General features: G+C 67.0%; 49 protein-coding genes and 1 riboswitch. Of the genes, 17 read left to right on the top strand and 32 right to left on the bottom strand.

Annotation, left to right across the window (positions count from 1 at the left end; genetic code table 11):
* On the bottom strand, positions 1–399 hold a 399-nt coding region (locus WB508_RS02290; RefSeq protein WP_423843256.1), incomplete at its 3' end, for a class I SAM-dependent methyltransferase.
* 41 nt (positions 400–440) lie between these two features.
* On the opposite strand from WB508_RS02290, the gene WB508_RS02285 reads away from it, so the two are divergent.
* The gene (locus tag WB508_RS02285; protein ID WP_423843255.1) at positions 441–1,739 is read left to right on the top strand and encodes an FAD-dependent oxidoreductase; all 1,299 of its coding nucleotides are present in this window, start codon (positions 441–443) and stop codon (positions 1,737–1,739) included.
* Between the two features lie 8 nt (positions 1,740–1,747).
* On the opposite strand, the gene metF is transcribed toward WB508_RS02285, so the two are convergent.
* Positions 1,748–2,641, bottom strand: coding sequence for a methylenetetrahydrofolate reductase [NAD(P)H] (gene metF, locus WB508_RS02280; RefSeq protein ID WP_423843254.1), 894 nt, complete (start codon positions 2,639–2,641; stop codon positions 1,748–1,750).
* A gap of 22 nt (positions 2,642–2,663) precedes the next feature.
* Between metF and WB508_RS02275 the strand changes: the two genes are divergently transcribed.
* Positions 2,664–3,722, top strand: a complete 1,059-nt coding sequence (locus tag WB508_RS02275; RefSeq protein ID WP_423843253.1) for a polyprenyl synthetase family protein — start codon at positions 2,664–2,666, stop codon at positions 3,720–3,722.
* Here WB508_RS02275 and WB508_RS02270 read toward each other — a convergent pair.
* Entirely contained in the window at positions 3,697–4,113 is a 417-nt protein-coding gene (locus WB508_RS02270) for a barstar family protein (RefSeq protein WP_423843252.1), read from the bottom strand. The two genes, WB508_RS02275 and WB508_RS02270, sit on opposite strands and share 26 nt — an antisense overlap.
* The gene (locus tag WB508_RS02265) at positions 4,110–4,541 is read right to left on the bottom strand and encodes a ribonuclease domain-containing protein (RefSeq protein ID WP_423843251.1); all 432 of its coding nucleotides are present in this window, start codon (positions 4,539–4,541) and stop codon (positions 4,110–4,112) included. Before WB508_RS02265 ends, WB508_RS02270 begins: the two co-directional genes overlap by 4 nt.
* Before the next feature lie 116 nt (positions 4,542–4,657).
* Here WB508_RS02265 and pknB point away from each other — a divergent pair, with 116 nt between their 5' ends.
* On the top strand, positions 4,658–6,718 hold the full coding sequence (gene pknB, locus WB508_RS02260) for a Stk1 family PASTA domain-containing Ser/Thr kinase (protein WP_423843250.1): 2,061 nt from the start codon (positions 4,658–4,660) through the stop codon (positions 6,716–6,718).
* A gap of 13 nt (positions 6,719–6,731) precedes the next feature.
* Positions 6,732–7,640: a DMT family transporter gene (locus tag WB508_RS02255; RefSeq protein ID WP_423843249.1), complete on the top strand. Its 909-nt coding sequence runs from the start codon at positions 6,732–6,734 to the stop codon at positions 7,638–7,640.
* Here the strand turns inward: WB508_RS02255 and WB508_RS02250 are convergent.
* The 4 genes from WB508_RS02250 to WB508_RS02235 form a co-directional block, all read right to left on the bottom strand.
* Positions 7,590–8,927: a class II 3-deoxy-7-phosphoheptulonate synthase gene (locus tag WB508_RS02250; RefSeq protein ID WP_423843248.1), complete on the bottom strand. Its 1,338-nt coding sequence runs from the start codon at positions 8,925–8,927 to the stop codon at positions 7,590–7,592. The two genes, WB508_RS02255 and WB508_RS02250, sit on opposite strands and share 51 nt — an antisense overlap.
* A gap of 145 nt (positions 8,928–9,072) precedes the next feature.
* Positions 9,073–9,549, bottom strand: a complete 477-nt coding sequence (locus WB508_RS02245) for a DUF427 domain-containing protein (protein WP_423843247.1) — start codon at positions 9,547–9,549, stop codon at positions 9,073–9,075.
* Positions 9,550–9,636: 87 nt separating this feature from the next.
* On the bottom strand, positions 9,637–10,665 hold the full coding sequence (locus WB508_RS02240; protein WP_423843246.1) for a 6-phosphofructokinase: 1,029 nt from the start codon (positions 10,663–10,665) through the stop codon (positions 9,637–9,639).
* Between the two features lie 142 nt (positions 10,666–10,807).
* A complete protein-coding gene (locus WB508_RS02235) occupies positions 10,808–11,560 on the bottom strand; it encodes a lysophospholipid acyltransferase family protein (protein WP_423843245.1) in 753 nt (250 codons plus the stop codon).
* 46 nt (positions 11,561–11,606) lie between these two features.
* On the opposite strand from WB508_RS02235, the gene WB508_RS02230 reads away from it, so the two are divergent.
* Together WB508_RS02230 and WB508_RS02225 are read left to right on the top strand one after the other, a co-directional pair.
* On the top strand, positions 11,607–12,383 hold the full coding sequence (locus WB508_RS02230) for an alpha/beta hydrolase (RefSeq protein WP_423843244.1): 777 nt from the start codon (positions 11,607–11,609) through the stop codon (positions 12,381–12,383).
* Entirely contained in the window at positions 12,376–12,777 is a 402-nt protein-coding gene (locus WB508_RS02225; protein ID WP_423843243.1) for a hypothetical protein, read from the top strand. The genes WB508_RS02230 and WB508_RS02225 overlap by 8 nt, the downstream gene beginning before the upstream one ends.
* 15 nt (positions 12,778–12,792) lie before the next feature.
* Here the strand turns inward: WB508_RS02225 and WB508_RS02220 are convergent, their stop codons facing one another.
* From WB508_RS02220 to WB508_RS02200, 5 genes are read right to left on the bottom strand one after another with little or no spacing between them, the layout of a single operon-like run.
* Positions 12,793–13,602, bottom strand: a complete 810-nt coding sequence (locus tag WB508_RS02220) for a hypothetical protein (RefSeq protein WP_423843242.1) — start codon at positions 13,600–13,602, stop codon at positions 12,793–12,795.
* Positions 13,599–14,678, bottom strand: coding sequence for an ROK family glucokinase (locus tag WB508_RS02215; protein ID WP_423843241.1), 1,080 nt, complete (start codon positions 14,676–14,678; stop codon positions 13,599–13,601). The genes WB508_RS02220 and WB508_RS02215 overlap by 4 nt, the downstream gene beginning before the upstream one ends.
* Position 14,679: 1 nt before the next feature.
* Positions 14,680–15,633: an ROK family glucokinase gene (locus WB508_RS02210; protein ID WP_423843240.1), complete on the bottom strand. Its 954-nt coding sequence runs from the start codon at positions 15,631–15,633 to the stop codon at positions 14,680–14,682.
* Positions 15,630–15,914, bottom strand: a complete 285-nt coding sequence (locus WB508_RS02205) for a hypothetical protein (protein WP_423843239.1) — start codon at positions 15,912–15,914, stop codon at positions 15,630–15,632. Before WB508_RS02205 ends, WB508_RS02210 begins: the two co-directional genes overlap by 4 nt.
* Complete coding sequence (locus WB508_RS02200) at positions 15,911–16,357, bottom strand: SRPBCC family protein (RefSeq protein WP_423843238.1); 447 nt, start codon at positions 16,355–16,357, stop codon at positions 15,911–15,913. Before WB508_RS02200 ends, WB508_RS02205 begins: the two co-directional genes overlap by 4 nt.
* Before the next feature lie 116 nt (positions 16,358–16,473).
* Here WB508_RS02200 and WB508_RS02195 point away from each other — a divergent pair, with 116 nt between their 5' ends.
* Complete coding sequence (locus WB508_RS02195) at positions 16,474–18,207, top strand: AMP-dependent synthetase/ligase (protein ID WP_423843237.1); 1,734 nt, start codon at positions 16,474–16,476, stop codon at positions 18,205–18,207.
* On the opposite strand, the gene WB508_RS02190 is transcribed toward WB508_RS02195, so the two are convergent.
* From WB508_RS02190 to WB508_RS02180, 3 genes are all read right to left on the bottom strand, one after another.
* Positions 18,174–19,424: a hypothetical protein gene (locus WB508_RS02190; protein ID WP_423843236.1), complete on the bottom strand. Its 1,251-nt coding sequence runs from the start codon at positions 19,422–19,424 to the stop codon at positions 18,174–18,176. The two genes, WB508_RS02195 and WB508_RS02190, sit on opposite strands and share 34 nt — an antisense overlap.
* Positions 19,417–20,406, bottom strand: a complete 990-nt coding sequence (locus WB508_RS02185) for an NlpC/P60 family protein (protein ID WP_423843235.1) — start codon at positions 20,404–20,406, stop codon at positions 19,417–19,419. Before WB508_RS02185 ends, WB508_RS02190 begins: the two co-directional genes overlap by 8 nt.
* Before the next feature lie 7 nt (positions 20,407–20,413).
* A riboswitch (cyclic di-AMP (ydaO/yuaA leader) is annotated at positions 20,414–20,566 on the bottom strand.
* Between the two features lie 90 nt (positions 20,567–20,656).
* Complete coding sequence (locus tag WB508_RS02180; RefSeq protein ID WP_423843234.1) at positions 20,657–20,893, bottom strand: hypothetical protein; 237 nt, start codon at positions 20,891–20,893, stop codon at positions 20,657–20,659.
* A gap of 152 nt (positions 20,894–21,045) precedes the next feature.
* On the opposite strand from WB508_RS02180, the gene WB508_RS02175 reads away from it, so the two are divergent.
* On the top strand, positions 21,046–22,785 hold the full coding sequence (locus WB508_RS02175) for a DEDD exonuclease domain-containing protein (RefSeq protein WP_423843233.1): 1,740 nt from the start codon (positions 21,046–21,048) through the stop codon (positions 22,783–22,785).
* A gap of 22 nt (positions 22,786–22,807) precedes the next feature.
* Positions 22,808–23,083 (top strand): Lrp/AsnC family transcriptional regulator, encoded by a 276-nt coding sequence (locus tag WB508_RS02170; protein WP_423843232.1) that lies wholly within the window; start codon positions 22,808–22,810, stop codon positions 23,081–23,083.
* Between the two features lie 16 nt (positions 23,084–23,099).
* Here the strand turns inward: WB508_RS02170 and trpD are convergent, their stop codons facing one another.
* Both trpD and WB508_RS02160 read right to left on the bottom strand, forming a co-directional pair.
* Positions 23,100–24,137 (bottom strand): anthranilate phosphoribosyltransferase, encoded by a 1,038-nt coding sequence (trpD, locus tag WB508_RS02165; RefSeq protein WP_423843231.1) that lies wholly within the window; start codon positions 24,135–24,137, stop codon positions 23,100–23,102.
* Positions 24,138–24,146: 9 nt separating this feature from the next.
* A complete protein-coding gene (locus WB508_RS02160) occupies positions 24,147–24,563 on the bottom strand; it encodes a hypothetical protein (RefSeq protein WP_423843230.1) in 417 nt (138 codons plus the stop codon).
* An 84-nt stretch (positions 24,564–24,647) separates the two neighbouring features.
* On the opposite strand from WB508_RS02160, the gene WB508_RS02155 reads away from it, so the two are divergent.
* From WB508_RS02155 to WB508_RS02140, 4 genes are all read left to right on the top strand, one after another.
* Positions 24,648–25,226 (top strand): cytochrome c oxidase subunit 3, encoded by a 579-nt coding sequence (locus tag WB508_RS02155; protein ID WP_423843258.1) that lies wholly within the window; start codon positions 24,648–24,650, stop codon positions 25,224–25,226.
* 105 nt (positions 25,227–25,331) lie between these two features.
* Positions 25,332–26,156, top strand: coding sequence for a c-type cytochrome (locus tag WB508_RS02150; protein WP_423843229.1), 825 nt, complete (start codon positions 25,332–25,334; stop codon positions 26,154–26,156).
* Positions 26,153–27,220 carry a Rieske 2Fe-2S domain-containing protein gene (locus tag WB508_RS02145; protein ID WP_423843228.1) on the top strand — a complete coding sequence of 356 codons (1,068 nt, stop codon included), beginning with the start codon at positions 26,153–26,155 and terminating at the stop codon, positions 27,218–27,220. The genes WB508_RS02150 and WB508_RS02145 overlap by 4 nt, the downstream gene beginning before the upstream one ends.
* The gene (locus WB508_RS02140) at positions 27,217–28,923 is read left to right on the top strand and encodes a cytochrome b (protein WP_423843227.1); all 1,707 of its coding nucleotides are present in this window, start codon (positions 27,217–27,219) and stop codon (positions 28,921–28,923) included. The genes WB508_RS02145 and WB508_RS02140 overlap by 4 nt, the downstream gene beginning before the upstream one ends.
* 117 nt (positions 28,924–29,040) lie before the next feature.
* Here the strand turns inward: WB508_RS02140 and WB508_RS02135 are convergent, their stop codons facing one another.
* From WB508_RS02135 to WB508_RS02085, 11 genes are all read right to left on the bottom strand, one after another.
* Positions 29,041–30,246 (bottom strand): Ig-like domain-containing protein, encoded by a 1,206-nt coding sequence (locus WB508_RS02135; protein WP_423843226.1) that lies wholly within the window; start codon positions 30,244–30,246, stop codon positions 29,041–29,043.
* A 59-nt stretch (positions 30,247–30,305) separates the two neighbouring features.
* Positions 30,306–30,701 (bottom strand): cytochrome c oxidase subunit 4, encoded by a 396-nt coding sequence (locus WB508_RS02130; RefSeq protein ID WP_423843225.1) that lies wholly within the window; start codon positions 30,699–30,701, stop codon positions 30,306–30,308.
* A gap of 3 nt (positions 30,702–30,704) precedes the next feature.
* Positions 30,705–32,459, bottom strand: coding sequence for a cytochrome c oxidase subunit I (gene ctaD, locus WB508_RS02125; protein WP_423843224.1), 1,755 nt, complete (start codon positions 32,457–32,459; stop codon positions 30,705–30,707).
* The gene (gene coxB / locus WB508_RS02120) at positions 32,459–33,274 is read right to left on the bottom strand and encodes a cytochrome c oxidase subunit II (protein WP_423843223.1); all 816 of its coding nucleotides are present in this window, start codon (positions 33,272–33,274) and stop codon (positions 32,459–32,461) included. Before coxB ends, ctaD begins: the two co-directional genes overlap by 1 nt.
* A 128-nt stretch (positions 33,275–33,402) precedes the next feature.
* The gene (locus WB508_RS02115) at positions 33,403–34,377 is read right to left on the bottom strand and encodes a carbohydrate kinase family protein (RefSeq protein WP_423843222.1); all 975 of its coding nucleotides are present in this window, start codon (positions 34,375–34,377) and stop codon (positions 33,403–33,405) included.
* Positions 34,378–34,461: 84 nt separating this feature from the next.
* Complete coding sequence (locus tag WB508_RS02110; RefSeq protein WP_423843221.1) at positions 34,462–34,821, bottom strand: HesB/IscA family protein; 360 nt, start codon at positions 34,819–34,821, stop codon at positions 34,462–34,464.
* A gap of 191 nt (positions 34,822–35,012) precedes the next feature.
* Positions 35,013–36,119 carry a glycerate kinase gene (locus WB508_RS02105; RefSeq protein ID WP_423843220.1) on the bottom strand — a complete coding sequence of 369 codons (1,107 nt, stop codon included), beginning with the start codon at positions 36,117–36,119 and terminating at the stop codon, positions 35,013–35,015.
* Between the two features lies 1 nt (position 36,120).
* Positions 36,121–37,389, bottom strand: coding sequence for an aminotransferase (locus tag WB508_RS02100; RefSeq protein WP_423843219.1), 1,269 nt, complete (start codon positions 37,387–37,389; stop codon positions 36,121–36,123).
* A gap of 20 nt (positions 37,390–37,409) precedes the next feature.
* Positions 37,410–37,973, bottom strand: coding sequence for a PspA-associated protein PspAB (gene pspAB, locus WB508_RS02095; protein WP_423843218.1), 564 nt, complete (start codon positions 37,971–37,973; stop codon positions 37,410–37,412).
* Positions 37,974–37,999: 26 nt separating this feature from the next.
* The gene (gene htpX, locus WB508_RS02090) at positions 38,000–38,902 is read right to left on the bottom strand and encodes a zinc metalloprotease HtpX (protein ID WP_423843217.1); all 903 of its coding nucleotides are present in this window, start codon (positions 38,900–38,902) and stop codon (positions 38,000–38,002) included.
* On the bottom strand, positions 38,877–39,629 hold the full coding sequence (locus tag WB508_RS02085) for a PspA/IM30 family protein (protein WP_423843216.1): 753 nt from the start codon (positions 39,627–39,629) through the stop codon (positions 38,877–38,879). The genes htpX and WB508_RS02085 overlap by 26 nt, the downstream gene beginning before the upstream one ends.
* 44 nt (positions 39,630–39,673) lie before the next feature.
* On the opposite strand from WB508_RS02085, the gene WB508_RS02080 reads away from it, so the two are divergent.
* A complete protein-coding gene (locus tag WB508_RS02080) occupies positions 39,674–40,222 on the top strand; it encodes a DUF3043 domain-containing protein (RefSeq protein ID WP_423843215.1) in 549 nt (182 codons plus the stop codon).
* 20 nt (positions 40,223–40,242) lie between these two features.
* Here WB508_RS02080 and WB508_RS02075 read toward each other — a convergent pair whose 3' ends face one another.
* Together WB508_RS02075 and gcvT are read right to left on the bottom strand one after the other, a co-directional pair.
* Positions 40,243–40,440 (bottom strand): hypothetical protein, encoded by a 198-nt coding sequence (locus WB508_RS02075; RefSeq protein WP_423843214.1) that lies wholly within the window; start codon positions 40,438–40,440, stop codon positions 40,243–40,245.
* Positions 40,441–40,448: 8 nt separating this feature from the next.
* The gene (gene gcvT / locus WB508_RS02070) at positions 40,449–41,549 is read right to left on the bottom strand and encodes a glycine cleavage system aminomethyltransferase GcvT (RefSeq protein WP_423843213.1); all 1,101 of its coding nucleotides are present in this window, start codon (positions 41,547–41,549) and stop codon (positions 40,449–40,451) included.
* Positions 41,550–41,623: 74 nt separating this feature from the next.
* Between gcvT and WB508_RS02065 the strand changes: the two genes are divergently transcribed.
* Entirely contained in the window at positions 41,624–43,096 is a 1,473-nt protein-coding gene (locus WB508_RS02065; protein ID WP_423843212.1) for a leucyl aminopeptidase, read from the top strand.
* 22 nt (positions 43,097–43,118) lie between these two features.
* Here WB508_RS02065 and WB508_RS02060 read toward each other — a convergent pair whose 3' ends face one another.
* Positions 43,119–43,709 (bottom strand): hypothetical protein, encoded by a 591-nt coding sequence (locus tag WB508_RS02060; protein ID WP_423843211.1) that lies wholly within the window; start codon positions 43,707–43,709, stop codon positions 43,119–43,121.
* A gap of 120 nt (positions 43,710–43,829) precedes the next feature.
* Between WB508_RS02060 and lpdA the strand changes: the two genes are divergently transcribed.
* Together lpdA and WB508_RS02050 are read left to right on the top strand one after the other, a co-directional pair.
* Positions 43,830–45,212, top strand: a complete 1,383-nt coding sequence (gene lpdA / locus WB508_RS02055; protein WP_423843210.1) for a dihydrolipoyl dehydrogenase — start codon at positions 43,830–43,832, stop codon at positions 45,210–45,212.
* A gap of 27 nt (positions 45,213–45,239) precedes the next feature.
* A partial coding sequence (locus WB508_RS02050) for a biotin/lipoyl-containing protein (protein WP_423843257.1) occupies positions 45,240–45,385 on the top strand: 146 nt, incomplete at its 3' end.

The following is a 45,385-nucleotide window of genomic DNA, read 5'->3' as shown; positions in this document are numbered from 1 at the left end:
GACCACGACACTGGCGTGGGCGCCCGTCCGCAAGGCGGACGCGACGACCGACATGGCCTGATCCGTGTCGTCTACGTGCTCCAGGACCCCATGACACAGAACGAGCTCGAACGATCCGGCGTCGACATGCTGCAGGAGATCGGTCGTGTCGCCCAGGACACCCCGGACGTGTCCGGGCACCTCACCCGCCCGTGCGGCGTCGGCGGACCGACGCTCCAATGACGCCAGTGCGTCTGGGCTGGGGTCGACGATCGTGACGTGGTGGCCAGCCTGCGCCAGCCGCACGGCGTCGCTGCCGGTGCCGCCCCCGAGATCGAGGATCCTCAACGCGTCGACTCCGGTGACTTCGACCGCGTCGAGCACGGACTGCCACATCACCTCGGTGCGCACCGGACCCATGGCGTCATGGTTCCACACCCGCGACGGGCTAGTCTGCGCCCGTGGTGAACGTGGTGGTGGTCGGAGGTGGCTTCGCTGGCATGGCGACGGCTGCGCGCTTGGCCAAGCTGCGCCATGACGTCACGCTGATCGAGTCCGGCTCGCGCTTGGGCGGGCGACTCCGGGGGGTGGAGATCCAGGGTCGGCGCTGGCCGCTCGATGTCGAGACCGTGACACTTCCCGGGGTCTTCCGCGACTTGTTCCGCAAGTCCGGCCGTCCGATCGAGCGATCCGTGGACATGAGCCTCACCGCAGGGCGACGGCATCTCTTCCGCGACGAGACGGTGTTGGATCTGCCCTTTGGTGATCGTGCCCTGCAGCACGACGCGATACGCGCAGCTCTGGAGCCTGAGCTCAGCTCCGATCCCCAGCCTGCCGATGAGTGGTCGGACTGGATCGACGCCTGGCCCGACCGCTGGGACGTCCTGCGACGGACCTTGCTGGACCGCACGCCGAGCGGTCGGCGCGACCTGGACCGCACGGCGCGGCGGACCCTGGATGTCCGTCGCTCGATCAAGCGACTGGCCGAGCGACAGCTCGAGGACGAGCGCCTGGTCAAGCTGGTGCTCGATCCCCTGCGTCTGGAAGGCCAGGACCGCGCGACAACTCCCGGGTACACCGCGGTGCGCCACTACCTGGATCGCACGTTCGGCCGTTGGGAGTTCGCGGGCGGGTTCGCGGGACTGGCCGACGCGCTGGAGACCCGGCTGGCGGAGCGCAAGGTCACCATCGCCCGCGACGAGACCGCCCACGAGCTGACCTTCGACGGCATCGGTGATGCCCGCACGGTGACGTCCGTGGTGACGGACAGCCGCAGCCTGCCCGCCGACATCGTGGTCTGGTGCGCATCCCAATGGCCCGCTCCCCTCCCTCGGCCTCGTGCGCTGCCGGCGATCCCCGCGTCGCGCACGTTCGTGACGCTCGGGCCGGACGCGCCGACTCTCCCGCGCGACCTGCTCGCTCACTCCAATCCACCGGTCCGCGTCGCGTCTCACGGCGACGACCGCTGCACCTTGATGCATCTGGGCGGCGAAGATCCCATCGTCTCGCTGGTCCGTGCCGGTCTCGACCTCCGTGAGCACGTCGTCGACCGCGTCACCCTCGCGCCGCCCGACCTCGTGCGTCTCGGCCACTGGGGGTGGGCGTGGCAGGGATGGACCACGATCGACGACCACCCCGGCATCGCCCCGCGGCACGGTGTCCATTTCGCTGGCGCGCACGCGTGGTCTGGCGGCACCCTTGAGGAGATCGGCATGGCCACCGCCGCGATCGCCGAATCCATCGGCCCCGCCCCCCGCTAGCTCTTCGGCTAGAGGCGGCCCTCGGCTCGGAGGACCTGAAAGATCTCGCGGGTGGCCTTGGACCGGTTCAGGGTGATGAAGTGCAGGCCCGGGGCGCCACCTTCCAGCAGGTCTCGGCACAGCTGCGTGGCCAGCTCGATGCCGACCGCGCGGACGGCTGCCGGATCGTCGCGCACCGGCTCGATCTGTTCCAGCACCTCAGGTGGCATGGCGGCGCCGGAGAGCTCAGCCATGCGGGCCACCTGGGCGAAGTTCAAGATCGGCATGATGCCGGGCACGATCGGGAGGTCGGCCCCGAGGGCCCGCACGCGATCCACCAGCCCGAAGTAGTCGTCGGGCCGGAAGAACAGCTGGGTGATGGCGTACTCCGCGCCCGAGGCGGCCTTGTCGACCAGCACTCGGGCGTCGTGGTCGATCGACGCGGCATCCGGATGGCCTTCGGGAAAGGCCCCCACGCCGATCCGAAATCCACCCAGACCGGTGGCCAGCTGCACGAGCTCGATGGCGTGCGTCATGCCGTCAGGGTGAGATTCCCACGGCGCTCGGGGGCCGCCCTGCGGATCGCCGCGGATGACCAGGACATCGGTGACGCCCGCCGCCGCGTACTGCTTGAGAACACCCTCGAGCTCGGACCGGCTCTGAGCGACCAGGGTCAGGTGACCGACCGGTCGCATGGAGGTACGCACCGCGATCTGCTCGGTGATGCGTACCGTGCGCTCCTGGCTGGTTCCTCCCGCGCCGTAGGTGACCGACACGAAAGTCGGCTGCAGCGCCTCCAATTCCTCCAGCGTGCGCCACAACAGCGCTTCACCGTCATCGTCCTTGGGAGGGAAGAATTCAAATGAGTAGGTCGGCTGCGGTCCCTTGAGGGCATCCACGAAGGACCGGTCGGCGGCTGGCATGGGCCAACGGTATCGTCCGAGCGTGCCCAGCCATGACGAGACCACGTCCGCCGAGATGGCGTTTCGTCAGAACCTCGACGGGGCGATCGACACCTTCGTGCAGACCCGGCTCGAGTCGTTCGAACCCCTTGGCCCCGACGTGCTCGACTTCGTCGGCGCGGCGGCCCAGTTCGTCAGCGGTGGCAAGCGCCTCCGAGCCTCGTTCTGCCGCGCCGGCTGGCTGGCGGCCGGCGGCGCCGACGGCGACGACCAGATGACCGATGCCGCCGCTGCGATCGAGCTGCTGCAGGGCAGCGCGCTCGTGCATGACGACCTGATGGACGGGTCGGACACCCGCCGGGGCCGCCCGAGCGTGCACCGCGACTTCGCAGCACGCCACCGCGCGCGCCATCGGGTTGGCGACCCGGCGTGGTACGGCCAGTCCACCGCGATCCTGATGGGCGATCTGCTCTTGTCGTGGTCCAACGAGATGTTGGTCGCGGCTGCCCTGCGAGGCGAACCGTCAGCGGCGCGCTCCGCCATCGCGGTGTTCGACGCATGCAAGGCCGAGGTCGCGGCCGGACAGTTCCTCGACGTCACCGCGCAGACCCGTCCCGATGTCAGCGTCGCGGACGCCATGGTCGTGGTGCGCTACAAGTCGGCCAAGTACACCGTGGAACGTCCGCTACAGATCGGGGCGGCTCTGGCTGGTGCCGACGCCACGATGCTCGGCCGCTTGAGTGACGTGGCCCTCCCGCTCGGCGAGGCGTTCCAGCTGCGCGACGACGTTTTGGGGGTGTTCGGCGACCCGGAGGTCACGGGCAAGCCGGCCGGAGACGACCTGCGCGAGGGCAAGCGCACCGTGCTGGTGGCCCGCACGCTCGAGCTCACCGACGCCGCGGGACGGGCGACCGTGATCAACGGGCTCGGAACCGAAGCGGTCGACGACGTCCAGGCCGTCATTCGCTCCAGTGGCGCGCTGGCCGCGGTGGAAGCCGACATCGCCCGACTCGAAGCCGAGGCGGATGCAGCGATCGACGCGCTCGGGGCAAGGGACGTTCTCGGGCCGCTGGCGCTCAGAGCAACGCGTCGAGATCGATGAGCGCCGGAGCCTCGAGCACCACGATTGCAATGGCTCGCGCCTGCGTCGACGCGTCGCGCAGCAGCTCCAGCACGGTCTGAGCCAGTTCCGGGTCGATTTCGGCCAGATCGCCGTACCCGGTCCAGACCACCAGCAACGGTGAGACCGCGAGGTCGCCGAGCACGTCCCACAGGGCGTCGAGGTTGCGACCGAACCATGACGGGAGCTCCCACGCTGCAGCGATCTGGTCGTACAACTCATCGGGATCTCGGACGTGTCGGGTATCCAGCTCGCGCACGACCCAGCCCGCCGACCGCCCTTCGCCGCCGATGTCGCGCGAGACGTTGCCGCGCCACTGGAAGAGCCCGGCCGGGGTCTCGCCGGACAGCAGGGAGAACAGTGTCGACGTCATGCCCCACCCCCAGCTGAGCGGATCTGGCGAAACGTTCTGTAGTGGTCGTCGGTGTAGTAGAGCTCGCCGCGGCGTCCTTCCACCAGGCGCCGCGCGCCACGATCGGACGACCCGGGGGTGTCCACGGTGTACTCGCGCCAGTACCCGCGCTCCTCGGCGGGAAGCCTCCGCTCCCGGTTCTGGAACACCGACCCATCCCGGTCGTAGCCGAACGGTCCACCCGCATCGATGGCGGCGATGGTGTCGCGGGCCTCCGGCGGCAAGGACCGCTCAGCCGATGAGGGCGGCGTGCTCACCGGCGGAGACACGGACGTCTCCATTCGCGGCGGAGACGCCGGAGGCGTCGCCGATGGGCTGCCAGGTTCGACGAAGGCGACGTAGCCGACCGTGACGATCACGAGCAGCAGGAAGAAGCCGACGCGACGCATGGGACCATCGTGACGTAGGTGGGGGCCCTACGGCACGCCGAGGCTGTCATTCAGGCCAGAGTCCATAGAATCGGCGTGGACGAGACGATCCAGTCGATCGGTCGAGGAGGGCGGACGTGGCAGTGCAGAGGGACGACGCCTTGGTGGGACGCGTCCTCGACGACCGCTACGTCATTGGCGAGCGCATCGCCCGCGGAGGCATGGCCAGCGTGTTCCGCGCCATGGACGAGCGGCTCGATCGCGAGGTGGCCGTCAAGGTGATGCACCACGCGCTCGGCGACGACCAGCAGTTCACCGATCGCTTCGTCCGCGAGGCGAAGTCGGCCGCCAAGCTGAACCATCGCAATGTCGTGTCGGTCTTCGACCAGGGCAAGGACGGTGACGTCGCCTATCTGGTGATGGAATACGTCCCGGGTCGCACGCTCCGGGACCTCATGCGCGCCGAGGCGCCGATGCCCCCGCTGCGTGCCTTGGGATTGATCGAGCAGGTCCTCATCGCGCTGTCGGCCGCCCACGCGGCCAAGATCATCCACCGTGACGTCAAGCCCGAGAACGTCCTCATCACTCCCGACGGTGACGTCAAGGTCGCCGACTTCGGACTGGCTCGCGCCGTCAGCGCCGCCACCACGGCCACCGGAGGCACCCTGATCGGCACGGTGTCGTACCTGGCGCCCGAGATCGTGCTGCACGAGGGCGCCGATGCACGCTCAGACGTGTACGCCGCCGGGGCCATGCTCTACGAGATGCTCACTGGGGTGAAACCGCACGTCGGTGACTCGCCCATCCAGGTCGCCTACAAGCACGTCCACGAGGACATCGGTCCGCCCTCGGCCATCGTGGCGACGATCCCTGCGTTCCTCGACGCGTTGGTCGCCCGCTCCACCGTGCGCGACCGCGACCAGCGGTCCACCGACGCCCGCGTGCTGCTGCAGCAGGTGCGCTCGGTGCGTCGCGCTCTGGAGGCCGGTGTCACCGAGGACGCCGACCTGACCGCCGATCTCCTTCCCCGTGTCGGCATGCCCACCGAGCGATCCGGGGCCACTGACGAGTCCGGCGAGGTCAGCGACGACACCGTTGCCGTGGCTGTCGCCGCCGGCGCAGCCGCCTCCTCCGCGGCCACTGAGACCGTGCACACGGGTCGGCACGGGACCGAGGTGCGCGACTCGCCCGAGCACACCGTGCAATGGAGCGGTGAACCAGTCCCCCCGATCGCAGCCACGTCCGCAGGGCTGAATCCGACCGGCTTGCACCCGCCGATCAGCCCAGAGAGCTACCGCGAGATGCGGGCCAACCAGCCACCCGCTCGACGTGGCCGCCGCCTGTTGATCGGCGCTCTCGTCGCAGCGCTGCTCGCTGGGGTGCTGGGTTGGTACGTCGCCGACGGCCGGTACACGCAGACCCCCGTGCTGGTCGGCAGCCAGGAGACCGAGGCCAAGAGTGACGCCGTCAAGGCCGGGTTCACGTTCAAGGTCGGCGAACGCCGCTTCTCCGAGACCGTGCCCGCTGGTGTCGTCATCGCCACCGACCCGGGCCCGGGCGACAAGATCCTGCCCGACTCCACCATCAACGCGGTGGTGTCCAAGGGCAAGGACCGCGTCGTCCTGCCCGAGGACATCAAAGGGCTCACGGTCAAGGCGCTGACCGCCAAGCTTGAGGCGGTCGATCTGGTGATCGGCGACACGACCGACAAGTTTGACGAGAAGGTCAAGAAGGACCGCGTCATCGGGCCGATCAGCATCAAGGCCGACCAGCAGCTCAAGCGCGGCACCCAGGTCGACGTCTATGTCAGCAAGGGCCGCGAACCGATCCCGATCAGCGACTACACCGGAAAGCCGATCGAGGATGGGCGGGCAGCGGCCGAGAAGGCCGACCTCAAGTCCGTCGTGCAAGAACAGTTCAGCGATGACATCGACAAGGGCATCATCATCAGCCAAAAGCCTGACAGCGGCACGCTGTTCAAGGGCGACACCATCACCTTCGTCGTGTCCAAGGGACCTGACGTGGTGAAGGTGCCGGAGGTCGTGGGCAGGAAGAAGAAGGACGCCGTCAAGATCCTCGAGAAGGCAGGTTTCGAGGTGCGGGCCTACGGCCCGAACAACTTCACGGTGAAACGGCAGAGCCCGGACGGCGGCAAGAAGGCCAAGCGCGGATCGACCGTCAACATCTCCTTCTTCTGACAGACCACCATCCATGAACCGACTGGCGACGATCGCCCTGCTTGCCGTGACAGCGGTCTGGGGCTCCACCTTCTTCCTGATCAAGGATCTTCTGGATCGCGTTCCCGCGTCGGACTTCCTGGCGCTACGCTTTGCGATCGCCACCGTGGCCCTGCTGGTCCTCGCGCCACGCGCTTGGCTGCGCCTGTCCGCTCAGACACGGCGTCGAGCCGTCATCGCCGGCGCGGTCTACGGCCTCGCCCAGATGCTCCAGACGGTCGGTCTGGGCTACACCGACGCCAGCGTCTCGGGCTTCATCACCGGCCTCTACGTCGTCGCCACTCCCGTGATCGCAGCTGGCGCCTTCGGCATGCGCATCGACCGCCGCGTCTGGGGTGCGGTGGCACTGGCCACCGCCGGACTCGCCATCCTCTCGCTGCGCGGTTCGGCCCTCGGGTACGGCGAATCCATCACGGTCGCGTGTGCCCTCCTCTACGCCGTGCACATCGTGCTGCTCTCGCGGTGGACTCGCGCCGAGGACGCGCTGGGCATGGCTACCGTGCAGATGGCCACGATCACCGTGGTGAGCACCTTGTTCGCTGCACCGGGAGGGATCACGCTGCCCGACCGCGCGGGCGACTGGTGGTCGGTGCTCTACATGGCTGTCGTGGCCGGGGCGCTGGCAATGCTGGCGCAGACCTGGGCACAGGCCCACCTCGACGCTGCTCGCTCGGCTCTGGTCATGACGATGGAGCCGGTGTTCGCGGCGGCCTTTGCCGTCGTCCTCGGCTCGGAGTCGGTGCACGCGCGCCTGATCGTCGGCGGTCTGCTCGTCGTGTCAGGCATGGTGCTGGCCGAACGATCGGGGCGGCCCATCCCCCAGCCTGGACAGTCAGTCGCGGCTGGCGAGCATCTCGGCCACGAGAAATGCCAGCTCGAGTGACTGCGCCCGGTTGAGGCGCGGGTCGCACAACGTCTCGTACCGGTTCTTCAGGTCTTCAGCGGACACCTTGAGCCCGCCACCGAGACACTCGGTGACGTCGTCGCCGGTGAGCTCGACGTGCAGACCGCCAGGCCACGTCCCGAGGGCGCGATGGACCTCGAAGAAGCCGCGCACCTCGTCGATGACGTCATCGAACTCGCGGGTCTTGTAGCCTGTGCTCGCCTCGAAGGTGTTGCCGTGCATGGGATCGCAGATCCACGCCACCTCGAGGCCGGCGGCAGTGACCTTCTCGATCAACGGCGGGAGGCCGTCGCGGATCTTGCCGGCACCGAATCGCGTGATGAACGAGACCTTGCCCGGAACGTGCTCGGGGTTCAGCTTCTCGTACAGGGCGATGGCGTCATCTGCGGTGCTGGTGGGCCCGAGCTTGACGCCGATCGGGTTGGCGATGTGGCGCAAGAGCTCGAGGTGAGCGCCATCGAGCTGCCGGGTGCGCTCGCCGATCCACACGAAGTGCGCTGACACGTCGTACGGCAGCTCGGTGCGCTGATCGATGCGTGTCATGGCGTGTTCGTACTCCAGGATCAGCGCTTCGTGCGATGAGTAGAAGTCGACGGTGTGGAACTCGTCGGGGTCGACGCCGATGGCGTCCATGAAGGCGAGGGCCCGGTCGATCTCGGTGCCGATGCGCTCGTACCGCTCCTTCACCGGGCTGTTCTTGACGAAATCGGTGTTCCAGGAATGCATCTGCCGCAGGTCGGCGTAGCCGCCGGTCGTGAAGGCGCGCGCCAGGTTCAGCGTGGCGGCTGACGCGTGGTAGACCTCGACCAGTCTGTGCGGGTCGTGGGCACGGGCTTCGGCGGTGAAGTCGAATCCGTTGACGGCGTCGCCGCGATAGGCCGGCAAAGTGACACCGTCGCGCGTCTCGTCGTTGCTGGATCGCGGTTTGGCGTACTGGCCGGCCAGTCGACCGACCTTCACCACCGGGACACTCGCGGCGTACGTCAGCACCACAGCCATCGACAGCAGCACCCGCAGCTTGTTGCGCACGTTCTCTGCCGTGACGCCCTCGAAGGTTTCGGCACAGTCGCCACCCTGCAGGAGGAAGGCCTTCCCGCGCGCGACGTCGCCGAGGCGGTCGCGCAGCTGATCGCACTCACCGGCGAAGACCAGCGGCGGCATCCGGCGCAGTCGCTCGACCGCAGCGTCGCGGACGGCCGGATCGGCGTACGTCGGCTGCTGCGCCGCGCCAATCGCCCGCAGCTCGTCAAGAGAGGGAATGCTCACCCAGCAAGTCTACCGGCGCCCTCGGTGTGTCCCGAACCGGTGGAACAAGACCATGGGCCGAGCGCAGCGAGGCAAGGCGCCCCGGGCGCAGCCCGGCAGCCGTGAGGAACGAACGGCTGAAGCGGCGACGAAGGAGCTGCGCGCCCTACCAGCCGAGCGTCCCCGGCGCCCCCTTGAACGGTCCGGTGACGCGTGACGTGATCCAGCCTCCGTAGAAGTCACCGTCCTGAGCCTGCACGGTCTCGCCGTCGATGGAGCAGGAGTCGACCTTGGCGGGGTAGATGGCCACGTGTCCCAGCAGGTCAGCGAAGCGAGCGGTGGGGTGCTGGTAGGTCCAAGCACCTGCCGCGATGTTGCGGTGTCCCACGACCACGTCGAAGTACGAAGCCGCCCCCTTCCACTCGCAGAAGGTGGTGCCGTCGATCGGCCGCAGGATGCCGTCGGCGAAGGAGTCGATCGGCAGGTAGTAGGTGGGCGGATGGCTTGTCTCGCAGATGCGGTAGGACGCCGTCGTGTCGGCGATCTCCACGCCTCCGAAGGTCACGACGAGGTGTTCGTCGCTCGGCTCGATCGACGGGGGTCGCGGGTAGTCCCACACGTTCTCGACGGGGCGTTGGGTCATGCCGCGAGGCTAGGCGGCCATGGCACATCCTGCTCTTCGGGAGTACAGACGAGCGACGAGCGGAGCAGCGACAGCAGGGGATCTGGCTCAGCCGAACAGGACTTCGGCCTCTTCGTAGAGCTCGGGGCGGACGACCTTGAGCTTCTCAGTGCCTTCTGCGAGAGGGACGCGAACGATCTCGGCGCCGCGCAGCGCCATCATCATGCCGAAGTCGCCGTCGTGGACCGCTGAAATCGCGTGCAGGCCGAAGCGGGTCGCCAGCCAGCGGTCGAACGCGGTGGGCGATCCACCGCGCTGCACGTGCCCCAGCACCACCGCGCGCGCCTCCTTGCCGGTGCGCTGCTCGATCTCCGAGGCGAGCCGGTCACCGATGCCACCCAGACGCACGTGGCCGAACGAGTCCTTCTCACCGCTGACCAGCGTCATGGTGCCACCCTCGGCGGGCACGGCGCCCTCGGACACCACGATGATCGGCGAGTAGTGCGTCGCGAATCGGCTCTCGACCTGAGCGCAGACCTTCTCGATGTCAAAGGGACGCTCGGGGATGAGGATGATGTTGGCGCCGCCGGCGAGCCCGCTGTGCAGGGCGATCCAACCTGCGTGGCGGCCCATGACTTCGACGACCAGCACTCGGTGGTGCGACTCCGCCGTGGTGTGCAGCCGGTCGATCGCCTCGGTGGCGATGTTGACGGCCGTGTCGAAGCCGAAGGTGAAGTCGGTGCCCGACAGATCGTTGTCGATCGTCTTGGGCACGCCAATGACGTTGACGCCCAGGTCGGCGAGCTTGGTTGCCACGCCCAGCGTGTCCTCGCCGCCGATGGCGATCAGCGCGTCGCACCCGTGGCTGGCCAGATTGTCCTTGATTCGCTCGACACCGTTCTCGATCGCAAAGGGATTGGTGCGCGAAGAGCCGAGGATGGTGCCGCCGCGCGGAAGGATGCCGCGCACCTCGGACACGCCCAGCGGCATGGTCTCGTTCTCCAGCGGACCCCGCCAGCCGTCGCGGAAGCCAACGAACTCGTCGTCGAACTGCTTCACGCCCTTGCGGACGATCCCGCGGATGACTGCATTGAGACCCGGGCAGTCTCCTCCGCCCGTGAGGACACCGATCTTCATGGGTTGCTCCTAGTGATTCGCGGATCGCTGCGCGTGGCGCACGTCACATCATCATGGCACCACGTGATGCACCCCGTGCCTCCGGTGCGACGCACGCATGCTGTGCTGGGCTTCTGCGTGCTCGGCCGCAGGCAGCCGGGGTTCACTCGGGGCGAATCTCGTCCCAGACCTCGTCGGACTCGGCCCGCGCAGCGACCTTCGCCGCCTCACGCTCGGCCTCGCGCTCTCGCTTCTTGGCGTCCTGGGCGTACAGGTCCACGTACTCCTGGCCGGACAGTCGCATGACTTCGTACATGATCTCGTCGGTGATGGCGCGCAGGATGTATCGATCGCCCTCCATGCCTTCGTACCGACTGAAGTCCAGCGGCTTGCCGAACCGCACGCCGGGGCGCGCCAGCTTGCCAAAGACCTTGCCCGGAGGGGCGACGACGTCAGTGTTGATCACGGCGAGCGGGATGACCGGCACCCCGGCCTCCAGCGCGATGCGGGCCACGCCCGTGCGGCCGCGATACAGCCTGCCGTCGTGCGAACGGGTGCCCTCGGGGTAGATCCCGCAGACCTCGCCCTCTGACAGCAGTCGCAGCTGGGTCTTGATGGCGCCGGCCGCAGCCGAGCCACTGGTCCGGTCGATCGGCACCTGGCCGGAGCCGGAGAAGAAGGTCTTCTGCAACCAGCCCTTGATGCCCGATCCCTCAAAGTACTCAGCCTTCGCCACGAACGTCACACGACGCGGGATCACCAGAGGCATGAACAGCCAGTCGGCGTACGACAGGTGGTTGCTGGCCAGAATGACGGCGCCCTCGCGCGGCACGTTGCTCGTCCCCTCGGCCCATGGCCTGAAGATCAGCTTGAGCAATGGACCCAGCGCCAAGAACTTCAAGAACCAATAGAACACGGAGGCGACACTACTCCGAACCCATGGCGTGGGTGATCATGGACGCATGAACACTTCGCAGATCGCGGTCAAGCCCGGAGCCGAACCCTTCTCAGCCGATGGTGGCCCCGTCGGAGTGTTGCTCAGCCACGGCTTCACGGGCTCACCCGCGTCGATGACGCCGTGGGGCCGTGACCTGGCCCGCCGGGGACACACGGTCCGGGTGCCGCGACTTCCCGGACACGGCACCACGTGGCAGCAGATGAACACGACTCGGTGGACCGACTGGTATGGCGAGCTCGACGATGCCCTCACCGAGCTGCGAGCACGCTGCGAGACCGTCGCCGTCGGCGGCTTGTCGATGGGAGGCTGCCTGGCCCTCAAGCTCGCCCAGGACCGCCCTGCCGACGTCGACTCGTTGGTGTTGGTGAACCCCGCCATCAACCTGCGTCGTTTCGACGTCAAGCTCGTGCCTGCCCTGCAGCATCTGCTGCCCTCGATGCCCGGCATCGGCAACGACATCAAGAAGCCGGGCGAGGACGAGGTCGGCTACGACAAGACCCCGCTCAAGGCGCTCGCCTCGCAGCTGAAGATATGGAAGCAGGTTCGTGCCAACCTGGACAAGGTCACTGCACCCGTGCTGCTGTTCCGTTCCGATGAGGATCACGTGGTCGACGACTCCACCAAGGATCTGATTCTTGCGAGGGTCTCTTCGGACGTCATCGAGTACATGCCGCTCTCGGACAGCTACCACGTCGCGACGATCGACAACGACGCCTCCACGATCTTCGAGCAGAGCGCGTCGTTCATCGAGGCGCACGCCCGGGGTGTCGCGGGTGGGTGAGCGCGACGAGTTCGATCGGATCGTCGAAGGCCTCGATCTAGACCTGGGATTCCTGGCCGAGAAGGGTCCCGTCGAGCCGGACCCCGAGCCACCCGCCGCGGAGCAACCGCGCCACCCGGTCAGCGAGCCACGTAGCCCCGACGTGGACGAGGAGTTCTACCGCCGGGTCGAGCGCGGGCCGCAGCGTCCGTGGCCGCGCAACATCACCCTCGCGTGGATGGGGATCGTGGGGTCCCCCACAGCACTGGTGCTGTGCACCTTGGTGGGCATCATCGCGCCCCGGTCCATCGTGGCCGCGCTGGCTCTGGTGTTCGTCGCCTCGGCGGTGTACTTGATCTCTCAGCTCCCGGACCGCGATCCGGGCGACGGGCCGGACGACGGCGCAGTCATCTAGCAGCCTCACCGGTGGCTAGTCCAGCCGCACGCCGGCCTCGAGCAGCGTCTCGCGCAGGGCCATGACGGACGGGGCGGACGCGTCGATCATCTCTGAAGCCTCCAGGTGCACTCGGGCATCGTCGAGACGACCCAACCGAACGGCGAGCTCGGCGAGATACACCAGCGCCGACAATCGGTGCTGCGGAGCAGCAGCCACTCCGTGCCGTTCAAAGGCCGACGGTCGTGGCAGCAGCACTTCCATCGGTTCGAGCGTCGGCTCAGGCTCAGGCTCAGGTTCCGGTTCCGGTTCGGGTTCCGGTTCGGGCTCCGGCTCCGGTTCGGGCTCCGGTTCGGGCTCTGCCACTGGTTCAGGCGGAGTCGGCACGGACGGATTCATCACGACGTCGATCGGCTGGACCGCGAGATCATCATCGACGTGGTCGATCTGGGCGTCCTTGACGACCCGGATGCGGTTGCCGCCGACGTCGACGAGGCTGAAGCCCATGAACGCGTCGGCGCTCGTCTGCGTGGTGGGACGCATCAGCCGTGGGATTCCCTGCACCGGGACCGTGCCGTACAGCCGGTCGAGGCCCGCCGACCACTGGGCCAGCACCGTGACCGGATCCGTGACGATCACCAGGCACGAACCATGCGAGGTCGCCGGAGAGAAGTTGCGCACCTCGAAGTAGTGCAGCTCGATGCCGCCGGGAGATCGCAGCGCAAGGTACGGATGCGGTGGACCCTGTCGATAACTGACCTCGAAGCCGATCGCCGACCAGAATTCGGCCGCCTCGTCGATCGATCCGCACGGGAGCAGGGGGACGGTGCGGGGCGAACGCATCACGAACGGCGTCTCCGCGCTGCCGCTCGGCTGGTGGGCCTCGCGGTCGCGCGAGCTGTTGCACGGGGCGCGGTGCGAGTCGCCTTGCGGACGCGAGCGCGAGCGCCAGGCTGCCCTGGCCGGCGACGTTTGGCAGCCAGCCTGGCCATGTCGGCCGCGCCGATCAGACCCGCCTCCGGCCCGAGGTGTGCGCGAGTGATGCGGGCTTCGTCGCGGAAACCCCGACCGGTGAGGGTCCGGGCGAACGCGGCACGGGCCGGCGCGAGGAGCATCTCGCCAGCGTCGCTGACGCCGCCGCCGATCACGAAGATTCCCGGATCGAGCGCCGCCGCCAGATTCGCGATACCGACCCCCAACCAGTCACCCACCTCCGCGATCCACTCACGGCATTGTTCGTCACCGGCGTTGGCCGCGTCGGCCACATGCCATCCGGCGATCCGATCGCGGTCCCCGGCCACCTGGAGAAGCTGTTGACCCAGCGCGCTGCCGGCGTCGGCCTCGGCGATGGCTCGCCGCATCAGCACTCTGCCGCTGGCGTACTGCTCCCAGCATCCTGTGTTGCCGCACTCGCACTCTCGTCCACTGGGGACGACCTGCATGTGACCGAACTCCCCCGCCAGGCCGAACTGCCCCCGGTACGGCTGGCCGTCGAGCACGATCGCTCCGCCGATGCCGGTGCCGAGGGTGATGAGAACCAGATCAGACTGGTTCTGGGCCGCACCGAATCGGTGCTCGGCCCAGCCCGCACAGTTGGCATCGTTGTCGACCAACACCGGGAGTCCGGTGCGCCGGGCGGCCGCGTCGCGCAGTGGCTCGTGCCGCCATGCCAGGTGCGGCGAGAACAACACGGTCGACTGCGACGCATCCACGAAGCCGGCAGCGCCGATGCCGACCGCCTGGACGTGATGATCCTTCAGGAATCCGCTCGTCAAGGAACCAATGGCATCGAGGACGTCAGCGGCACTGCTGGTCGGCGTCTCCAGGCGCGCCCGGTCGATCACGTGGCCGTCCTCGTCGACGACCCCGGCCGCGATCTTGGTGCCACCGATGTCGATTCCGATCGACAGCTTGTCGGCCATCTCAGGACGCCTCGGACCGGGCGAGATCGGCCGCGCCGATGATGCCGGCAGCATTGCCGAGCGTGGCCAGGCGCAGCTCAGCCTGTGGTCGATGTGCTCGGGCGGAGAGGTGGTCCTCGAAGGCCGACGTGGCGGTGTCCAGGATCAGGTCACCGGCTGCGGCGACCCCTCCGCCGATGGCGATGACCGCCGGGTCGAGAATCGCGGCCAAACTGGCGATTCCCTCGCCAGCCCACTGTCCGAGATCGGCCAGAAGCCGGATCGACAGCGCGTCGCCATCGTGCGCCAGTTTGGTGATGGCCGGTCCGCTGATACCTCCCGGTCGGTCAGCCAGCGCAGCGATGCCCGCGGCGGCGATTTCACCAGCCTCGACGCGGGCCCGCGCTTCCCGAACCAGTGCTGAGCCACTCGCGTACTGCTCGAAGCAGCCGTGCTGGCCGCAGCCGCACAGCACACCGTCAGGGACGAGTCGCAAGTGGCCGATCTCTGCTGCGACACCAAAGGCGCCACGAAACAGCGAGCCACGATGGATGACACCGCCGCCCACCCCGGTGCCCAGCGTGACCAGCAACAGATCGTCCACGTCCTCACCAGCGCCGAACCTGAATTCACCCCATGCCGCCGCGTTCGCGTCGTTCTCGACCACGACGGGCAGATCGATCAAGGCGCAGATGCGGGTTGCCAGCGGTTCGTCGGCCCAGTCGATGTTGGGCGCAAATCGCACGGTGGCGCGATCGGCGTCGACGAATCCTGCAGCACCGATGCCGACGCCCACTGCCGAGTGATCCCGCGTGAGGCGCTCCACCAGTGCACCGACGACCGCCGGGATCTGGTCGACGTCGTCCGGGGTGGATTCGGACTCCGACGCCAGCAAGGTTCCGTCGACAGCCACCAGACCCGCAGCGATCTTGGTGCCGCCGAGGTCGACCCCGACGGCGTGGGCCGACGTGTTCACGTCTGATCCTGGGAGTTGGGGCGTGCGGGCGAGCTCGCGGCCGCATCGATCAGATCACGAAGGGCGACCAGCATCGATCCGGCCGAGGCCGCCACTCCGGCGATCACCTCAGGGTTCTCCCGCACGAAGTCCGCCACCTGGCAGACCGGGCACCAGGAGGTCGAGCACGCGTGGGAGCTGGCAGCGGAGTCATCGGCGGGCGCCGCGGCAGAGGATTCCCCCAGCGCACGCAACAAGCGCATGGCTTCCTGGGCGGCCGACCCGACGTCGGGTTCGGTCATGCTGTCTCAGCCCGTGCCTCGACCTGCTTCTTCAACCCCTTGAGTGCAGTGTCAATGATGACCTTCTCGGCCTTGCGCTTCAACATCCCCAGCAAGGGGACGGACACGTCGACCGACAGCTGGTACGTGACCCGAGTCGTGTCGTCGCCCATCCGATCCAGCAGGTAGGCACCGTCCATCGATGTCAACATCGAGCCCGACTCGGCCAGGCTCCACGACACCGACGCATCCCCGTCCCAGATGTAGGACAAGTCGTACTCATCGCGGATCGGCGCTGCGTCGAGCACGAAGTGCACCCGATCAGGACGATCCGACCCGCCGGAGACCACATCCGCCACCCGAACGCCCGTGGCCCAATGGGGATAGGACTCGAAGTCCGCGATGACCGCCATGATCTCGGCCGCCGACGCGTCAATGACGATGTCGCTGGCAGTGCGCGCCATCACCCCTCCTCGTGGGACGTTGCGGAGAGTCCCTCGCGGACCATGCTAGTGCGTGACGGGACCCCGACGACGCGGCCTCTCCTCGCGCCGTCAGCGGTGAGGGTAACCTGCGGTACGTGATCCAGCCTCGGTTCCCCGATCCCGGCGATCTGACCCTCGACATTCTCGACCGCCTCCCCGATCATCGCGATGACGTGGCGCTCAGTCGGCGCGTCGACGGCAAGTGGCTCGACGTGACACTTGGCCAGTTCCATGCCGAGGTTCTCGCGGTCGCGGCGGGCCTCATGGTCGCCGGTGTCACCACTGGCGAGCGGGTCGCTCTGCTGTCGAAGACGCGGTACGAATGGACCGTCATCGACTATGCCATCTGGTGGATCGGTGCCGTCACGGTCCCGATCTACGAGACGTCGTCAACCGCGCAGATCGAGTGGATCCTCGCCGACTCAGGCGCCGTCGCGGTCATCGTGGAGACCGACGAGCACCGCGGTCGAGTCGAAGCGGCCCGGTCCGGTGCACCTGACGTGCAGCACATATGGGCGCTGGACAGCGACGGCATGGAAGCGTTGACCGCTGCGGGCGCGACGGTCAGCGCCGGCGACGTCGAGAAACGTCGCTCCACCCTGACGTCGCAGAATCTCGCGACCCTGATCTACACCTCTGGCACGACCGGTCGGCCCAAGGGCTGCCGCCTCACCCACGCCAACTTCCGCGCTGAGCTCGGTGGTGCCCTCGAGCGGCTTCCCGAGCTGTTTGGTCGCTCCGATGCGTCCACGCTGCTGTTCCTTCCTCTGGCTCACGTGTTCGCCCGCATCATTCAGGTGGGCGCCATCCGCAGCGGGGCGCGACTCGGGCACACCGCTGACGTCAAGGACTTGGTGGCCCACCTCGGGGAGTTCCAGCCGAGCTTCGTGCTCGCGGTCCCCCGCGTGTTCGAGAAGGTCTTCAACACCGCCAGCAGCAAGGCCTGGGCCGACGGCAAGGGCAAGATCTTCGACCAGGCGGCCGCCGCCGCGATCGCATACAGCAAGGCTCTCGACACCGGCGGGCCCGGCTTGATGCTCAAGGCTCGTCACGCCCTGTTCGACCGCCTCGTGTTCGGCACCCTGCGTCAAGCGCTCGGTGGACGCGCCGAGTGGGCCATCTCCGGCGGCGCGCCGCTGGGCGATCGACTCGCGCACTTCTACCGCGGCATCGGCGTGACGGTGCTTGAGGGCTACGGCCTCACCGAGACCACGGCCGCCCTGTGCGCCAACACGCCGGACGCTCAGCGGGTCGGCACCGTCGGGCAGCCGTTCCCGCTCACCGAGGTGCGTACCGCCTCCGACGGTGAGCTGCAGTTTCGCGGACCCCAGATCTTCCAGGGGTACTGGAACAACGACGCGGCGACCGAAGCAGCTCTCGACCCCGACGGCTGGTTCTCCACCGGCGACATCGGTGAGGTCGACGCCGACGGCTTCGTCCGCATCACAGGACGCAAGAAGGAGATCATCGTCACCGCGGGTGGCAAGAACGTCGCGCCAGCCGTGCTCGAGGACCGCGTGAGGGCTCACCCTGCCGTCAGTCAGTGCCTGGTGGTCGGTGACGGCAAACCGTTCGTGGCCGCGCTCGTCACGATCGACCCCGAGGTGTGGACCGGCGATCTGAAGGATCCCGAGCTGCACGAACAGGTCCAGCAGGCCGTCGATGACGCCAACAGCCAGGTGTCGCAGGCTGAGTCGATCCGCAAGTTCGTCATCCTCTCGGAGGACTGGACCGAGGAGAACGGCTACCTGACGCCGTCATTCAAGGTCAAGCGCAACGCGGTGCTGCGCGACCTTCACGACACCGTCGAGGCACTCTTCGTCAGGTAGTCCTGCCACCGGCTGGTGATCTGGCGCACTGACAGCCCGAAGGCTGACTGACTGGCATCCTCGACAGGATCGCCGTCCAGCACCGAGCGGTAGAACGCCACGACCTGGGGGGTGTCGAAGTCCTCGCCGAGCATGCGGAACACCATCCAGGCCGCCTCGTACACCGCACCGAGCCCGTAGGCGGCCTCGTCGAAGGCAGCGGCCGTCGGCAAGGACTTTGGCGGGCCGTCCGCCCGCACCTGAGTGAGAATTTGACCTGCGCTGACAGACAGCGGCGCGTCGTCATCGCGCAGGGCGACATAATCAGCGAAACCCTCGATGACCCACGTATCTGCCCGCAACCCGATGGCGCCGGTCAGGACGTGCGTGGCCTCGTGGGTCATGACCACTTGAGTCGCACGTGCGTCCATGGCGTCGAAGACGCCCGGGTTCAGCACCACGACCGGCCCGGCCAGGTCGCCGTTGCGCATGTCGAAACCGGTCGAAACCGCCGCGATCTGGCTGACCACGTCGGTCGTCTGTCCCAGCAGCGCGCCGGCCACGTCAGCCGATGGTGCCGACACGATGGTCAAGGTGCTGGAGGTCATCGTGGGCACCAGAGCCGCCACCTCGCGCCGTGCGGTGGCCGCCAAGGACTCGACATCGACATCGACGTCGCCCCCGTCGATGCGCACGACCTGGATGTCATCGGTTCCCTCGATCACGACGGCGCCGGCCAACCACACCGGGAGCGGACCTGATCCCCGGCTCGCAGACACGATGTCGAAGGTGCCGTCGTCCTGCGGACGCATGCGCACCTGGACGTTGCCCCTGCCGTCCCCGCCGTTGGACTGGGTCCAGCGGATCTCGACCTTCGCTCGAGTGTCTCCGTTGGCGAACTCCGCAGAGTCACCGCCGGAGAGATATCGGAACGAGACCTGGTCTGCACCCATGTCACGGCGCGCCTGCCATGTCGCCGCCCCGAAGGCTGCCGCGGCCGGTCCGGCGCCGGCTGCTCGAACGAAATCACTCTCGGTGCGTGCCGCCGACAGATCGGCGAACTGGGTCGTCAGCGCGGCAGCAGCGTCAGCCGGCACCGCCGACGTCGCAGCTCCCCCGTCAGCCCACGGCTGCTGCCACACCAGCAGCCCGGCGCCCAGGGCCGCGAGCACCAGCACGGCCACCACATTGGGCGACACCCGCCGTCTGGGGCGGCCGGGCCCAAGGTCGTCAGCCAACGCGGCCGGCTACGGAGTAGCCGCCAAGACCCGTGATCTCCACGCGCTTGCCGGGGCGCGGAGCGTGCACCACGCGACCATCACCCAGGTAGATGCCGTTGTGCGACATGTCGCCGTAGGCGACCAGGTCACCAGGCTGCAGCTGGCTCATCGGGATGCGGCGAGCGGCCGACATCTGCGGGCCGACGACGCGCGGCAGGGAGACCCCGGCCGCAGCCCACGATTTCTGCACCAGACCCGAGCAGTCCCAGCCGTTGGGGCCGGTTCCGCCGTAGACGTAGGGATCGCCCAGCTGGGCCAGGGCGAAGTCGATGGCAGTCTTGGCGCGGCCGCCGGCAGGAATGTCGAAGTCCACCGTGATGTCGCTGGAGTTGAAGGCAGCCCGTTCGGCGGCCGTCAGTCGGGCCAGCTCGGCCTTGGCCTCGTCGTACTTCGCCTTGACCTTCTTCTGCTTCTTGGCAGCGTCCGACTTGTCGGCCTTCAACGAAGCGCGACGGTCGTCGAGCTGGGTCTTGCGGTTCTCCAGCTGCGCGCTCACCTGTTCGAAGGAGTCGAGCGCATCGGTGCGGGAGGCGTTCAGCGCCTGCACGGCGCCGAGTCCGTCGATGAAGGCTTCGGGGTCACCGCTGCCGAGCAGGCTTGCGGTGGTGCCCAGGGGAGAGTCCATCTGCTGCTGCACGATCGTGGCGCTGAGGGCTTCGCGCTGCTGGTCATAGACCACCGTCTGCGCGGCGATCTCGGCCGTGAGGTCGGCGATCTGCTTCGAGGTCTTCGAGATGTCCTCGCCGAGCTGGTTGACCTGCTCATTCATGGCCTCGGCCTCATGGAAGGCGGCCTCGACGTCCTTGACCGTGACGGTCGGTTCGGCGTGGGCGCCGGGTAGCGAGATGAACGCTGCTCCCAAGGCGATGACGATGGCCGGGACGGCCCTTCGAACGACGGTGGACATGCTCCAGCCAGTCGTGGATCGCGTCAGATGCACGCAGTTGCTCCTCGGTCCTCGACGTCTACCGGGTGAGCTGACGGGTTCGGGCCAAGGTCTGCCCTACGCATGCGTGCACGCGCTTCACCCCACACACGTGGTTCCCCGGTTCGCCTCAGGTGTCTTCCCCACCGCTGCGACGATTCGACGGTGCGACCGTCGTCGCCTGGAGGGCAACGAGCGTCGGACGCACGCCCGCCACTGTACGGGGGCCCGGATGACCGGGCAACTTCCGGCAGGTGTGTTGGCCTCAGCCAGCCAGCGTGCCGGGGTCCGGGGCGACCGCCCTGACGAGCCGCAGCGGAGGAACCACCCCAGCGCGGGCCAGCACATCGAGCGCGACCTGCTCTTCGGAGTCGATGTCGACTCCGGCGGGCGGGGCGCCGAGCAGCACCGTGACGAGGCAGTCACCGCAGGCTGACGGTCCGCGAACGATGCAGCTGTCGCAATCGACGTGGACGGAATCACCCTCAGTGGAATCGAACATCGTGCGCACCTTCTTTCACCATTGACTCTCAAGACGTGCTGGTGTTCTTGACGCTAGAGAGCCCCACTGACAGAAATTTCATCACTTCAGACACACCGCCCCACCGCTCGCAGTTCGTCGGACTGTCCGACCTCGTGTCTACGGTCAGCCACGTGAACGAGTTCGTGGCGCCATCGGACCAGATGCGATTCGACCAGATGGGCTTTGACGACCTGGGGCGCGCCCTGCACGACACCACATTCTGCGTCGTCGACCTCGAAACCACGGGGGGTTCACCAGCCCGCGGCTCGCGCATCACCGAGATCGGAGCCGTCAGGGTTCGCGGGGGTCAGGTGATCGGCGAGTTTCAGTCGCTGGTCAACCCTGACCAGATCATCCCGGCCTTCATCACGGTGCTGACCGGAATCACCCATCAGATGGTGGTCGAGGCGCCGCGCATCGCCGCCGTCCTGCCGAGCTTTCTGGAGTTTGCTCGAGGCGCTGTGCTCGTGGCACACAACGCCCCGTTCGACGTCGGCTTCCTCAAGCACGCGGCCCGCGACCTGCAGATGGAGTGGCCCGGCTTCGACGTCCTCGACACCGCGGTGATCGCGCGCCAGGCCCTCACCCGCGACGAAGTTCCCAACGTCAAGCTGGCCACCTTGGCCGCTCGGTTCAATGCCACCACCACCCCCAATCACCGAGCCCTGTCCGATGCCCGGGCCACGGTCGACGTGCTGCATGGACTGTTCGAGCGGCTCGGATCCCTCGGGGTCACCACGGTCGAGGAAGTGTCCACGTTCACCGCCAAGGTGACTCCTGAACAACGCCGCAAGCGACACCTCGCCGATCACGTGCCTGATCGACCGGGCGTCTACCTGTTCCGCGATCGCCGCGACCAGGTGCTGTACGTCGGCACGTCACGTCGCCTCCGTAGCCGCGTGCGGTCCTACTTCACGCGTTCAGAGACCCGCACGCGCATGGGTGAGATGATCGCGCTGGCCCAGCGGGTCGAAGCCGTGGTGTGCGCGACCGCGCTGGAGGCGCAGGTGCGCGAACTTCGCCTGATCGGCCGGCACCGACCGCCCTACAATCGGCGCTCGAAGTTCCCCGAACGCGTCAGCTGGATCAAGCTCACCCGCGAGCCCTGGCCTCGTCTGTCCATCGTGCGGCACGTGCTCGACGACCACGCCGACTACATCGGGCCGTTCCGTGGTCGCAGCGGGGCCGAAGCTGCCCTCGCGGCTCTGCACGACACCTTTCGCATCCGCCAGTGCACGCCGCGGCTGGCTCGGCGCCCGCGCGGCACCGCGTGCGCGCTGGCCGAGATGGGCCACTGCCTGTCCCCGTGCGACGGTTCGGTCGATGCCGAGGTGTACGGAGCCGAAGTCAACCGAGTCCGTCAGGTCCTCACCGGCGACCCCGGCCACCTCGTCGACGCGATCGGAACCCGGATGCTCGATCTGGTCCAGACCGAGCGCTTCGAGGATGCCGCTCGTTGGCGCGACCGTCTGGCCGCCTTCCTTCGCGCCGCCGCGCGCACCCAGCGGCTCCGCGAGCTCACTGCGGTCCCCGAGCTCGTCGCGGCAGCGCCGCACCCGGACGGATGGGAGATCCATGCCTTCCGTCATGGTCGTCTCGCCGCAGCCGGAGTCATGCCCCACGGCATTCACCCCGCGGGGTGGGTCGACGCCCTGCTGGCGACTGCCGAGACCGTCGATCCCGGCTTCGGCCCCGTTCCAGCGGCCACGCACGAGGAGACCGAGCTGCTTCTGCGGTGGCTGGCGACACCCGGGTTGCGTGTGGTTCGGGGAGTCTGGCAGTCATCGCTGGCCGGCAGCGCCCGACACCTCGCACCGTTCTCGGCCGCGGAGGCGGCACGCCGTGATCTGCTGCCGTCGCACCGCGGCTGAACGAGGCCACTAAGGTGAGGCCATGATCACAGCGATCGTCTTCATCCAGGCCGAAGTCGCCCTGTTGTCCGACACCGCCGCCAAGATTGCCGACATCGACGGCGTCAGCGAGGTCTACTCGGTGACCGGCGACCTCGACCTCGTCGCCATGGTGCGGGTCAGCGAGATCGACGACGTGGCCGCCGTCGTGGCCGACCAGATCAACAGGGTCGATGGCGTCCTGTCCACCCAGACCCAGATCGCCTACCGCGCCTACAGCCGCCACGACCTCGAGGACGCCTTCAGCATCGGCATCTGACGCCTGCACGATGTGGTCAGTTGCGGAAAACCTGGGTGGCTTCGGCCCACCGGCGCAACGTGGTGGCGGCGGCTCCGGAGTCGATCGACTCGGTGGCACGCTCGATGCCGGCAGCGATCCGGGCGACGAGATCGTGCTCTCCCCCGGCATGAGCCGCTATGGCTGCACCGGCGTTGAGCAGCACAGCATCACGAACCGGCGAGATCTCGCCCTCGACGAGCCGCCGAAACACGTGAGCGTTGAACACGGGGGCACCGCCGCGCAGATCCTCAGTCGTGCTCAACGTCAGACCGAGGTCCCGCGGATCCAGCGACTCCTCGCTGACCGATCCGCCTGACACGACCCAGACCCGCGACGTCGTGGTGGTGGTCAACTCATCCAGCCCATCGTCGCCTCGGAACACGAACGCGTCGGCCCCGCGGTCGGCCAGGACACCGGCCATCAATGGCGCCATCGTGGCGTCGAAGCAGCCGATGGCCGATGCGGCTGGCTGGGCGGGGTTGGTCAGTGGACCGAGGAAGTTGAAGAAGGTCGGAATCGCCAGCTCGCCTCGGGTCGGGCCCGCGTGCCGCATGGAACCGTGAAACAGAGGCGCAAAGCAGAAGGTGATCCCGGCTTGGCGGTAGACGTCCAGCACGCGGTCGGCTGGCACGTCCAGCGCGATGCCCAGCACCTCGAAGACGTCGGCCGTGCCACTGGCGCTCGATGCCGCACGATTGCCGTGCTTGACGACGCCGATGCCGGCTCCGGCCGTGACCACAGCTGCCATCGAGGAGATGTTGACGGTCTTGGCGCGATCGCCGCCGGTGCCGACGACGTCGACGACCCGCCCATCGACGGTGAGTCGATGGGCTCGGCCGAGCATCGCGTCAACGAGCCCCTGGAGCTCGGCCTTGGTCTCTCCTTTGGCGCGCAGCGCAACCGCGAACGCCGCGATCTGTGCGGACGTCGCTTCGCCAGCGAGGATCGCGTCCATCGCCCACTGCGTGGTCGGGGTATCGAGATCCTGGCGATGGACCAGCGCGGTCAGGACGTCGGGCCAGGTGTGAGTCACGAGGCCCGATCAGGCGGACTGCAACACGCCGCGCGCGAGGCCGATGACGACCTCGGCGAGGCGAATCGGCTCGATCGGATGCGAAAGCGCAGCCTCGGCGCGCGACCACGTGGCGAGCCACGCGTCTTGGGGGCGGCCGGTGAGGACCAGCGCCGGCGGAGCCTGGAAGATCTCGTCCTTCATCTGACGCGCTATGCCCATGCCGCCGGCGGGGACGGCTTCGCCATCCAAGATGGCCAGATCGATGCGCTCGCCGGGGCGCGTCGCGTCGAGGTGCTGCCACACCACCGGCTCGGTGGCGCACTCGACGAACTCGAAGGCAGGCAGGTCTGGATGCGGGTGCGTTCCCAGGGCTGCAATGACAGTCGCACGAACGTCACGATCGTCGCTGTAGAGCAGAACACGCAGGGGCTGGTGGGCGGTCACGGACCGATCGTACATAATGAACGCGTGGCGACTACTTCTACGATTCCCGCGTCCCGATTGCACGGCTCCGAGGGCCGACCGTCGATGGTCACCGTCGGCACGATCGTGTGGCTGTCGAGCGAGCTGATGTTCTTTGCCGGCCTCTTCGCCGCGTACTTCACGATCCGGAACATCTCGCCGGACCTGTGGGCCTTGGAGACCGACCGGCTGAATGTGCCGTTCGCGTTCGCCAACACCACGATCCTGGTGTTGTCATCGGTCACCTGCCAGTACGGCGTCTTCGCCGCGGAGCGCGGCAAGGCCGGACGCACCGGAAAGCTCCTGCAGTTCACGCAGTGGGGCATGCGCGAGTGGTTCATCCTCACCTACATCATGGGCGCGATCTTCGTCGGTGGACAGGCGCTGGAGTACGCCGAGCTGGTCCGCGAGAACGTCACGATGTCCAGCTCCGCGTACGGCAGCCTGTTCTACCTCGCCACCGGATTTCACGGTCTGCACGTCGTCGGCGGCCTCATTGCGTTCCTGCTCGTCATCGGGCGAACCTTCGCTGCTCGCAAGTTCACGCACGAGCAGGCGATCAGCGCGATCGTCGTCTCCTACTACTGGCACTTCGTCGACATCGTCTGGGTCGGCCTGTTCGCCACGATCTACCTGATCCAGTGACGCTCGCCGGAGCGAGCGAGTAAGGGCCACCTAACCACTACACGATGGCATTCGCCCCGGTACTCTGGAAGCACCTTCTGGGTACCAATCAGGAATGAGGATCTGGTGCGGAAACTCTCGACCAGGCGTCGGCATCCACTTGCCGGACTTGTGGTTCTACTGACCGGACTCGTCGTGGCAGGCGGTCTCTATGCCGCATTCGCTCCCAAGCCGGCCACCGCTGAGGCGATCACGTCGCGTGATGTCGAGGCCGGACGTCAGCTGTTCGTCATCGGCTGCGCCAGCTGCCACGGCGTGAATGCTGAAGGCATTCCCACCACCCGTGGCAACGTCTACGGACCGTCGCTGGTCGGCGTGGGCGCTGCCGCCGTCGACTTCCAGGTCGGCACCGGCCGCATGCCCATGGCCCAGACCGCGCCGCAGGCTCCCAAGAAGGAAGTCGAGTACAACCCCGAGGAAGTACGTCAGCTCGCGGCTTTCGTCGCCTCGCTGGCGCCCGGACCCGCGATCCCCGGCGATGAGTACACCGACATCGACAAGGCATCGATTGCCGACATTCGCGAGGGCGGCGAGATCTTCCGCACCAACTGCACCGCGTGCCACAACTCGGTGGGCGCAGGCGGAGCGATGCCGGGCGGCAAGTACGCCCCTGACATCCGCGACGTCACCCCCGTTCACCTGGCCGAGGCCATGATCACCGGCCCGCAGCAGATGCCGGTCTTCTCCGACGAGGTCATCACCCCTGAGGACAAGCGCAATGTCATCGCCTACGTCAAGAAGCTCAACAGCGACCCCGGCTACGGCGGTATCGGCGGCGGAAGCCTCGGCCCGGTCGTCGACGGCATGTTCACCTGGATCATCGGCATCGGCGGCCTCGCCGGGTTCGCGATCTGGATCGGCGCACACGGAGCACGGGTGAAGAAGCGATGAACGACGCCATCGAGCCCCGCGACCAAGCCGCTGACCCCGTGGTCCGCGAGCCCGTCGGCGACCCGGGGATTCCCGAGCACCTCTACCGTCCCCAGGACGTGGACGAGGCACAGGCCAAGCGCACCGAACGTCAGATCTCGGCCATGTTCCTGATCGCCGCTGGCCTGTTCGTGGCCTTCTGCGTCATCTACGTGACGGTCGACGCCGAACAGACCTTCCTCGGCTGGTCAGCCCAGAACTTCGGCTTCGGCTTCACCCTTGGCACCGCCATGCTGCTGATCGGCGTGGGCATCATCCAGTGGGCCAAGAAGTTGATGGCCGACCACGAGATCGTCGAGATGCGTCACCCCGCCCGATCTTCTGACGAAGATCGCGCCGAGGTCATGGCCGACATCAATGCTGGGCTCGAGGAGTCTGGCATCGCCCGGCGTCCCATGATTCGCAACAGCCTGCTCACCGCGCTCGGTGCGCTGGGCCTGCCCGCCCTGTTCCTGATGCGCGACCTCGGCCCGCTGCCATTCGGCCAGCGCACGACTGTCTGGAAGAAGGGCATGCGCGTCGTCAACGACGTGTCCGGCCGTCCTCTCAAGCCGTCGGACCTGCAGGTCGGTCAGCTCGTCAACGCCGAGCCGGCCATCTTCTTCGAGGATGACGAGGACGGTGAGCACCTCTTTCACGGCGCGGAGCTGCTGGCCGCCAAGGCCAAGGCCGCCGTCATCGTGGTGCGCATGCGACCCGAGGCCGTGCGCGCCGCCCCCGGCCGCGAGAACTGGGGCATCGACGGCATCTTGTGCTACTCCAAGATCTGCACGCACGTCGGTTGCCCCATCAGCCTGTGGGAGCAGCAGACACACCACCTGCTGTGCCCGTGCCACCAGTCCACCTTCGACCTGGCCGACAACGGCAAGGTCATCTTCGGCCCGGCATACCGCCCGTTGCCACAGCTTCCACTCGCGCTCGACAGCGAGGGATATCTGATCGCGGTGAGCGACTTCACCGAGATCGTCGCCCCGAGCTATCCCGAGCTCGCGCGAGACCAGAAGAAGTTGGATAGGTCCTCATGACAACGACACCTGAGTACGTGCCCGTCGAGAACTCCCCGCTGGGCAAGAAGGCCGCCGGCCCCGTCGGCTGGCTTGACGAACGCCTGGGTCTGGCCGGTCTCGCGAAGAAGAACCTGCGCAAGGTCTTCCCAGAGCACTGGTCCTTCATGCTCGGTGAGATCGCCCTCTGGAGCTTTGTCGTCTTGCTGGTCACGGGCGTGTTCCTGACGTTCTGGTACCAGCCGAGCATGGCCGAGGTCGAGTACGCGGGCTCCTACACGCCGCTGCGCGGTCTGGAGATGTCGCAGGCCTTCGAGTCCACCCTGAAGATCTCCTTCGACATCCGTGGCGGTCTGCTGATCCGTCAGATCCACCACTGGTCCGCGGCCCTGTTCGTCGCCGCGATGATCGTGCACATGCTGCGCGTGTTCTTCACCGGCGCGTACCGCAAGCCCCGCGAGCTCAACTGGCTGATCGGTCTTGGTCTGCTGACCCTCGGCCTGGTGGAGGGGTTCGCTGGTTACTCGCTCCCCGATGATCTGCTGTCCGGGACGGGGCTGCGGTTCGTGGACGGACTGATCCGGTCGATTCCGATCGTCGGTTCCTATCTGGAGTTCTTCATCTTCGGCGGCGAGTTCCCGGGCAACGAGATCATTCCCCGCCTGTACATGGCGCACATCTTGCTCATCCCGGCTCTGCTGCTCGGCTTGATCGGCGCACACATGCTGCTGCTGGTCTTCCACAAGCACACGCAGTGGCCTGGGCCTGGACGCACCGAAGAGAATGTCGTGGGCTACCCCATGCTCCCGGTGTACGCGGCCAAGGCCGGCGGATTCTTCTTCGTCGTCTTCGGATTCACCGCCTTGATGGGTGCCTTCTTGTCGATCAACCCGGTGTGGATCTATGGGCCGTACAACCCCAGCGAGGTGACCGCGGGCTCCCAGCCTGACTGGTACATGGGCTTCGTGGAGGGTGCTGTGCGCGTCATGCCGGCCTGGGAGAGCACGTTCTTCAACTACACCTGGAGCTGGAACGTCTTCATCCCCGGCGTGCTCCTCATGGGCCTGATGTTCGGCGCCCTCGGCGCATGGCCGTTCGTCGAGCGGTGGATCACTGGCGACCAGCGCGAGCACCACCTGCTGGAGCGTCCGCGCAACGCCCCCGTCCGCACCGCCTTCGGCGTGGCCGGCATGACGATGTACGGCGTGTTCTGGATCGGCGGCGGCAACGACATCATCGCCACCCAGTTCAACCTGGACATCTACTGGATCACGCGATTCGTCCAGGTCGGGGTCATCGTGCTTCCGGTACTGGCGTTCATCGTGACCAAGCGCATCTGCATCGGTCTGCAGCGTGCCGACGCGAACTCGATCCTGCACGGCTACGAGACTGGAGTCCTGGAGCGCTCGCCGGATGGAAGCTACTCCGAGCGTCACGCTCCCCTGCCGGTGGGCGACCAGTTCACGCTCACCACGCACGATCGACTGCCCGTGCTGGAAGCTCCTGTCGAGGTCGACGAGAATGGTGTGGCCGCCCCCGGCAGCCGCGCCGCCAGAGCCCGCGCCTGGGCCCGCCGGTTCTACTACGACGGCACAGTCGACAAGCCCACGGTCGCCGATGTCGAACACGCCACGGAGCACCTGTCCGAGCATGACGGCCATCCCGTTGCTCTCGGGGAGGACTTCCAGGGCGTGTCGGAGACGGGGATTCCCCGCGTCCACTGACGCACATCAGGTGCCGCGTCCACTGACGCACATCAGGTGCCGCGTCCACTGACGCACATCCGGTACGAAGCCCCCAGCCCCTACGGTTGGGGGCTTCGTCGTCTCGGTGGGTGGCGATCAGACAGAAGGGGTGGTGCGGTACAACGCCGAGCGCTTGGTCCATGATTCCCACGAATCGTTCCAGTCGGTCCAGCCGTTGCGATCCTCGAGGCCGCGTGAGCTGTTGGTGTACTCGACCACGTCGCCTCGGCGCGACTGCTGATAGAGCCAGCCGGCATCGGCGGTGCTCATGCCCGTGCAGCCATGGCTGACGTTGGCACGACCGTGTGAGGCGGCGGACCACGGCGCCGCGTGCAGGAACTCACCTGAGTTGGTGACGCGCATGGCCCAGCGGACGTCGGTCATGTTGTAGTACCCCGGGTCGTCGGAGTCCACACCCGTGGTGGCTGCGTCCATGTCGACCGACGAGAACTTCTCCATGATGATCTTGGTGCCCTTGCGGGTCCGATGCGTGCTGTCGCCGTTCGAGACGGGAATGGTGCGCCTCTTCTTGTCGTCGACCGTGAAGGTCAGGCGCTTCTTCGCGACGTTGACGACGCTGACTGCCTTGCGGCCGATGCGAAAGTCGATGTCTTGGTCCTGCTGGCCGAAGATGCCATTGCCGGCCGGGAGCCCATTGAGCTTCAACGACACCGTGACCTTGGTCTTGGCTGGCCAGTATTCCTTCGGCCGGTAGTGCGCCTCGCGGTCGCTGAACCACGACCATGATCCCTCGACGTCAGCCGAGGAGGTCACGTACATGTTGCGTTCGAAGAGGGCACGGTTCTTGACCGGGACGTCGAACGTGACGATGACGGGCATGCCGACGCCGACCGTCTCCCCGTCCAGCGGGGCGACAGCCGGGTAGGTCTGCTGCGCAAGTGTCAGCGACTGGGTGCTGAAGGTCGAAGCGAAGGTGTCTTCGCGACCGTCATTCCCCGCACCGGTGACGCGCAGCTCGTACGTGGTGCTCGGTTCCAGTCGCTCCGTGGCCACCCACCTGCTGCCCGTGACGCTGCCCGACACCTCGTCCTCGCCCTTGGCGCTGCGCAGCACAGCCTGACGAATCTTGCCGTGCTCGGCGGTCACCGACACGATCGTGTCGACCCCCACGTCCGAGGCGTCGTTCTTGACGTTGGCGGACCATGCGAGCGGTTCCGTCGACCCCGAAGCAGTCCCCGCACCATCGGTGAGGCTGGTGGGGGTGCATCCGGCAGCCACGACTGCCGCTGCAGCGAATGCCGCGACGAGCCGCCGAGCAGGAGCAGAGGGACAGGGGAACACCGTGTCAGTGTAGGTCGCTGGCCCGCGCGATCAGCATCGTGACGAACGATGTCCCATACTCAGTGCGCGTGGATGCCGCGGTAGTACTCAAAGACCCAGCCCACGACCATGACGCCGAGAATGCCTGAACCGATGATGAACAGCCACCAGCCGAACACGACACCCAGCACGACGACCGCCAGGGCTGCAGCGGTGAACAACGGCCACCAGCTGTACGGCGGGAAGAAGCCGAGCTCACCGGCACCATCGGCGATCTCGCCATCGCTGCGGTCCTCGGGGCGACCCGGGATCTGATTCGCGACCACGCCCAGGTAGAAGCCGAGCAACGCACACAGCAGGAAGGTCATGACCAGAGCGGTCGTGCCAGTCCAGTCGTTGGTCAGCAGCCAGTAGATCGGCGACACGAGGCCGAAGAAGATGCCCACTCCGACGATGGTCCAGGTTTCAGCCTTCATGAATCAGTGATCCTTGCTCTGGGAGTCGCCCGTGGCTTCGCCGCGCCCGTCGACGTCGGGAGCATCGGCGAGGGGGTTCTTCTCGCCCGGATTCTGCGCGAGCTCGAGCTCCGCGATCTCGGGGTGGTGCAGGTCGAAGGCTGGGCTTTCTGACCGGATGCGCGGCAGCGACGTGAAGTTGTGGCGCGGTGGTGGGGACGACGTCGCCCACTCCAGCGAGCGGCCCCAGCCCCACGGGTCGTCGAGACCGACCTGCGGTCCCTTGCGCGAGATCCAGACGTTGTACATGTAGACCAGCGTCGAGGTTCCCAGCAGGAAGGCCCCGATCGAGCTGATCTCGTTCAAGGTCGTGAATCCGTCCTGGGGCCCGTAGTCAGCGTATCGACGGGGCATGCCTTCGACGCCCAGCCAGTGCTGGACCAGGAAGGTCAGGTGGAACCCGATGAACAGCAGCCAGAAGTGGATCTTTCCCAGCTTCTCATCGAGCATGCGTCCGGTGAGCTTGGGCCACCAGTAGTAGAAGCCCGCGAACATCGCGAACACCACGGTGCCGAACACCACGTAATGGAAGTGCGCCACCACGAAGTACGTGTCGGACACCTGGAAGTCCAGTGCCGGCGAAGCGAGGACCACACCGGTGAGGCCACCGAACAGGAAGGTCGTGAGGAAGCCGAGCGAGAAGATCATGGGGGTGTCGAAGGACAGACTGCCGCCCCAGATCGTGCCGATCCAGTTGAAGAACTTCACGCCGGTGGGCACCGCGATGAGGAAGGTCATGAAGCTGAAGAACGCGAGATCGACAGCCCCGGTGACGAACATGTGGTGGGCCCACACCGCGACCGACAGCGCGGCGATCATGAGCGTGGCGGCCACCAGACCCACGTAGCCGAAGATCGGCTTGCGGCTGAAGACCGGCAGGATCTCGGTCACGATGCCGAAGAACGGCAGCGCGATGATGTAGACCTCCGGGTGGCCAAAGAACCAGAACAGGTGCTGCCACAGAATCGGTCCGCCGTTGGCGGCGTCGAAGACGTGCGCACCCAGACGACGATCAGCCTCGAGCGCCAGCAGCGCCGCGCCGAAGATCGGGAAGGCGATGAGCACCAGCATGCTGGTGACCAAGGTGTTCCACACGAAGATCGGCATGCGGAACATGGTCATGCCGGGTGCGCGCATCGTGAAGATGGTGGTGACGAAGTTGACCGCGCCGAGGATGGTGCCAAGACCCGACATCCACAGACCCATGACCCAGAGATCTCCGCCGATGCTCGGGGAGTTCACGGCGTCGCTGAGCGGTGCGTACGCGAACCAGCCGAAGCTGGCCGCGCCACCGGGAGTCAGGAAGCCCGAGACCGTGATCAGACCGCCAAACAGGTACAGCCAGTAGCTGAACATGTTCAGTCGCGGGAACGCGACGTCAGGGGCGCCGATCTGCAGCGGCATGATCGCGTTGCCGAAGCCGAAGAACAGCGGCGTGGCGAACAGCAGCAGCATGATCGTGCCGTGCATCGTGAACAGCTGGTTGTACGTCTCGTCGTCGACGATCTGCGTGCCGGGGGCGGCGAGCTCGGCGCGGATCACCAGCGCCAGGATGCCGCCGAAGATGAAGAAGAGGAACGAGGTGACCAGGTACATGTTGCCGATCACCTTGTGATCGGTCGTGGTCAGGACCTTGACGACCTGTTGTCCGAGCGTGCGCTCAGGCACGGCCTGACCCTCGCGACCGGCACCGAACGCGGCGGTGGTGGCGGTGGCCATCAGTTCTCTTCCTCTTCAACGTCGTCGAGTCCGGCGATCTGCTTGGCCTTCACGGAGCCCTGAGGGGCGCCGATGTTGCCCTGCTCCCTCAAGTCCTGCAGGTGCTGGTCGTACTCGGCTCGACTGACCACGTGGACCTTGAACAGCATCCGCGAGTGGTACAGGCCGCACAATTCAGCGCAGCGGCCCGTGAAGACGCCCTCGCGGGTGGGCGTGAGGTCGAAGGAGTTCTCCTGGGGGCCGTTGCCCGGGACGACGTCCATCTTGAAGTAGAACTCCGGGACCCAGAATGAGTGGATGACATCCGGCGACATCAAGTTGAATCGCACGGATTCATCGACGGGAAGGTAGAGATCGGCCAGGTCGGCGGGTGTTCCCTGGTCGTAGACGCTCGCGCCGTCCACGGTCGGTTCGTCGAGGTAGTTGAACGCCCACTGCCACTTGCTGCCGACCACTTCGATGGTGTGGTCGGGGTTGTCGACCTTTTCGAGAATCGAGTTCTGCGCCGTGACGGTGTGGAAGAAGAAGACCGCCACGATGACGACGGGAGCGAAGGTGTACAGCGCCTCGATCGGCAGGTTGTAGCGGACCTGGGAGGGGACCTCGTCGACGCTGCGACGGCGGTACCGGATCATGGCGTAGACCATCAGGCCGAAGACCAGCAGGAACACGGCGAGGACGGCGATCCAGGCGCCGAGCCACAGGTTCCAGACGTAGTCGGTGCGATCGGTGGAACCGATCGGCAGCGCCAACCTCTTGATGTCGCTGTCATCAGCGGGAGAACATCCGCTGAGCCCCACGAGTGCGAGGGCCATGACTGCCCATGTCAACCGTCCCACGGAACGCCTTTCTCGACGTGCTGCGCCACCAGATTTCACACTGCAGCCTAACCCAGCGCCACCGCGCGTTGCAGGCGAGGTCGGCCTGCGCGAGTTGTGTCCTTTCACGTCAGTGACAGTGCTGCGTCGACCTCGTCGCGGGCAGTGTCGCCATACGTCGAACCGATGCGCTCGAGGAAGGGCTCGCGGGTGAGGTCGTACTCCTGGGTGCCCTTGGTCTCGACCACGCTGGCGGCGATGGCACAGCCGACCTGGGCGGATCGCTCGAACGACAGATCGGCGGCCACCCCGGCGAGGAATCCTGCGCGAAAGCTGTCCCCAACCCCGGTGGGGTCAACGGCCACGACGCCGTCGATCGCGCCGACATCGATGCGCTCGCCGTCGTGCGTGAAGACGCTGACGCCGTCCTTGCCACGAGTCGTGACCTGGGTGGTGACGTGCGCCTGGACGTCCGCTTCGCTCCAGCCGGTCTTCTGCTGGATCAGGGCGGACTCGTAGTCATTGCTGAACAGGTACTCGGCACCATCGATGAGGTGACGAATGACGTCACCCTCGGCCCACGCCAGCTGCTGCGAGGGATCGGCGGCGAACGGGATTCCCTGATCGCGACACGCCTGCGTGTGCCGGAGCATCCCCTCGGGGTCGTCGGGCGCGATGAGGACGAGATCGAAGTCCTGACCGAGCGAGAACAGGTCGATGTCGCGTGACTCCCGCATCGCTCCGGCGTAGAAGGTCGCGATCTGGGCGTGGTCGTCATCGGTCGTGCAGACGAAACGCGCCGTGTGGCGGCTGTCGGACACCAGGACGCCCCCCGTGTCGATGCCCGCAGCGTCCAACCAGCCTCGGTACTCGGTCTCGAAGTCCTGACCAACTGCACCGACCAGCAGAGCGCGATGACCCAGCTTGGCGAGGCCGAACGCAATGTTCGCGCCGCACCCGCCCCGACGGACGTCAAGATCCTCCACCAGGAAGGACAGGGAGATCTTGTCGAGCTGGTCCGGCACGAGCGAGTCGGCGAACTTTCCCGGGAAGGTCATCAGGTGGTCAGTGGCGATCGATCCGGTGATGGCGAGATGCACGTGCTCACCATAGACAAAACGGCCCCCCGCCTGCGCGGTGGGCCGTGTTGTGGTGCCCCATCAGAGAGGCCAGGAGGTGCTTGCTTAGTGGAACGAGTCGCCGCAGGCGCACGAACCGGTGGCCATCGGGTTGTCGATGGTGAAGCCCTGCTTCTCGATGGTGTCGACGAAATCGATCGTCGCTCCACCCAGGTACGGCAGGCTCATGCGGTCGACGACCACGTTGACGCCGCCGAACTCGAAGATCTGGTCGCCGTCCAGCGAGCGCTCGTCGAAGAACAACTGGTAGCGCAGGCCGGAGCATCCGCCGGGCTGCACGGCGATACGCAAGGAGAGGTCGTCGCGACCTTCCTGTTCGAGCAGGCTCTTGACCTTGGCGGCCGCGCCGTCGCTGAGTGTGACGGTCTCGGAGGTGCTGGTGGTCTCTTCGGTCGAGGCAGTCATGCGTTCTCCCTGCTTGCGGACCGTCGGCGGAAATCTGCCGCGGTCTCGTGTGATCTGTGTCGTGCGTTCATGGTGTTCAACGCTGTTGCGTCGTCCTGCATTCCCATCCTACGCCCCGCTGACGAGCGATCTGGACCTACCGACCACTCCGCGAGTGGCGCCACCGATCCGGAAGCACCTCGACGGGTCAGTCAGTGTCGCGACCACGTGCGGGCGACGCGCGCGGCCAGCTCGGCCAACGCTGCGTGGGGGTCGTTCATCGACCTCTGCAGACCCACGACGTCGACCATGGCATAGGCGCTTTCGACTCCCATGGCGCGCATCTCGCGCGAGCCCACCTCTACCTGTCCTGCCAGCACGATGCACGGGCGTGCGCCTCGTGCGGCTGCGGCAGCGACGCCGTAGACGACCTTCCCGGCGCGCGAGGAGAAGTCATAGCGCCCCTCTCCCGTCACGACCAGATCGTGCTGACCGGCCAGCTCGGACAGGCCCACCGACTCAGCCACGAGGTCGATGCCGGACGTGAAGCTGCCACCCAGCAGCATGAGACCGAAGCCCAGACCCCCGGCTGCCCCGGCGCCAGCGGCGTCGGCGATTCGGCGCTCCGACGGCGTGGAGCCGCAGGCAGCCACGACAAATCCGTCGAGGGTGCCATCCACCGTGATGATCTGATCGTCGGTCAACCCCTTCTGGGGCCCGAATGTCTTGGTGGCGCCGAAAAGGCCCAGCAGGGTGGAATCGACATCGGAGGCGATCACCAGCTCCACCCCGTTCACCCGTTGCCGGGCCGGGCCCAGATCGACTGTCGTGATGCCGACCAGGTCCGCGGGTCCGCCGTTCAGGGGAACGTCCGCGCGGGCACCGAGCGCCGCAAGCATGCCCGCTCCCCCATCGTTGGTGGCGCTGCCACCCATCCCCACCACGATCCGCTGCGCCCCAGCATCGATGGCCGTTGCCATCGCTTCACCCACTCCCACGGTGGTGGCGATCAGAGGCTCGCGGCGGTCGGACAGATGCAGGCCGCACGCCTGGGCGCTTTCCACGTAGGCCGTGCGGTCGACCAGCAGCCACGTCAGCGGGACCGCGTCACCGAGCGGACCGCTGACCGTCTGCATCTGCAGGTCGCCACCGAGTGCCTCGTGCAGCACGTCGACGAAACCAGGACCGCCGTCGGCCATGGGCGCTGTCGTCACCTCGTCGTCCGGCGCGTGCTCGAGCCATCCCGCGACGATGGCGCGCGCCGCCTCTGGGGCCGACAACGTCCCGCCGAAGGAATCCGGCGCGACCAGCACCTTCACGTCAGGCGAGCGACTGCTCGGCGGCCGCGAGCAGCACGCAGGTGGCGAGCACCTCGATCGCGGTCGCGAGCTCAGCCGATGATGGGTACGACGGAGCGATCCGGATGTTGCGATCGCGAGGGTCGTGGCCATACGGGAAGGCCGCCCCGGCTGGGGTCATGGCCACCCCCGCCTCTCGGGCGAGCTCGATCACGCGAGACGCCGTGCCGTCGACCACGTCCAGGCTCACGAAGTATCCGCCCTTCGGCTCTGTCCACTCCGCCACGGCGTAGGACGCCAGGCGCTCGCGCAGGATCGTGACCACCTGCTCGAACTTGGGGGCGAGGATCTGGCGGTGCCGGGTCATCAAGGCCATGACGCCCTCAGTGTCCTGCAGGAAGCGCGCGTGCCGCAGCTGGTTGACCTTGTCCGGTCCGATCGTGCGCTTGCCGAGGTGTTTCAGGTACCACGCGACGTTGTCCGGCGACGATGCCAGGAAGCAGACGCCTGAGCCCGCGAAGGTGATCTTGGATGTCGACGCGAAGGTGATCGCCCGATGGGGATGATCCGAGGCGGCGCACAGCCCGATGATGTCGGCTGTCTTGGTCTGCTCGTCCGTCAGGTGGTGCACCGCGTAGGCGTTGTCCCAGAAGATCCGGAAGTCCGGTGCGGCGGTCTCGAGCCCGGCCAGCTCCGCGGCGACTGCTTCGCTCACGACGGCGCCGCTGGGGTTGCCATAGGTCGGCACCAGCCACATGCCCTTGACCGTGGGGTCCTCGACGAGTGCCCGCACGGCGTTCATGTCCGGTCCGTCGGCGAGCAGGTCGACCGGGATCATCTCGATCCCGTACTCCTCGGTCAGCGCGAAGTGACGGTCGTAGCCGGGCACGGGACAGATGAACTTGACCGACTCCTCCGCGACCCATGGCCGAGGCGAGTCGACCGTGCCGTGGAGCAGCGAGAACACCAGATTGTCGTGCATCATCGCCAGGCTGGCGTTGTCGCCAGCGACGATCTGCTCCAGCGGCACCTGCAAGATCGGGGCGAAGATCTCGCGCAGCTCGGGGAGACCGTTGAGTCCGCCGTAGTTGCGCGTGTCGGTTCCGTGGCTGTCGGTGAAGTCGTCCCCCGGCAGAGCGAGCAGCGGCAGCGAAAGATCGAGCTGCTCCGGGGACGGCTTGCCGCGCGTCAGATCCAGCTTCAGGCCAGAGTCCTGCAATTCCCGGTAGTGCGCCCTCTGCTCATCGAGCAAGGTCTGGATCTGGTCGCGGGACAGGTTCTCGAAGCTCACCTGATCAATCTAACGTCCCGTCAGAGACCGGGCGCGCCCCAGATGGCAAGCCAACGGCTCAGATCTGCCTCGATCGCGATGTCCTGGTCCACGATTCCGCGCACTTGCAGCTCCAGAGCGTTGTCGCGGTGCTGACCGTCTGACGGCACGAAGGGATAGAATGTGCCGCGTTTGAACAGGTAGACCAGCGCCAGCGTTCGACCGTCCGGTGAGGTGAAGCCCATCGTCGAGCACAGCAGGGACTGTCCGAATCCAGCGTCGGCCAGGGACGTGTTGGCGGCGTGCAGATCGGTCACGAGGCCAGAGACGTCGGCCGACGTCTGCTGCACGCTCAACCAGCGAAAGCCATAGCTGTCGTCGATTTTCTCGATCGTCGAACCGCTCATGGCGATCAGCTGCTCGATCTGGGACTCGGTGCTGACGAACGCGCCACCCTCGGCGCGGCGATAACAGACCGCTCCTTGCCCTGTAGGAGTGAATCCTTGCGCCTGCAGCGACAGCGACGCTTGCGGCACCGCGAACAGTGCGTCGAGATCGGCTGCCGGCGGTGTGCTGCGACCCAGCAGTGCGTCCCAGATCTTCATGTCCCGAACCCTATGCGAGCCGCTTGTCAGACCGGCTCCGACAGCTCCGCGCTGACCCGCGCCAGCTGGTCGAGGCGCTGCTCCAGCGGAGGGTGAGTCGAGAACAGCGACGAGATGGACTCGCGGTTGATGGCAGGAGCGAAGAAGAACGCGCTGATTGCCTGTCCTTCGCGCAGGTCCTTGTTCGGGATACGAGCCATCTCGCCAGAGATCTTGACCAACGCCGACGACAACTTGGACGGACGGCCCGTCAGATAGGCGCCGCTGCGATCGGCACTCAGCTCGCGGTAGCGCGACAGCGAACGGGTCAGCACGAACGAGATCGCGTACACCACCATGCTCACCACGAAGACCACGAGAAACGCCGCTCCACCGTTCTTGCTGTTGCGACCGCCGAAGGAGTTGCCCGCGTACATGCCCCACCGCGTGATGAAGCCAGCCAGCAGACCTAGCGACGACGCCACGGTCATCACGGTCACGTCACGGTTGGCCACGTGCGACAGCTCGTGGGCCAGGACGCCCTCCAGCTCCTCGGCGTCTAGACGCTGCATGATTCCCGTGGTCACACACACTGCAGAATGTCCCGGGGACCGGCCGGTCGCGAACGCGTTCGGCATGTCGGTGACCGACACCGCGACCCGAGGCTTCGGCATGTCGGCGAGCGCGCACAGCCGATCGATCATGGCGTGCAGCTCGGGCGCCTGCTCGGGGCTGACCTCCTTGGCGCCCATGGAGCGCAGCGCGAGCGTGTCGGAGAAGTACCACTGGCCCCACGACATCGCGAGGACGATGACCAGGCCGACAAGCCCCAGGCCGAGGCCCTGGATGAGAAAGGCCCCGAAGGCCACGTAGAGCAGGCCGAGTCCGAAGCTCACGCCCGTCATGCGCAGCGTGAGTCCGCGATCACCTCTGAATCTGGTCCGTGCCATCGGACACCTCTCCTGGCGGCGGCGAGATCTGCTGCAGCTGTCGTTCGATCTCCGCCTGCCCCTCGGGGTCCAGTCCGGCCTGACCGAGCTCGGCGTCGAAGCGACGCAGCTCGGCCGTGCGGGGGTCTTCGCCGACCGTGCTGATGACACCGTCTGCGACCAGCTCATCGACGGCATCCGCGGTGGCTTCGATGCGTCTGGTCTCTCGTTCGGCTGACGCCATGGCCTGGCCGACCTCGCTGCTCGCTGCCGCGATGCCGGTGGTGGCGCTGTTGATCTCGGCTCGCGCCGAGGCTGCGGCGTGGCGTGCGGTGAGGGTGTCCCGGCGGAGGCGGAACTGCTCGACGCCTTGCTCGACCTTGCTCGCCGACACCGCGAGCTTGTCCTCTTCGGCCTTGAGTAGCGCGTGGCGGTCGATGAGGTCGGCTTCGGCCTTCTCGAGCGCGACCTTCCGGGTCAGGGCGACACGGGCGCTGTCGTCGTCACCGCGGGCGACAGCCTGGCGAGCCTGGTCGTCGAGCTGGGAGATCTGCTGACGCACGGTGGCGAGCTGGATCTCGACGCGCTTGCGGCTGGTGGCGACATCGGCGACGCCGCGGCGCACCTGTTGCAGCAGCCTCGTCTGCTCGCGGTACGTGTCGTCGAGCCTGGTGCTGAGCTGGTCGACGCTCTCCTCGCGGGTGAACATCGAGCGCACCAGACGCACGATTCGCTGCCAGATGCCCATGCTCACATCGTACGGGTCAACCCGACACTTGTAGGGTGGCCCGCGTGGTAGACGAAAAGGCAGACGGCAAGGGGCGTGCGACGCCGAGCAGGCGCGAGGCCGAAGAGGCGCGCAAGAAGCAGATGAAGACGCCGATGAACCGCAAGGAAGGCGCCAAGCGCGAACGGGCCGCCCGCGACGAGCTGCGCAAGAAGCAGCAAGAAGCGCTGCGCACCGGCGACGAGAAGCATCTTCCGGCCCGCGAGCGCGGTCCCGTCCGTCGCTTTCTGCGCGACTACGTCGACCGCCGCTGGAACGTCGCCGAATTCATGCTTCCGATCCTGCTGTTGATCCTCGTGCTGTCCTACATCAATCAGCCGTGGTCGCTCGCGCTGGTGACGTTCATGTGGACCTTCACCATCGTCGGCGTCGTGCTCGACACGTTTCGCCTGTTGCGCGGGGTCAAGCGTGAACTCGCGGCACGCGATGTCGATCCTGCCGAGGCCAGCGGAGCGAAGTTCTACGTCGTGCTGCGCAGCACGCAGCTGCGTCGCTTCCGACTGCCGCGGCCCCAGGTCAAGCGCGGCGAGCAGCTGTCGGCCACCTATCGCTGACCCTTGCGCGCCGGATTGGCTCAGGTGTCGGGGTGCAGCGACATCGGTCCGTAGATCTCGGACTCGGCATCGAACAAGCGCACCTGATCGACGCCTTGGTCGAGCAGGTCGCCGAAATTCTCACCCACCCACGACTCGGCGTCTCCACGACTGTCGAAATGCTCTGAGCGGCCCGTCACCGTGCCGTCGGCCTTCTCGAATGTCCAGCTCCAGCTCATCTGACGCCTCAGCTCTCTGTGGTGGACGGCTGCACGAACGGCGGCTTCGTCACGGTGAAGTGTTCTTGACGGCCGCGAACATCGACCGTGACGGTCGCCCCGTGCGCGACGCCGGGGTCCAGCAGCGCCAGTGCTATGCCCTGACGCAGCGTGGGCGAAAAGGTGCCTGATGTGATCTCGCCCAGCTCGTTGCCGTTGCCGTCGGTGACCACCATGCCGGGTCGGGGGATGCCGCGGCCTTCGGCCACCAGCCCCCGCAGCGTGCGCACCGTCTTCTCCGCCTTCTGCTGCTCCAGCGCGGCTTTGCCCCAGAACGCCGGCTTGGACCAGCCGACAGCCCACCCGGACCGCCCCATGACCGGGGAGATCTCAGACGACAGGTCGTGACCGTGCAACGGGTAGCCCATCTCGGTGCGCAACGTGTCGCGGGCACCGAGCCCGCAGGGACGCAGGCCGAACGGCTCGCCGGCCACCACGACGGCGTCCCACACCTCAACCGCGTCACCTGAGGTGACGACCAGCTCGTACCCGCGCTCTCCGGTGTATCCGGTGCGGCACACCGTCACCTCACGTCCAGCGATCTGGCCGTCGGCAAAGGACATGTAGGAGTGGTCGACCGGAAGTCCCAGTGACTGCAACACCTCATCGCTCAACGGACCCTGGATCGCGAGCACGGCATAGTCTCGGTGAAGATCGGCGACCTCGATGCCCTCTGGGGCTGCGGCGCGCAACTTCGCGACAACAGCCGCGGTGTTGGCCGCGTTGGGGATCAAAAAGACTTCGAAGTCGCTGCGCAGATACTGGATCAGGTCGTCGACCGTCCCGCCGTCGTCGTCGCAGCACAACGTGTACTGGGCCTGGCCGGGCGAGATCTTGCCGAGGTCGTTGGTGAAGCAGGTGTTGACGAATGCGGCGGCGCCGGTGCCTCTCACCAATGCCTTGCCCAGGTGACTGACGTCGAACAGACCGACGGCGTCACGCACCGCCGCATGCTCGGCCAACACTCCCCCACCGGCGTACTCCAGCGGCATCTCCCAGCCACCGAATTCGGCAAGCTTGGCGCCGAGGGCCACGTGACGGTCGTGCATCGGAGAGTGCAGGAGATCCATGGCTCCAACCTAGCGGCCGATCCTGCGCGCCTCGTGCCGACTGCACCTAGTTCGATATGACTACAGTGGCGTCCATGCCATCTGTGAGTCTCAGCACCGCCAAGCCCACCACTGCCACCGCCGACGCCCTCGTCATCGGCATCCGCCACGACGAGGACAAGGGCGACCTCACCGCCACGCTCGACCTGCTTGGGTTCACCGGTGAGAAGAGCCAGGTCGTCGTGTTCCCGTCCAACGGACTGGTGAGGGCGAAGGTGATCGCTGCTGTCGGACTGCCAGCTGAGCCCACGGCCGAGGACCTGCGTCGCGCCGCCGCACAAGCTGTGCAGTCGCTCAAGAACGTCAAGACCGTCGCGATGGAGCTGCATGCTGCCAGCGTCGAGGATGTAGGTGCGATCGCCGAGGGTGTCCATCTGGGCAGCTACGCCTTCACGGCCTTCAAGTCCACGAAGCAGGACAGCCAGAAGGGCGTCAAGCCGCTGACGATCACCGCCGTCACGATCCTGTCGGCCTTCGCACGCCAGACCGCAGCCACCGCCGCCGTCGAGCGGGCGCTGACCGTTTCAGAGGCCGTCAACGTGGCCCGCGACTGGGTCAACACTCCCCCGGGCGATCTGCGCCCGACCGGCTTCGCCGATGCCATCACCGAACTCGCCGGCACCGAGGTCAAGGTGCAGGTGTGGGACGAGAAACGACTCGAGAAAGAGCAGTGCGGCGGCATCCTCGGAGTGGGACAGGGCTCTGACAGCCCTCCGCGCCTGGTCCGGCTCACCTACTCCCCCTCCGGCGCTACGACGTCCAAGGACGTTCCGCACCTCGCGCTGGTTGGCAAGGGCATCACGTTCGACTCGGGCGGATTGTCGATCAAGCCCGGCGCCTCGATGCAGACGATGAAGCTGGACATGGCCGGTGCGGCCGCCGTCGTCGCGGCCACGGTTGCCATCGCCCGACTCGGCCTGCCGATCAAGATCACGGCCTTCGCCTGTCTGGCCGAGAACATGCCCAGCGGAAGCGCCACCCGTCCCGGCGACGTGCTCCACATGCGCGGTGGAACGACCGTCGAGGTGCACAACACCGACGCCGAGGGCCGTCTCGTCCTGGCAGACGGCCTGACGCTCGCGGTCGAGGCGAAGCCCGACCACGTGGTCGACGTTGCGACGCTCACCGGCGCTTGCGTCGTCGCGCTGGGCAACAACACCACCGGCGTCTTGACCAACGACGACGACTTCGGTCGGGTCGTCCTGAGCTCCGCGGTCATGGCGGGCGAGTCCATGTGGCAGCTGCCCATCACCGAGGAGATGCAAGACCTCGTTCGATCGTCGGCCATCGCCGACCTGCGCCAGCACAACCCGAAGCCGGCCGGCGGCACGTTGTTCGCGGCCGCCTTTCTGCGCGAGTTCGTGGGCGACGCGTCATGGGCCCACCTCGACATCGCCGGCCCTTCGTTCAACGAGGGCTCAGCCCACGGACACACCCCCGCCGGCGGTACCGGCGTCGGCGTGCGCACCCTGGTCCAGATTGCGTCGGATCTGGCCGCAGCCCAGTGATGCGCTGACGACCAACGGGTCGTCAGTCGGGGAGGTCGAGGGCTCGGGCGGAGTCCTCGACCTTGTCCCACGTGGCCCGGTCGCCAGCGTTGCGGTCTGGGTGGGACTTGACCCTGGCCTGCTTGTAGACCTTCATCAGCTGGTCGAAGGTCGGGTTCGACGGCAGTGGATCGACGCCAGCAGCCGACTCCAACGTCATGATCGCGGCCATCTCACGCGATGATCGGCCCGGCATCGAGACCGACGGCTTGGCGGAGGTGGGGCGCGCAGTGCCGGCAGAGCCGCTCGACCCCTTGGCCTTGCGCAGGTCGTACTCGCGCTTGCGCTGCGGCAAGCCGACCAGGTTGGCGTCGTAGACCGGGACATTCAGCTTCTTGCGGGCGAACTCCCGCGCTGCTTGCGGCGACGGCACCCGTCGGCGGATGGACTCACCGGTTCCGGCGACCAACAGCAACGTGGTCTGGGTGACGGAGGTCTTCGGCTCGATGAATGCCTCGACGCCGGACCGGGCCTCAGCCCAGTCCTTCATCGCAGCAAGATCGGCCCGGCTCGAAGCCCGGTCGGAGATGACAGCGCCGCCGTCGGTGCGCGACCTACGCCGGAACAGTCCCATGACACCAGTCTGCCCGATACTCGGTCACGGCTCGCGGACTATTCGTCTGCCCACCCGGTGGCACCACGTGTCACACAAGTGACAAGATGGGCCAGACACACGTTCTACGGGAGGAACATCGTGGCGGACGGCGCCGGCAACACCTTCGACATCGTGATTCTCGGAGGCGGCAGCGGCGGCTACGCCTGCGCGCTCCGAGCGGTCCAGCTCGGCAAGTCAGTCGCGCTGATCGAGAAGGGCAAGTTGGGCGGCACCTGCCTGCACACCGGCTGCATTCCCACCAAGGCGCTGCTGCACTCCGCCGAGATCGCCGACGCGACCCGCGAGAGCGAGGGCTACGGCATCAAGGCCACTTTCGAGGGCATCGACATGCCGGCGGTGAACCAGTACAAGGACGGCATCGTCGATCGTCTCTACAAGGGCCTGCAGGGACTGATCAAGTCCGGCGGCATCACGGTGGTCGAAGGAGAGGGCAAGCTCGTCGACAAGACCACGGTCGAGGTCGACGGCGAGCGCTACACCGGTCAGCACGTGGTGCTGGCCACCGGATCGGTCTCCCGCACCCTGGGTCTGGAGATCGGCGGCCGCGTCATCACCAGCTCCGAGGCCCTCACCATGACCGAGGTGCCCGACAAGGTCGTCATCATCGGTGGCTCGGTCATCGGCGTGGAGTTCGCGAGCGTCTGGAAGTCCTTCGGCGCCGACGTCACGATCATCGAGGGCCTGCCGACGCTGGTCCCACTGGAGGACCCGTCGCTGTCCAAGCAGCTGGAGCGCGCGTTCCGCAAGCGCAAGATCAACTTCAAGACCGGCGTCAAGTTCGACTCGGTCAAGCAGAACGACGACGGCGTCACCGTCACCCTCGAGAACGGCGACACGATCGACACCGACCTGGTGCTCGTGGCCGTCGGACGCGGACCGAACTCGGCCGGCATGGGCTACGAGGAGGCTGGCATCACCGTGGACCGCGGCTGGGTGCCCACTGACGAGCGCTTGGCCACCAACGTCGACGGCGTCTTCGCCGTCGGTGACCTGGTACCAGGGCTCCAGCTGGCGCACCGTGGATTCGCGCACGGCATCTTCGTGGCCGAGGAGATTGCCGGCCTCAAGCCGCAGCCGGTCATCGACTCTGGCATCCCCCGCGTCACGTACTGCGATCCGGAGATCGCCTCGGTCGGCATCACCGAACCGCAGGCCAAGGAGAAGTTCGGCGATGACGGCATCGAGACCGTTGAGTACAACCTGGGCGGCAACGGCAAGAGTCAGATCCTCGGCACCGCGGGCAGCATCAAGCTGGTGCGGCAGAAGGACGGACCGATCGTGGGAGTCCACATGATCGGTGCTCGCTACGGCGAACAGGTCGGTGAGGCATCGCTGATCGTGAATTGGGAGGCGTACCCCGACGACGTCGCGCAGTTCCTGCACGCGCACCCCACCCAGAACGAAGCCCTCGGCGAGGCGGCCCTCGCTCTCGCTGGCAAGCCTCTCCACTCACACGCCTGACACTCGCCGACCCAGAGGATCGCAAACATGGCAACTGAAGTCACCCTTCCGGCCCTTGGTGAGAGCGTCACCGAAGGCACCGTCACCCAATGGCTCAAGTCCGTCGGCGACACCGTCGAGGTCGACGAGCCGCTGCTGGAGATCTCCACCGACAAGGTCGACACCGAGATCCC

Source organism: Aeromicrobium sp. (genome assembly GCF_049586495.1).
Lineage (GTDB): Bacteria > Actinomycetota > Actinomycetes > Propionibacteriales > Nocardioidaceae > Aeromicrobium.
The sequence above is the reverse complement of the archived record's forward strand: the minus strand, read 5'-3'. Positions and strand labels throughout refer to the sequence as shown.

Excerpts from the sequence above, each read along its gene's own strand:
- WB508_RS02180 (WP_423843234.1), bottom strand. The coding sequence starts at position 20,893 with ATGTTCGATTCCACTGAGGGTGATTCCGTCCACGTCGATTGCGACAGC.
- WB508_RS02110 (WP_423843221.1), bottom strand. The coding sequence starts at position 34,821 with ATGACTGCCTCGACCGAAGAGACCACCAGCACCTCCGAGACCGTCACA.
- WB508_RS02140 (WP_423843227.1), top strand. The coding sequence starts at position 27,217 with ATGACAACGACACCTGAGTACGTGCCCGTCGAGAACTCCCCGCTGGGC.
- WB508_RS02060 (WP_423843211.1), bottom strand. The coding sequence starts at position 43,709 with ATGGGACTGTTCCGGCGTAGGTCGCGCACCGACGGCGGCGCTGTCATC.
- WB508_RS02240 (WP_423843246.1), bottom strand. The coding sequence starts at position 10,665 with ATGAAGATCGGTGTCCTCACGGGCGGAGGAGACTGCCCGGGTCTCAAT.
- WB508_RS02155 (WP_423843258.1), top strand. The coding sequence starts at position 24,648 with ATGGTCACCGTCGGCACGATCGTGTGGCTGTCGAGCGAGCTGATGTTC.
- WB508_RS02065 (WP_423843212.1), top strand. The coding sequence starts at position 41,624 with ATGCCATCTGTGAGTCTCAGCACCGCCAAGCCCACCACTGCCACCGCC.
- coxB (WP_423843223.1), bottom strand. The coding sequence starts at position 33,274 with ATGGCCCTCGCACTCGTGGGGCTCAGCGGATGTTCTCCCGCTGATGAC.
- ctaD (WP_423843224.1), bottom strand. The coding sequence starts at position 32,459 with ATGGCCACCGCCACCACCGCCGCGTTCGGTGCCGGTCGCGAGGGTCAG.
- pspAB (WP_423843218.1), bottom strand. The coding sequence starts at position 37,973 with ATGAAGATCTGGGACGCACTGCTGGGTCGCAGCACACCGCCGGCAGCC.
- WB508_RS02265 (WP_423843251.1), bottom strand. The coding sequence starts at position 4,541 with ATGCGTCGCGTCGGCTTCTTCCTGCTGCTCGTGATCGTCACGGTCGGC.
- WB508_RS02245 (WP_423843247.1), bottom strand. The coding sequence starts at position 9,549 with ATGACCCAACGCCCCGTCGAGAACGTGTGGGACTACCCGCGACCCCCG.
- WB508_RS02270 (WP_423843252.1), bottom strand. The coding sequence starts at position 4,113 with ATGACGTCGACACTGTTCTCCCTGCTGTCCGGCGAGACCCCGGCCGGG.
- WB508_RS02255 (WP_423843249.1), top strand. The coding sequence starts at position 6,732 with ATGAACCGACTGGCGACGATCGCCCTGCTTGCCGTGACAGCGGTCTGG.
- WB508_RS02200 (WP_423843238.1), bottom strand. The coding sequence starts at position 16,357 with ATGGCGCGCACTGCCAGCGACATCGTCATTGACGCGTCGGCGGCCGAG.
- WB508_RS02145 (WP_423843228.1), top strand. The coding sequence starts at position 26,153 with ATGAACGACGCCATCGAGCCCCGCGACCAAGCCGCTGACCCCGTGGTC.
- WB508_RS02215 (WP_423843241.1), bottom strand. The coding sequence starts at position 14,678 with ATGGCCGACAAGCTGTCGATCGGAATCGACATCGGTGGCACCAAGATC.
- WB508_RS02130 (WP_423843225.1), bottom strand. The coding sequence starts at position 30,701 with ATGAAGGCTGAAACCTGGACCATCGTCGGAGTGGGCATCTTCTTCGGC.
- WB508_RS02170 (WP_423843232.1), top strand. The coding sequence starts at position 22,808 with ATGATCACAGCGATCGTCTTCATCCAGGCCGAAGTCGCCCTGTTGTCC.
- metF (WP_423843254.1), bottom strand. The coding sequence starts at position 2,641 with ATGCCAGCCGCCGACCGGTCCTTCGTGGATGCCCTCAAGGGACCGCAG.
- WB508_RS02205 (WP_423843239.1), bottom strand. The coding sequence starts at position 15,914 with ATGACCGAACCCGACGTCGGGTCGGCCGCCCAGGAAGCCATGCGCTTG.
- gcvT (WP_423843213.1), bottom strand. The coding sequence starts at position 41,549 with ATGGATCTCCTGCACTCTCCGATGCACGACCGTCACGTGGCCCTCGGC.
- WB508_RS02075 (WP_423843214.1), bottom strand. The coding sequence starts at position 40,440 with ATGAGCTGGAGCTGGACATTCGAGAAGGCCGACGGCACGGTGACGGGC.
- WB508_RS02230 (WP_423843244.1), top strand. The coding sequence starts at position 11,607 with ATGAACACTTCGCAGATCGCGGTCAAGCCCGGAGCCGAACCCTTCTCA.
- htpX (WP_423843217.1), bottom strand. The coding sequence starts at position 38,902 with ATGGCACGGACCAGATTCAGAGGTGATCGCGGACTCACGCTGCGCATG.
- WB508_RS02085 (WP_423843216.1), bottom strand. The coding sequence starts at position 39,629 with ATGGGCATCTGGCAGCGAATCGTGCGTCTGGTGCGCTCGATGTTCACC.